This is a genomic window from Caulobacter sp. GW821-FHT10C03 (assembly GCF_059415485.1).
The window spans coordinates 278,601-333,164 of sequence record NZ_JBWKNI010000004.1; the positions used below are offsets into that span (position 1 = coordinate 278,601).

The following is a 54,564-nucleotide window of genomic DNA, read 5'->3' on the forward strand; positions in this document are numbered from 1 at the left end:
TCAACATCACCCGCCGCCTGGCCGAGATGATGGGCGGCTCGGTGACCGTGCGCAGCCGCGAGGGCGAGGGCTCGCTCTTCACCCTGCGCTTCCTGGCCGACGTCGCCGTCGGCGAGGCGGCCGAGGCGCCGGCGGCCGAGCCCGCCGCCCTGGAGCTGGACGCCCTGGCCTCGCTGGGCGGACGCCGGGTGCTGGTGGTCGACGACCATCCGGTCAACCGCCGGGTCATCCGCCTGTTCCTGGAGCCGTTCGGCTGCGAGCTGGTCGAGGTCGAGAACGGCCAGGAGGCGCTGGACGCCGTCGCCGCCCATCCGTTCGACATCGTGCTGATGGACGTCAACATGCCGGTGATGGACGGACTGGAGGCCACCCGCCGCCTGCGCGCCGACCCGCGCTGGGTGCGCCTGCCGATCGTCGCCCTGACCGCCGACGTCATGCAGACCCAGATCCGCACCTGCCTGGAAGCGGGCATGGACGCCCACGTCGCCAAGCCGATCGACATGCGTAACCTGCTGTCGGTGCTGGCCCAGGTGGTGGTCGCCGCCCAGGCCCCGGGCGTTTCGCGGGCGCGGACGGCGGAACGGGTCTAACGCCCTTCTCCCCTTGCGGGAGAAGGTGGCGGCCGAAGGCCGACGGATGAGGGGTCTCTCAGAACGATCCGTCTTCAACCAGCCGATCCGCCCGTCGCGGCGGAGAGATCTATCGACCCCTCACCCGACCCGCTTCGCGGGCCACCCTCTCCCGCAAGGGGAGAGGGACGTTCAGTCGATCTCGAAGGTGTCCGGGCCGGAGGGCTGCGGGGCCGGCTGGGGCTTCGGGGGCGGCGGGGTCACGGGCGCGCGGCTCTCGGAGGCCAACAGGGCCGAGACGCGCTTGAGCAGGTCGGCGGCGGTGAACGGCTTGACGATGTAGCCGTTGGCCCCGTCGTTCAGAGCCTGCTTGACGGTTTCGATGTCGCCCCGAGCGGTCATCATCATCACCGGGGTGCGCAGGCGGCGCAGGCGGCGGATGACGCGCAGGGCCTCCAGACCGTTCATCCCCGGCATCTGGATGTCGAGCAGCACCAGGTCCGACTTGGCGTGGCCCAGGGTCTCCAGCCCGACGGCGCCGTTGGGAGCGCCCGAAACGCGATGACCGGCCTGGCTCAGCACCAGGTCGACGAACTCGCGGACCAGCGGATCATCGTCGATCACCAGGATGGAGTGGGGCATCGGCGGGCTTTCGGGGAACGCGTCGGGTACTCGACCAACTATAGCGCGCACGCCCGGCGCCTCGCACCCCCGCGCGCCGATTTCCGGCGAGGCGCGCTCTATTGTCGCGCTCGGCGACGCGGGCGGTTCAACCCATCGGTTCCGTGCGGCGGCTTGGCGAGGGGCGCGGAAAAGGGCATGACCGCCTGCCCGGCCCGCAAGGCCGCCGAAGAGACCGTCGATGTCCGTCGCCGCCGACCGCACCGCCCTGCTGGACCGCGCCTTGCTGCCGCGTTTCGGCCTGCTGTGCCTGGGCATCTGGCTGAACGCCGCCGACACCCTGGTCACCGCCACCATCATGCCCAGCGTCGCCCGCGAGGTTGGCGGTCACCAGTATTTCGGCTGGTCGGTGGCGGCCTATCTGATGGGCTCGATCGTCGCGGGCGCGTGCAGCGGCAAGTTCTCGCAAGGCCTGGGCCTGCGCCGGGCCACCGCCTTCGCGGGCATCGTCTACGCCGCCGGCTGCGCCATGAGCGCCCTGGCCCCCGAGTTCGTCACCTTCGTCGTCGGGCGACTGATCCAGGGGCTGGGCGCCGGGGCCGTGGTGGCCCTGTGCTACGTCGCCATCACCGCCCTGTTCCCCGAGAAGCTGTGGCCGCGCGTCTACGGCGCGGTGGCCGGCGTCTGGGGCGGGGCGACCCTCTTGGGACCGCTGCTGGGCGGGGTGTTCGCCGCCGCCGGCTTCTGGCGGGGCGCGTTCTGGGCCTTCGTGATCCAGGGCGTGATTTTCGTCGTCGCCGTGCTGGCCATGCTGCCGGGCGAGAAGCGGGCCGAGAGCCGCACGCGCATCCCCAGCCGCCAGCTCGCCCTGCTGGTCGTCGGCGTCAGCCTGATCGGCGCGGCCGGGGTGGTCGCCTCACCGGCCACCGCCGGGATCTGCGCGGTGCTGGGCGTCGCGGCCATGGCCGCCATGCTGGCCGTCAACCGCCTCTCACCCGACCGGCTGCTGCCACGCTCGGCCGCCGATCTTTCCACCGCCACCGGCCTTGGCCTGCTGGTCATGTTCGCCTGCGAGGCCGCCGCCATCGGCTTCACGGTCTACGGCCCGGCCTTCATCCAGGCCCGCCACGGCGCCTCGCCGCTGGTGGCCGGCTACGTCACCGGCGGCATCGCCGCCGGCTGGACGGTCTGCGCCATGCTGGTCGCGCGCCTGAAGGTCGAGCACGAGCCCCTGGCCATCCGCGCCGGCGCGCTGGTGATATTGGCCGGCGTCGCGGCCTCGGCCCTGGCGGTGTCGCGCGGCGGGCTGTGGAGCACGGGCCTGGCGCTACTGGCCGTCGGCTGCGGTTTTGGCCTGTGCTGGGCGTTCCTGGCCCGGCGCACCATCGCCGGCGCCCCGACGCAGGAGCAGGCCCTGGCCTCGTCGGCCGTGCCCACGGTGCAACTGATCGGCGGCGCGACCGGCTCGGCCGCCGCCGGGGCCATGGCCAACCTGCTAGGCTTCGGCCACGGCATCGACCCCGCCGCCGCCTTCGCCCACGGTCCGTGGCTATTCGGGGCCTTCGTGCCGCTGGCCCTGGTCGGCTTCGCCGCGGCCTGGCGGCTGGCGCGGGACTGACCCGCCTTCAGCGGTCGCTGGAACTGCTGAGGGCGATCAGCGCCAGGGCGGGGTTCTGGGCGACCGCCAGCATCGACACGGCGGCCAGGGCGCTGTCGTCGCGGCCGTCGGCCTCGGTGGCCGCGCCAGGGATCGACGTGACGATGGACTCGGGCGGCGCGCCCGGCGCGGGGCCGATCTCCAAGTCGGGACGGTAGCGGAAGATCTCGGCGCGGATGGCGTCGACGCCCAGCGCCAGCGGCGCCAGATCGATCTCGACATCGGCTCCCACAGCCCTGTCGGCGGCGTCCAGGACCGGCAGGTCGTTGGGACCCAGCCGCAAGCCCAGCTTGCCCGCCCGGTGGCGCGCGCGTGGGCGCACGGCCTGCAGCGCCGGCCAGGGAATGGCGCAGCCCAGTTCGCGGGAATAGAGGCCGTCCGCGTCGATCCGCAGCTCCACCCAGTCCTCCAGCGGCTTGCGCCTCCAGGCCAGCCAGCCGAAGCCGCCACAGAGCGCCAGGGCGTAGACCACGCCCCAGGCGTCGCCGTACCACCAGGACTGTCCGGCCAGCAGCAGGCCGATGGCGAGGCCGCCGAGCGGCGCGCGACGTTTCCAGCGGGCCTGGAACAGGGTCTTGCGGCTGGCGCGCCATACGCCAAGTTCGGGCTGGTCGGGGGCGTCCTCGCGCCGGCCGGCCAGCCAGAAAGCGACGGCCGCCAGGCCGCCGGCCACGAACAGCGGCGGTCCGACCTCGGGCGAGCCGCCCCAGACGCCCAGCAGCAGGCCGCACCAGATCGCCGTGGTCGTCATTTCGCGCGCGATCTCGCCGGTGGGCAGGCTCGTCCGCACGCCGTTCGCGACCTTGCGCAACGGCGTCATGTCCGCCGAACCTCTATCGGACGGGACGTCTGGATCATGAGGCGGCGCCTGGCTCATCATCCTAAGGTAGCGTGGCCGTGGCGGCGATCAACCACGCTCAAGCCTGCTCCAAGGCCGTCGCCTCGACCAGTCGCACGACGTCGCCCATGATCTCCGTGATCCTGAAATCCTTGGGCGTATAGATGCGCGCCACGCCCATCTGCTTGAGGATCAGGGCGTCGGCCTCGGGGATGATGCCGCCGGCGACGACGGGGATGTGGTCGAGGCCCTGCGCCCGCATCAGCCGCACCACCTCCTGCACCAGATCCAGGTGCGAGCCCGACAGGATCGACAGGCCCACGACGTGCGCCCGGCTTTCCTTGGCGCGGCGGACGATCTCCTCGGGCGTCGAGCGGATGCCGTCATAGACCACCTCCATGCCGCAGGCCCGGGCCCGGGTGGCGATCTGCTCGGCGCCGTTGGAGTGGCCGTCCAGGCCCGGCTTGCCGACGAGATAGGTGAGCGTGCGGCCCAGAACCTGCGACACCCGCTCGACCTCGGCCTTCACCGCCTCGACATCCTCGGCCTCGCCGGTGGAGACCACGATCGCCACGCCCGTCGGGCCGCGATATTCGCCGAACACCTCGCGCAAGGCGCCGGCCCATTCGCCGGTGGTGACGCCGGCCTTGGCGGCGGTGATCGAGGGCTCCATGATGTTTCGGCCGTCGGTCGCGGCGACCTTCAGATCGGCCAGGGCGGCCTCGACGGCGGCGGCGTCGCGATCCGCGCGCCAGGCCTGGATGCGGGCGACGACCTCGGCCTCCAGCTTCGGGTCGATGGTCTCGATGTTCCCTTCGCCGGCCGACAGGGGCGAGGGCTCGCTGTCGGTCCAGCGGTTGACGCCGACCACGGTGAGGTCGCCGGTCTCAACCGCCCGCACCCGCTTGGCGTTGGAGGAAACCAGCTCGGCCTTCATGTAGTCGATGGCGCTGGCGGCGCCGCCCATCTCGTCGATCAGGGCCAGCTGGTCCAGCGCCCCCTTGGACAGCTCGGCGACCTTGGCCTCGACCACGTGGCTGCCGGCGAACAGGTCTTCGTATTCCAGCAGGTCGGTTTCGTAGGCCAGCACCTGTTGCAGCCGCAGCGACCACTGCTGGTCCCAAGGCCGCGGCAGGCCCAGGGCCTCGTTCCAGGCCGGCAGCTGCAGGGCCCGGCAGCGGGCGTCCTTGCTCAGGGTGACGGCCAGGGCCTCGATGAGGATGCGGTAGACGTTGTTCTCGGGCTGCGGCTCGGTGAGACCGAGGGAGTTGACCTGCACCCCGTAGCGGAAGCGGCGGGCCTTCTTGTCCTGCACGCCGTAGCGCTCGAGCAGGATCTCGTCCCACAGCTTGGTGAAGCTGCGCATCTTGCAGAGCTCGGTGACGAACCGCACCCCGGCGTTGACGAAGAAGCTGATCCGCGAGGCGACGATCTCGAAGTCTTCCTCGGGCACCTGGCCGCCGGCGCGCACGGTGTCGAGCACGCTGATCGCCGTGGCCAGGGCGAAGGCCAGCTCCTGCTCCGGCGTCGCGCCGGCCTCCTGCAGATGGTAGCTGCAGACGTTCATCGGGTTCCATTTCGGAACCTCGCGATAGCACCAGGCGATCATGTCGCCGATCAGCCGCAGGCTCGGCCCCGGCGGGAAGATGTAGGTCCCGCGCGACAGGTATTCCTTGATCAGGTCGTTCTGAGTGGTGCCCTGCAGCAGGCCCCGATCCGCCCCCTGCTCGTCGGCGAGCGCGACATACATCGCCAGCAGCCAGGCGGCCGGGGCGTTGATGGTCATGGAGGTGTTCATCTTCTCCAGCGGGATCTCACTGAAGAGGGCGCGCATGTCGCCCAGATGGCTGATCGGCACCCCGACCTTGCCGACCTCGCCGCGGGAGAGGATGTGGTCGGGGTCGTAACCCGTCTGGGTGGGCAGGTCGAAAGCCACCGACAGGCCGGTCTGGCCGCGCGCCAGGTTCGAGCGGTAGAGCGCGTTGGATTTCTCGGCCGTCGAGTGGCCGGCATAGGTGCGGAAGATCCACGGCGGATCGGGCGCGTGCTGATAGGCCTTGTCCGACATCCTGCGCTCCCGGCGATCTTTTCTGGTTATCGCCGGATGATGCGCCGGTGTTGGGTGCGGTGCAATATGAGGCTTCGCAGGTGCGTTACCCGCTGCGCGGGACCCCCTCCGGCCCTCTGGGCCACCTCCCCCAAAGGGGGAGGATTACGCGGCGCAGATGCTCCCCCTCTGGGGGAGCTGTCGCGGAGCGACTGAGGGGGCCGCCGCTAGGCGGCTACTCCCGGCTGAAGCTCTCCGGCACCTGCGGCTCCGCGCCCGCCTTACCCCACAGCACGATCTCGTTGCCCCAGGGGTCGCGGAAGGCGTGGTTGTAGCCGTTGAACTCGGCCCAGTAGTGGTCACGCCACAGCAGGGTCGCGCCCAGCTTCTCGGCGGTCCCCAGGATGCGGTCGGCGCTGTCGTCGTCGCCGATCAGGATCCAGATGCGCGGCTTGCGGCCGTCGGTGGAGAGCGTGCGGGGCTCGACGCCGGCGCTCTCCGGGTGCGGACGGGCGTTGGCGGCGTCAAAGATGCCCAGGTGCAGGTTGCCGATCTGGCTGTCGGAGCCGTCTGGGTTCTTGAACTGACCGCCGGGCACCATGCGGTGATAGATCCCCTGCGGCCGGGCGTCGTTCTGCCAGCCGAACACCTCAGCGTAAAACTCGCCGGCCTTGGCGGGATCGTCGCTGGCCAGGTCGACGAAGATCAGGGTGTTGGTCACGGGCGGTCCTTTGGGTCAGTCGAAGGCGATGGAAAGGGAGAGGTCGCGCCAGGCGTCGATGTCGGCCTTCAGGCCGTCGATCGCGTAGCCGGCGTAGTGCAGGGCGTCTTCGCCCAGCAGCAGATGCAGGGGCGGCTCGGTGGCATCGACGACGGCCAGCACCGCCAGGGCGGCCTTCTTCGGGTCGCCGGGCTCGGATCCGGCGTGGTCGGCCATGATCCGTTCGGCGTCGCGGGCGAGGCCGTCATAGTCGGCGAGCTTGTCGGCCACGACGGTCTTGGAGCCCTTGGCGAAGCTGGTGCGCAGGCCGCCGGGGGCCACATTGGTCACCTTGATCCCCAGCTCGGCGACCTCGGCCGCCAGGGTCTGGGTCAGGCCTTCCAGGGCCCACTTGCTGGCGCAGTAGACCCCGGTGCCGGCCCAGACCGCCAGGCCCGAGACCGAGGTGACGTTGACGATCCGCCCCGCCCGCCGCGCCCGCATGGCCGGCAGCACGGCCTTGAGCACGCTGAGCGGCCCGAAGACGTTGGTCTCGAACTGAGCGCGGACCTCTTCCAGCGAGGCCTCCTCGACCGCGCCGACCAGGCCGTAGCCGGCGTTGTTGACCAGCACGTCGATCTGGCCGGTCAGGGCCTCGGCGGCCTTCACGGCGTTCACGACGGCGACCGGGTCGGTGACATCCATGACCAGGCCGTGGGCGCGGCCAGGCGCCAGGGCCTCGAAGGCGGCGACGTCGGCCTTCTTGCGCACCGTGCCGGCCACGACGTCGCCCCGCGCCAGCGCCGCCGCGGCGATCTCGCGCCCGAGCCCGCCGGATACGCCGGTGATCAGCCAGGTCTGGGTCATGTTCGAAAAGCTCCGCACGGGTTTGGGGAGGCGCAACAAACCAGATCCTCCCCCTCTGGGGGAGGTGGCCCGGAGGGCCGGAGGGGGTCAGCGCCGCGTTCGGCGGGGGCCCCCCCCCCCCCCCCCCCCCCCCCCCCAGCGCCGCCTTCGGCGGCCCCCTCAGTCGGCTCCGCCGACAGCTCCCCCAAAGGGGGAGCATCTGAGAGCGTCAGAACGGCTTATCGCCCCTCACCCACAGGCGGTGCATCGTCCGGAAGTACTTCGTGTCGTCGTACAGCGTGCCGGTGTGCAGGGTGCAGCGGTTGTCCCACATCAGGATGTCGCCGGGCCGCCACTTGTGGGCGTGGACGAAACGCTCCTGCGTCATGAACTCCACCAGTTCGTCGAGCAGGGCCAGGCCCTCGGAGCCGGGCTTGCCGATCACCTCGGTCACCGTGCCGGTCGAGGGCCACAGCGCCTTGCGGCCGTCCGAGGGGTGGGTGCGGATCAGCGGGTGCTCGACGTCGGGATTGGCCGCCTCCATCTCGGGCGACAGGATCATCTGCTCGCCGAAGGTGCGGGTGGCCATGAAGTGCTTGTAGCTGTGGTGCAGTCGCAGCGGCAGCAGCTCGGCCTGCTTCTCAGGCGACAGCGCGTTCCAGGCGGCGCAGCCGTCGGCCAGCAGGGTGTCGGAGCCTTCCTCCGGCGCTTCCACGCAATAGAGCATGGTCAGCATCACCGGTTCTGGCTTGTAGCTATAGTCGGTGTGCCAGCCGACGCCGTCGTTGTGAGCCCCGATCGGCTGGCCGTCGACGACGCGGTTGGAGAGGATGAAGATCTTCGGATAGCCCGGCAGGGTGAAGCGGGTCTGGGTGTGGTCTTCCGGATCGCCGAACCGGCCGATGAAGGCCATCAGGTCGTCCGGCGTCATCGTCTGGTCGCGCACCAGCACCGCCCCGTGGGCGTGGAAGGCGGCGACCACGCCGTCCAGTTCGGCGTCCGAGGCGGTCGGCAGGTCGATGTTCAGGATCTCCGCGCCGAAGTCGTCTTGCGCGCCCTTCTTGAGGGGCTTGGTGGCCAGGGCGGGCGGTGCTTCGGCGAGCATGGGATCGACCTTCGGGTGACTGTATGGCGGCAAGCCTAGGCGGCTGAAAAACCACGGTCTTGCCTCAGAGCGCCCTCTCTCTTTCCCCCATCTCGTGCGCGTATGGTCAAAAAACCGCCTCCTGTACGCCCCGGCGACAGCAGCGCCCGTTCGGCGGGCGACGGCGCGGCGCGCCCCTGCGGCTGACCAAGTTTTCGTGCGCGCTGGAGCAAGACCGGGGCGTGTCGCGGCGCCAGCCTTGAGGGGTCTTCCTCCCAAAGCGAGCGCCCGGCCGTGACCCTGTTCAGCGACGCCTTCTTCGACGGGCTGTCCAGCTCCACCCACGAGGTGGGCGCGGCCGAGACCCTGCCGCCGGCCTGCTACACCGACACCGCGTTCTACGAGTTCGAGAAGGCCGCCCTGTTCGACCGCGAGTGGCTGTGCGTGGGCCGGGTGGACCAGGTGCAGGAGCCCGGCGACTTCTTCACCACCGAGATCGTCGGCGAGCCGATCCTGGTCACCCGCAACCGGGCCGGCGAGATCAAGGCGATGTCGTCGGTCTGCCAGCACCGCGCCATGCTGGTGGCCGAGGGCAAGGGCAACGCCCGCGGCTTCGTGTGCCCCTATCACCACTGGGTCTATTCGCTGAACGGCGACCTGGTGAACGCCCCGGCCATGGACCGCACCTGCGGCTTCGACAAGAAGAAGGTCAGCCTGCCGACCTTCAAGGTCGAGATCTGGCTGGGCTTCATCTTCGTCAATTTCGACGCCGAGGCGCCGCCGCTGGCCCCGCGCCTGGCCGCCGTCGAAGCCGCCATCGCCAATTTCGACCTCGAGACCGCCGAGGCGCTCGAGCCCATGACCGGCCAGTTCGCCTGGAACTGGAAGGTGATGTTCGAGAACAACAACGACGGCTACCACGCCAGCAAGCTGCATCGCGGCGTACTGCACGACTTCATTCCCAGCGAGCTGGCCAGCTTCCCCGAGGCCGCGCCCGGCGATGCCGGCTTCCTGCGCTACAACGGCACCCTGCACCCCGACGCCAGCTTCAACCCGACCCAGAAGGCGGTGCTGCCGATCTTCCCCAAGCTGTCGGACGAGGACCGGGGCCGGGCGACCTTCGCCAACATCCCGCCGACCCTGTCGCTCGTGATGACCAGCGACATGGTCATCTACCTGATCCTGCGCCCCACCGGGCCGGAGACCATGGCCCAGGACACCGGCATCCTGGTCGCTCCCGGCGCGCGCGACTCCTACGGCTTCAAGGAGCGGCTGGAGATGATCATGACCTCGGCCGGCCAGATCATCGCCCAGGACATGCATGTCGACGAGCTGGTCCAGAAGGGCCTGCGCTCGCGCTTCGCCATCCGGGGCCGCTACAGCTGGCAGGAGGGCGCGCAGGTGCAGTTCAACCGCTGGCTCGCCCCGCGCTACCAGGCCCAATGGGCGCGGCTGAAGGGCAGCGCGGCGCCCGCCGCTCCGGTGGAGGCCGCCTGAGATGACCTCGCGCCTTCCCGTCGTCTTCTTCGGTCACGGCAGCCCGATGATCGCCCTGGAAACCAACGACACCACCAAGACCTGGCGCGCCATGGCCGCCGACATCGAGGCCAGGCACGGCAAGCCCAAGGCCATCCTCTGCGTCTCGGCCCACTGGATCACCAAGGGCGTCGGCGTCACGGCCATGAGCAATCCCCGCACCATCCACGACTTCGGCGCCTCGTTCCCCCGCGCCCTGTTCGAGGTGCAGTACCCGGCGCCGGGCTCGCCGGATCTCGCGGCCCGTGTCCGCGACCTGCTGGCCCCGGAGATCCCGGTGGTGCTGGACGAGCGGCAGTGGGGCCTGGACCACGGGACCTGGTCGGTGCTGTGCAAGGCCTGGCCCGAAGCCGACGTGCCGGTGATCCAGCTGTCGATGGACGGCACGAAGTCTCCCGAATGGCACTACGAGATGGGCAAGCGCCTGGCCTCGCTGCGGGATGAAGGCGTGCTGATCGTCGGCACCGGCAACATCGTCCACAACCTGCCGGCCATGGACTGGGGCGACCGGCACTGCGCGCCCTACGACTGGTCGCAGCGCTTCAACGAGGCGATCAAGGCGGCCATCGCCGACGACCAGCCGCTGACCGCCGTGGAATTCGAGAAGCTCGGCGAGGACGCCCGCCGGTCCGTGCCGACGCCCGACCACTACTGGCCGCTGCTCTACGTGCTGGGCGCGCGCCTGCCCGGCGATGTCGCCCGCTTTTCCCCCGACCACATCGAGCACGGCTCGCTGAGCATGACCAGCGTCACGCTGGCCGCGGCCTGACCCTCATTTTCCGGAGACTCCGATGCCCTTCATCTGCGAACCCGGCCAGGTCCGTCCCGACGTCGCGCCCGGCGCCCTGCACCACCTCAAGGCCACGCCCGAGACCATCCACTGGGGATACTTCGATCCGTCGATCAAGCCGGCCCTCCGCATCAAGAGCGGCGACCTGATCCAGGCCGAGGCCATCACTCACCACGCCGGCGACGCCCCCGACCTGATGATGGACGAGGCGATCACCCGGATCTTCACCGAGGTGCCCGAGGACGACCGCAATCCCGGCGTCCACATCATGACTGGGCCGATCTGGATCGAGGACGCCAAGCCCGGCGACGTGCTGGAGGTGCGCTACCTGCGCATGGTCCCGCGCAACAACTACGGCTCCAACCTCGCGGCCAACTGGGGCTATCTCTACAAGGAGTTCGGCGAGAAGGAGCGGGTGACGATCTACGAGCTCGACGCCGACTACAACACCGCCAGCGCCCTCTACGCCTACGACTTCCCGGGCAAGTACCTGACGCCCGGCACCATCACCAACTGCCCCGAATGCGACCGCCAGAGCGCCCTGCCCGGCGTGCGCATCCCGGCCCGTCCGCACCTGGGCACCGCCGGCGTCGCGCCGGCCGTCGACGGCCGCGTCAGCACCATCCCGCCCGGCCTGCACGGCGGCAACATCGACAACTGGCGGATCGGGGCCGGGGCGACGATGTATTATCCCGTCCAGGTGGAGGGCGGACTGTTCTCCATCGGAGATCCCCACGTCAGCCAGGGCGATGGCGAACTTTCAGGCACAGCGATCGAAAGTTCGCTCAACGTCCTGATGCAGATCGTCCTTCGCAAGGATTTCGAGACCCCGGGGCCTTTGCTGGAGACCCCCAAGTGGTGGATCGTCCACGGGTTCGACGAGGATCTCAACGTGGCCATGCGCCAAGCCTCCCTCAACATGCTGAGCCTGCTGTCCGACCACGTCGGCCTGACCAAGAACGACGCCTATTCGCTGATGAGCGTGGCCTCCGACTTCGGCGTCACCCAGGTGGTCGACGGCAAGCAGGGCTGCCACGTGCGCATCCCGCGCGATATCTTTCCGAAGAGAACCTGAGGCCTTGCGCGCCTGGTCGTTCAGCACCGACAGCTACCCCCGCGCCGAGCGGGCCGACGCCTGGCGCGAGGCCATGTCGCGCCTGGGCCTGCCGGTCGAGAGCCTGTCGGATCTGGAGCCGGCCTCGACCTCGGTGGTCTGCCTGACCAGTCCGCTGGGCATCGAGTTTGCTTTGGTCAACGCCGGGGCCCAGACCATCTCGGGTCGCCTGACCAACCAGCCGGCGGCGGTGTGGATGGCGGTGCTGCTCGACGGCCAGGCGGCGGTAGTCAGCGACGACCTGGCCGAGGACCTGTCGATCGGCGACATCGCGTTTGGGCCGACGGGCCAGGCGGCGGCCCTGCGGCTGGCCACCCGCTGCCGGCTGATGTTCGTCCGCGCCCCGCGCGTCGCTTTGAACCACCGGCTGGTCGCGCCGCGCGCGCTTCGCGTGGGTCGCCTTCGGGGGGAAGGCGGGGTCAAGCACATCCTGTCGGGCCTGCTGCGCTCGACCGCCGACGCGCTGGAGGACCTGACCGTCGACCAACTGCGGCCCGTGGAGCTGGCCCTGGCCGAGTTCCTGGGCCTGTGCCTGTTGGAGGCCGGCGAGGAGCGCGGCGCGGCCTGGCCGACCGACGCCCGCAGCGCCCACCTGCAGCGCCTGCGCCAGACCATCGAGACCCTGCTGCCCGACCCGAACCTGACCATCCGCCGGGTGGCCGACGAGGAGGGCGTCTCGCCGCGCTACGTGCAGAAGCTGTTCGAGGGGGTGGAGGAGACCTTCAGCCACTATCTGCGCACGCGACGCCTGGAGCGCTGCCGCAACGACCTGGCCAGCCCGCAGTTCGCCCGGCTGTCGATCTCGGAGATCTGCTTCCGCTGGGGCTTCAATGGCAGCGCCCACTTCAGCCGCGCCTTCCGCGACCAGTACGGCTGCTCGCCCCGGGATTTCCGCCGCAGCGTGCGCGACGAGGAGCGGGTCGCGGCTTGAGGTCCGGCGTCGCTCGCACGGCCTATGGCGCCCTGGCGGCCGGCCTTGCTATGCTCTGTCGATGAGAGGTCGGAAGCCTCTTCGCGAAACCCATCCCAGTGGGTTGTCAGGGTGTTCTGGGAGGGGCGCATGGATTCCGAGAACGGCACGACCATCGACGACCTTCCCGACGACCTGACCGCCAAGGCGTCGACGCCTCGGGACGCCGCCCTGCCCGAGCTGCTGGCCGATGTCGCCAAGGTCGCCAAGATCGAGGTGGTGCCCCAGATCCTGGAAGTGGTCTGCCGGACCACGGGCATGGGCTTCGCCGCGGTGGCCCGGGTCACCAAGGACCGCTGGATGGCCTGCGCCGTGCGCGACGAGATCGGCTTTGGCCTGCTGCCCGGCGGCGAACTCGAGGTCGCCACCACCATCTGCGACGAGATCCGCGACAACCAGATGGCCGTGGTCATCGACCATGTGGCCGAAGATCCGATCTGGCGCGACCACCACACGCCGCTGAAATACGGCCTGCAGAGCTACATCTCGACGCCGATCCACCACAACGGCCAGTTCTTCGGCACCTTGTGCGCCATCGACCCCCGCCCGGCCAATCTGCGGGGCACCCAGGCCCTGGCGACCTTCGAGCTGTTCGCCAAGCTGATCGGCAGCCACCTGGACGCCCAGGACCGCCTTGCCGAAAGCCAGGTCGCCCTGGCCACCTCGCAGCGGGCCTCCGAGCTGCGCGACCAGTTCATCGCCGTGCTCGGCCACGACCTGCGCAATCCCCTGGCGGCGATCAACGGCGGAACCCGGCTGCTGCGCAAGGAGCCGACGCGCGAGAAGGCCGAGTTCATCCTCCGTCAGATGGATCAGAGCGTCGCGCGGATGGCGGGGCTGATCGACGACGTCATGGATTTCGCCCGCGTGCGGCTGGGCGGCGGCTTCGGGCTCGAGGCCCGCGCCGTGCCGCCAGAGGCGCTGAACCAGTCGCTGGAGCAGCTGGTCGCCGAACTGCGCAGCGCCCAGCCGCATCGGCGGATCGAGTCCGAGATCGCCGTGAGCCAGACGGTCGTCTGCGACCAGGCCCGGATCGCCCAGATGCTGTCCAACCTTTTGGGCAACGCCCTGACCCACGGCGACCCGGCCAAGCCGGTGAGGGTCGAGGCCGTCACCCGCGACGGCCTGTTCGTGCTGGCGGTGGTCAATGGCGGCCCGGCCATCCCGCCGGAGACGATGGCCAAGCTGTTCCAGCCTTTCACGCGCGGGTCGGCCGAGATGCAGCAGGGACTGGGCCTTGGCCTCTACATCGCCTCGGAGATCGCCCGCTCCCACGGCGGCGCCCTGGCGCTGGAGTCCGACGACCAGGAAACCCGCTTCTCGTTCTCCAAGCGGCTTTAGGGAGCGCGCGCCTATGAAGACCTTGCTGGCGATCGTCCTGAGCCTGGCGTGCGGTGTCTCCGCCGCCTGCGCCGCCCAGTGGCCGAACGGCGCCAAGGCGGCCGTGGCCCTGACATATGACGACGCCCTGGTCTCGCAGCTCGACAACGCCGTGCCGGCCCTGGACGCGGCGGGCTTCAAGGGCAGCTTCTTCCTGTCGGGCGTCAAGGCGGCCGACATCCCGCGCTGGCGAGCCGCCGCCGCCGAAGGCCACGAGCTGGCCAACCACACGATCTTCCACGCCTGCCCGGCGGCCAACTTCCCGGCCGATCCGCGCTACGTCGCCGAGGCCTATACGCCCGCCAGCCTGCTCAAGGAGATCGAGCAGCAGAACGTCCTGCTGACCGCCATCGACGGCAAGACCCGCCACGGCTTCGCCACGCCCTGCGGGGCCAGCAAGGCCGGCGGCGTCGACTATCTGGAGGCGCTGCGGGCCTCGGGCCTGGTGACTTATGCGCGCGGCGTGGTGACGACGCCGGAGGACCTGGCCGGCGCCAGGATCGACCCGATGCACGTCCCCTCGCGCGGCTTTCCGGAGAGCGTGACCGGCGCCCAGCTGATCGACTTCGCCAAGAGCGCCGCGGCCGGCGGCGGGGTGGCGGTGTTCCTGTTCCACGGCGTGGGCGGCGACTATCTGCAGGTCTCCAACCCGGCGCACCAGGAACTGCTGGCCTGGCTGAAGGCCCATCCCGACCAGGTGTGGGTGGCGCCGTTGCAGGAGGTCATGGACTGGGCCGCGGCCCATCCGTGAGCTTCTAGGGCTGATCGACATTCACCGGTTTGGGCTCATTTTTCACCGAGCCTCCCCGCGAAGGCGGGGATCCAAGCCGAGGTTGCGATCGATCCACGGTCACGCCTCATCCTGAAATCCAGCTTGGGTCCCCGCCTTCGCGGGGATGCGCGGATTTGAAGGTCGCGAACAGCCGAATGTCGATCCGCCCTAAGCCTTCGGGCACTTGGCGCCGGTGTCGATCCAGGCCTGCACCAGCTCGCCCAGCTGGGCCTGCGTTCCCGGCGCGGGCTTGCGGCCCTCGCCGGGGGTCCAGCTCCAGCCGACCAGGTGGTCGTGGGCCATGTGCTGCTGCAACTGGGCCAGGGTCTTGCCACCGTTGCGGGCGGGATCCTTCAGCTGGGCGCAGATCGCCCCCAGCGACTTGCCCTGCCAGGCCATCTTCGCCGGCGCCACGGCCCACTTCGGATCGCCCGGCATGCTCTTGATGTGCTCGCCGAAGGTCGCGACGTTGGCCGGGCCGTGACACGACCGGCACGGCAGGCCGTCCGGCCCATGACCGGCCTCGCCGGCGACCATCGGCGGATCGTGCGGATGCAAATCATCGCCCTGGGTCGGGACCCGCGTGGCCGGGTGGCAGTTCAGGCAGCGCGGGCTCTGGATCACCTTGCCGGCCTCGGCGAAGAGGGCCAGCGAGCGGGCGGCCGGGTCCTTGATCGCCTGAAAGTCGGCGGCGGTCTTCAGCACGACCGGGGACGGGGGCGGCGACGCGCCCGCGCCAGCCGGCGGTTCGTCCTGCGCCAGGGCCCCGACCGCCAATGCCCCGCCCGCGAGGGCAAGGCCGGCGATCAGCAGCAGGGCGGCGGGGCGGGGCATCGGCATCTCCGTCTCCCCCAACCCTGCAACGGCCAGGATCAGGCGCCGGTTGCCTCGTTCAGGAAGCGCTCGATCCAGACGGCGATGCGGCGGCTGTCGTTGGGGGCGGCCAGCGAGGCCACCGCCGCGTCGGCCTCGACCTCCGAGAACCGCGTGCCGCGCCGGCTCTCGATCAGCGCCCTGGCGTAGGCGACGTCGAACTCCGGGTGGAACTGCATCGACATGGCCTTGTCGCCATAGGCCAGCACGCCGAACGGGGTGAAGGCGCTGCCGGCCAGCACCCGCCCGCCGGGGGCCAGGGCCACGACCTGGTCCTGGTGCGAGCCCGGCGCGCTGACGCTGGAGCCGTCATCCATCCAGCCGGCCGCGTGCGACACCGCATAGCTCTGCAGGCCGATGCCCCAGCCGCGCTCGGACTTCACGGCGCTGCCGCCGAAGGCCTCGGCCATCACCTGGTGGCCGAAACAGACCCCGACGATCGGCGCCTTGTCGCGGGCGTTGGCCAGGAAACCCTTCAGCGGCGTGATCCATGGCAGGTCGTCATAGACGCCCGCCGAACTGCCGGTGACCAGCCAGGCGTCGCAAACGTCCACCGCCTTGGGCAGCTCGCCGGCCTGGACGTCGAAGGTCGTGTAGTCGTGGACCGGCCCCAGCAGGCGCTGGAACATGCCGCCGTAGCGGCCGTGGTCGGGGATCAGGCTTTCGGGCGGCTCGCCCGTCTCCAGGATACCAATACGCATCGTCTTCCCGTCGGGTCTTCCCGTTATCGCGTCGCGCCGGGCTTCCACAGCACGTCCCGCGCGCCGTCGGAATTGGCGCGTCGGGCGGCGACGAACAAGAGGTCCGACAGGCGATTGAGATATTTCAGCGCCGGCTGGCCGACGATCTCGCCCTCGGTGGCGGCCAGGGCCACGCAGGTGCGCTCGGCCCGGCGGCAGACGGTGCGGGCCACGTGCAGGGCGGCCGACAGCGCCGACCCCGCCGGCAGCACGAACGAGGTCAGCGGCGAGAGGCGTTCGTTGATCAGGTCGATCTCGGCCTCCAGACGCTCGACCTGGGCCTCGACCACCCGCAGCGGCTCCCATTCGGGCTTTTCGTTCTGCTCGGGGGTGGCGAGATCCGCGCCGAGGTCGAAGAGGTCGTTCTGGATGCGCTCCAGCATGGCGTCGAGCTCGGGATCCTCGCTCGCGTGCTGGCGGGCGACGCCGATGAAGGCGTTGGTCTCGTCGACCCCGCCATAGGCCTCGACCCGCAGGGAAGCCTTGCTGACCGGCTCGCCCGTCGACAGCCGCGTCGAGCCCTTGTCGCCCGTGCGGGTATAGATGCGGTTCAGGACGACCATCCCGTTACCCTCTGAAACAAAGCTGCAAAATCAGCAGACTAGTGAAGCTAGCGGTGGCTCCACCAGAAGGCGGCCACCAGCACCAGCACGGCGATGAACTGCAGCACCACGCGCAGCCGCATCAGCCGGTTGGAATAGGACCGGCCAAAGTCGCCGCCGCGGAACAGGGCGTAGATCCCGACGCACAACGTCGCCAGCACGGCGAACAGGGCGACGGGGATCAGGATCTGAAACAGGTTGGCCATGGCGCCAACCTAGGCCGGAGCCCAAGGGAACGCCAGCGCAGCCCAACTCACCCCAAAGTTCACAGAACACGTTCGGCGAGTGTGTTCGTTGAGTGCATTTGTCGCATCGACGGATGATGAGCGCTACCATAGAACGAAAATCAGCCAAGGTTCATCGATTTTGGCTATATTTGTGGGTTGAAATCCCTTGCGCACAAGGGTAGACGGCCCCACCTGAATTCACAGTGCGCGTTCGTTGAACATGATCGACACCCAGCCGCGGATCGTTCAGCGCAGTTTGTTTCCGCGGTCGGTCTGGAGAGAAGACGACATGTCGCAGAGCGCCCGGCTCACCGCGGCTCCCTCCGAACGGGAAGAAGCCCTGGCGGAAGTCCGCCAACTGATCATCGACCTTCGAGACGCCGCCCAGGATGGGCGCGACCTCGCCCGCCGCTACGCCGACGTCCTTCAAAACGTCGTCGACGAGTACTGCATCGAATTTGAAAAGCGCGCTGAAGCCGCGCTCGCCCGCCTGGAGGCCGCCGCATGAGCTTTGTATCCGTCAACATCGAGTCCGGTTCCGAAACCCCGGTGAAGCTGACCCGCCGGGCGCTCGCCAAGCAGCGCACCCGCGAACGCGTGCTGTCGGCCGCCCGCCAGCTGTTCAGCGAGCGCGGCTACGAAGGCGCCACGATCCGTGACATCGCCCAGGCCGCCGGCATGTCGACCGGCGCGGTGTTCGCCAGCTTCTCGGACAAGAGCGAGCTGTTCGACGAGATCCTGACCGCCGACTACGAAGTCATCTACGCCCAGATGAAGCAGGCGGCTCGCGACGGCGAGAACGTCGCCGACGCCCTGATCGGCCTGTTCGGCGTGGCCTACAGCTTCCACCTGGAGCAACTGCCGCTGCTGCAAGCCAGCATCGCCGTTTCCTGGACCCGTTCGGACGCCGCCGAGAAGCGCGCCCGCGGCGACATCAAGCACCTGTTCGCCCTGATCAACGACGCCCTGGAGCGCGGTGTGAAGGCCGGCGAACTGAAGGCCGACGTCAACACGAAACTCGTGGCCGAGATCGCCTGGGACGTGTATGTCGCCAACTATCGCCGCGCCGTCTTCGACGGTTGGACGGTCGAGAACCTGGTGGCTCACCTGCGCGAACAGCTCACGCTGATCCTCGCCGGCGCGCGCGCCTGAGGACGGTCCCGCCGGGGGGCGGATCGTCCCCCGGTCGGCCAGGCCAACGAAAAGAATGACGATGCGGACGTCCGTTGGGGTCGGGCGTTCGGGTCGATGTGCAATCAGCGCTGCGTGTCCGGAGGGGGAACTGCGTGGGCGTACGTGACGAACAGAAACAGGCGACGCGCGAGCGCGTGCTCGAGGCCGCGCGCGACCTGTTCAACGAGACCGGCTACGAAGAGACGACCATCCGCGCCATCGCCGAACGGGCGGGCGTGTCGGTGGGCAGCGTCTTCACGACCTTCGCCTCCAAGGCCGAGGTGCTCAGCCATGTGATGCAGCGCCGGCTCGGCGATCTCTATGCCGAGTTCGACCGGGTGCTGCCGTTCCTGCGCGGAACCACGGCGGATCGGCTGTGCTCGATCTTCGCCATCCACTACGAGTTCGAGACGCGGCGGGTGCGGCTGTTCCTGGCCCACATCGCGGCTTCCTACAGCCCGACCAACGACCCGGGGGTCACCCCCTACGGCCGCAACGAACACCTGGCCGACATGCTGGAGATGGTGCTGCGCGACGGCGTCGGCCGCGGCGACGTGCGCCCCGATCTCGACTTCGCCCTGACGGTGGAAGTGCTGAAGGCCTGCTACGCCTCCAACTACCGCCTGGCGGCCGCCCAGGGCGCCGACGCCACGACGATGTCGGCGGCCATGGACCGCCAGATCGGCCTGATCGCCAGCGGCTGGCGGCCAAGGGGCTGACCCCTCTCCCCTTGCGGGAGAGGGTGGCCCGCGGAGCGGGGTCGGGTGAGGGGTCTCTCAGAAATCGAAGCTGCGTGCGGTGTCCAGGCTGGGTGAGGCGTCTCAAGTCTGAGAGACCCCTCATCCGTCGGTCTTCGACCGCCACCTTCTCCCGCAAGGGGAGAAGGGCCTCTCGCTAGTTCCCGTCTTCCAGCAGGCGCCGGGCGATGACCTGGGCCTGGATCTCGCCGGCGCCCTCGAAGATGTTGAGGATGCGGGCGTCGGCCAGCAGGCGGCTGGCGGCGTATTCCATGGCGAAGCCGTTGCCGCCGTGGATCTGCAGGGCGTTGTCGGCGGCGGCCCAGGCGACGCGGGCGGCGATCAGCTTGGCCATGCCGGCCTCGAGGTCGCAGCGCTTGCCCTCGTCCTTCTGGCGGGCGGCGAAATAGGTCAGCTGTCGCACGCCCATGATCTCGGCCGCCATCATGGCCAGCTTGTTGTGCACCCGGGGGAAGGCGAAGATCGCGTCGCCGAACTGCTTGCGGTCCAGCGCGTAGGACAGCCCGACCTCCAGCGCCGCCTGGGCCACGCCCACCGCGCGGGCGGCCGTCTGGATGCGGGCGCTCTCGAAGGTGGCCATCAGCTGCTTGAAGCCCTGGCCCGGCACGCCGCCGAGCAGGTTTTCGGCCGGTACGGCGAAACCGTCGAAGCCCAGCTCGTATTCCTTCATGCCGCGATAGCCGATGACGCCGATCTCGCCGCCGCTCATGCCCTGGGCCGGGAAGTCGTCGCCTTCGACGCCGCGCGGCTTGGGGGCCAGCAGCATCGAGAGGCCGCGATAGTCGGTGGTGGCCGGGTCGGTGCGCACCAGCAGGGTCATGACGTCGGCGCGGGCGGCGTGGGTGATCCAGGTCTTGTTCCCGGTCACCACATAGTGCTCGCCCTCCAGCACGGCGCGGGTGCGCAAGGACCCGAGGTCGGAACCGGTGTTGGGCTCGGTGAAGACGGCCGTCGGCAGGATCTCGGCGCTGGCGATCTTGGGCAGCCAGTACTGCTTCTGCGCTTCGGTGCCGCCGGTCAGGATCAGCTCGCCGGCGATCTCCGAGCGGGTGGCCAGCGAGCCGACGCCGATCCAGGCCCGCGACAGCTCTTCGGAGACCACGCACATGGCCGTCTTGCCCATGCCGCTGCCCCCGTATTCCTCGGGAATGGTCAGGCCGAACACGCCCAGCGCGCCCAGTTCCTCGACCAGCTCGATCGGGATCAGCTGGTCTTTCAGGTGCCAGTCGTGGGCGAAGGGCGTGACCTTTTCCTCGGCGAAGGCGTGGAACTGGTCGCGGATCATCTCGAAGGTCTCGTCGAGACCGGTGTGCTCGAGCGTAGGACGTCCTCGGGCCTCGGCCAGGCGCTGGGCGACGCGGGTCTTAACGGCCTGGGTCCCGCCCTCGACCATCAGCTTCATGATGCCGTTGGAGAACAGGCGGTTCATCACCGAGCGGTCGGTGACGAGATGGGCGGGACGCACGATCTCGCCCTGGTTCATCGGCACGCCGCCGATCAACTGGGCGGCGTATTCACTGAAGAGAAGCTGGGCCAGCAGGGCCTCGATCTCGCCGAACCGCCCCTCGCCTTCCAGCCGCTCGGCCCAGCCGGCGACCTGGTTCATCAGCTCGGCATAGGCGGCGTACCAGCCAAAACCGTGCACGGCGTGCTGCTGGGCGTCGGCCAGCTTGCGGTCGATCCTGCCGTCCTCGCCGCTGACAGCCGCCTTCACCGCCGGCTTGGCCTCGGCCACGAACAGCTGGGCCGAGGTCGCCGCTTCGCGCAGCAGACCGGTCAGGCCGGGAAGGATCAGGGACTTGGACTCCTGGGCGACCGCGTCGGTCATGGCTCTCGAACTCCCCTGCGCCGTACTTCTATTTTTCCGGCACTCTGATCTCTTTCGCACCTGCGAGCAATGCCGCGACGCAGCATGCGGTTGCGCGCGGCATGGCCCTTAGATCAGGATCGGATCAGGAGAGCGCGCGCCCGCCCCGAAGGACGGGCGCGCGTCAGGCTACTTGGGCTTGGCGGCCGCGGGAGCCTTGGCGGTCGTCGTCGGCGGCACCACCGCCGCACCAGCCACCGCCCACGAGAAGTCGGCCTGGGTGTTGCTGGTGGTGAAGTAGGTCGTGTCGGTGAAGAACGAGATCGGCGCGGTGTAGTTCGCCGGATACGGCGCGTTCGCCGCGATCACCGCCACGCCGTGGCAGCTCATGCAGTTGGAGGTGATGCCCGACGGGATCTGGGTGCTGGTCTCCAGATAGGGGTTGAAGCACACCGTCATGGTCGAGCCGCCCGGCGTGGTCGTCTGGTCGTAGGCCGTGCAGCTGGCGTAGTTGTTCCACGGCGTCTTCAGCGACGAGGGCTGGCCCTGCTTGCTGCCGGGGAAGCCGTTGGGCGTGTCGCCGCCCGGCTGCCACCAGAAGGTCTGCCAGGTCCAGAACGGGATTTCCTTGGTGTTGACGTGCATGGCCTGCAGCACCGCGTAGTCGCCCTTGGCGGCCAGGGGCGGCGCGGGCGTGGGCGGCGGGGCGTTGGCGGCGTTGAAGGCGGCGGCTTCGGCGGCGCTGAGCTTGACCGCGTAGAAGCTGCTGAGCGGCCCCCACAGGAAGGTCTTGCAGGCGCTGAAATAGGCCGCGCCGGCGGCGTTGGGGGCCTGGGCGATCTCTTCCTTGGTGGCCGGACGCACCGCGCCCTTGCCGTTCGGATCGATCAGCACGCAGGTGGTCCAGGTCGGCGGCATCGGGTTGGTGGCGTTGGTCGAGGCCGACGGCCCCTGCCACAGCGGCTGGATCGTCAGGCCCGTGGCCTTGACCAGGCCGAACACCGGCTTGAGCTCGATGCCGCGCTGGGGGAAGGCGTTGATCGTGCGGTTCTGGGCCGGCGTCGTGGCCGGCCAGGCCGCGTTCAGCAGGCCCAGGTCGTTGCCGTTGGAATAGGTGTAGGTCCCGCCCGGTCCCTGTTGGGTCGAGTCGATGAAGGCGGCCGCCTCGGGGCTGAACTTGTTGAACGCGGTGATGGCGCCGTCGAACTGCGGGCTGGGGATCCCGCCCCGGCCGTGGTGGAACTGGTTGGGCGAGATGAACTGGTGCGGCGAGCGCGGCGCCTTGACCCGGTCGGCCACGGTCGTCTTGGGCGTATTGGCCGTCGCCTGCAGGCCGGTCGGAGCCGGCGGGAACACTTCGTTGCTGCCGGCCCAGGTGTCCCAGATGGGCAGGTCCTGGCCGTTGAACACCTGGCCCGATGGCTGCGACATGGCCTGCCAAAGCTGCCAGGCGTGGTTGCGGATGGCCGCGGTGTTGCTGGTGTTGATCCAGCCCTGGATCGTGGCCTGGGCGACCGGATAGTCGGCGGTGGTCGGCAGCGGCACGGGCGTGATCACCGCCGCATCCAGCAGGACCTCGGGCTTGGACGCTTCCGGAGCCTTGCCGCAGCCCCACAGTCCCGCGCCCAGCACGACGGCCGCGGCCGCCGCGAAAGCGATCTTCCTCATGACATCCCTCCCCGACGCGGTGTTGCGGGCCGCGTGGCGGCCGCATCATGACGGATGATGATCCTTCTGGTTGTGTATTTCGACACCACGACCCCAGAGGCGCGAAAAGCGACGCCTGACCGGTCTCCGCGAAAAATTTCAACATGAACGAATTCTGTCGAACGACCTGACGGCGCGGTTCAGCTTCGCCCTGCCATGTTGCGTCTCACGGGGCCGACGCGCCCCGGCAAAATCATAAGGGACGAAGGACACTCGCCATGCAAAAGACCACCACTCTGAAGACCATCGGTCTGACCATCGCCGCCGCCGCCACCGCCTTCACCATGGCCGCGGCCCCGGCCGCCAACGCCGTCGAACAGCGCCTGGGCGGCGTCGTCGGCTGCCAGGCCTCAGGCAAGAAGCAGGAAACCGGCGCCGTGATCGGCGGCCTGCTGGGCGCTGTCGCCGGCTCGAACCTGGCCAAGAACGACCGTGGCACGGGCACCGCCATCGGCGCCGTGGTCGGCGCGGGCGCCGGCTCCTACGTCGGCTGCAACATGCAGAAGAAGGACGCCGCCCGTGACGTCGGCGGGGCCTACAAGACCAGCAACGGCATCCGCATCTCGCACAACATCGACGCCGCGCCGATGACCAAGATCAGCGGCAAGTACGTCGCCCGCTCGAACCTGAACCTGCGCGCCTCGGCCTCGACCCGCGGCCAGCGCGTCGGCTCGGTCGTCACCGGCGAGACCTTCCAGGCCCTGGGTCGCACCGGCGACGGCAAGTGGATCCTGGTCGGCCAGAACGGCGTCGGCGTCGGCTACGTCTCCAGCGCCTACGTCTACCGCGCCTAACGGACGCTAGGGGCGCGCCCCCAACCCCGTCCCCCGCGCGCTCCGTGCGAGCCCGCCTGGCCCTTCCCCCCCTGGCCAGGCGGGCTTTTCGCGTTTGGCGGAAGTGCTTCGCCACTACCCTAAAACACCCGTCATTCCCGCCCTTGTGGCGGGAACCCCTCTGTCCGCCGCAAGGGTGGATGGGGGCGGACCGCTTGAGCTTCACTTGCGAATGGAACCAGGGTTTCCCGCCACAAGGGCGGGAATGACGGGAGGAAGGGAGGTTGGATTAGAGCACCCGCCCCCTCACCCCAGCGCGCTGACGCCGCCCAGCCAGGTCTGCCAGACCACCACGAAGCCGCCGTGCAGCAGCACCGCCGGCCACAGCGATCCCGTCCGCAGCCGCATGGCGGCGCAGGCGAGGCCCAGGATCGCCGTGCACAGCAGGAAGTCCCCGCGCAGGAACGTCGTCGCGTGCGGCAGGAAGGTCAGGGTCTCCAGCGGATGCCAGGCGACGTAGAGCGCGGTCGAGACGACGACCCACAGCCAGGGCCGCCGGGTCTCGTCGCGGCCGGGCAGCAGCAGGCCGCGGAACGGCAGCTCCTCGCCCAGGGCCGGGATGATCCAGACCGCCAGCAGCCGCAACGGCAGGCCCGGTGCCGTCTCGGTCAGGCGATAGAGGCCGGTCGAGAAGCCGATCGTCGCCATCAGCGCGCCGCAGATCACGGCCGCCAGCGCGCACCACCGCCAGCCGGCCGCGTCGGGCAGGGTCCGCAGCAGCAAGACCAGCCGGCGAGCGACCAGGCGAAGCGGCGTCGAAGGCGGTTGGGGCGCCGGGGGTCGCGCGCGCACCTCGGCGAGCCGCGCGATCACGGCCTCGACGACCTCTTTCGGCCCCTCGATCGACAGGCCGACATAGGTCTCGGCTTCGACCACCACGACGCCGTGGGCGGTCTCCCACGCCTCGTGCGAGACATCCTGCGAGCCGCCGACGCCGGACCAACGGTTCTTCAGCGTCGCGCCGCTTTCCAGCAACGCCGTCAGCAGCGCCGCGCGCAGATCGCGGTCGTATTCGTCGCCCAGATGGACGCCAAGCCGGTCGCTCAGCTGCGCCACTTCAGCGTGGTTTCCTTGACCGGATTGACGAAGGGCCGGCCCTCGGTCCGGCTGGCGACCCATTCGCGCTTCAGCTGCTGGTACCACTTGGCCTGGGTGTCGGCGTCGTCGATCCAGATCAGGGCCGGGTCGTACTTCAGCCCCTCGTTCTGCAGGTTCACCATGCGGCCGTCCTGGCGCAGGAACTCGCGGGCGAAGGGGGCGATCAGGGCGCGGAAGGCCATCACCGGATGGTCCGACCAGATCAGCTGGCTGATCCGGGTGCTGGTCTCGGTCAGCGGCGTCAGGCAGGTCAGGGCCAGCACCTGATGCTTGCCGACCACGATGTGCTCCCAGCGATAGCCGGGCAGGCGGAAGGTGATCTCGATCTCAGGCGCGCCGCCGAGGATGTCGTAGAGGCGGTTGGCCTTGCTGCGCCCGTGGCGGCGCATGACGAAGCCCTCAGGCGAGGGCGCGAAGACCTTGGTCTTCTCCGACTGGCGCTTGGACGAGCGGGCCCACCAGGCCTCGTGCACATAGGGGGCGTGGGTGGGGTCCATCAACCCGACCACCGCGTGGTCCATGTGGGTCTCGAAGATCATCGAGTCGACGATCTTGGCCTGGCCGCCCACCACGCCGGGAAACTCGGGCGGGGCTTCCGGCGGCTCGCCATCGAAGCGCGGATCGCTGCTGATCCAGACGAACACCATCCCCTGGCTCTCGGCCGCGGGGTAGCGCCGCACGCGGATGCGCGAGACTTCCAGGCTCTGGTCGCTGGTCAGCGAGGGGATGGAGGCGCAGACGCCGTCCGAACCGAACCGCCAGCCATGATAGGGACACTCGACGCTGGAGCGGCCGTCGGCCTCCTGCGTCAGCTTGCCGCCCGACAGCGGCGCGGCGCGGTGCGGGCAGACGTCGCGGATGGCGAACACCTTGCCGTCCTTGCCCCGGCTGACCAGCACCGGCTCGCCGAGGATCTCGTAGCGGGCAAGCTTGCCGGTCTTCACCTCGCGCGACAGGGCCGCATAGTACCAGGCGTCGAACAGGAAGCCCTTGCCGAACTTGGCGGGCGGGGCCTTGGCGGCGCCGGCGGCAGGGGAAGCGATACGAGCGTCGTCGGCGGGCATGATCGGGGTTCTAACGTCAGTAGCCCGGCATTTTAAGGGCGTGAACGTCCTCTCCCGCAAAATCCCCGCGAAAGCGGGGACCCAGGCTTTTTCTGCAACCCATGGCGCTCAACGATAAAACACCTGGGTCCCCGCTTTCGCGGGGATTTTACGGGAGAGGTATGGACGCGATCAGCGCCCCGCCGTCTCCACCAGCCGCTGGTAGAAGCGCACCATCTCCTCGAGGTTGGCCACGGTCATGTGCTCATTGGTGCCGTGGATCATCTTGGTGCCGTCCATCGACAGGGTGATCGGCTGGAAGCGGTAGATGTCGTCGGCGATCGGCGACATGAAGCGGCTGTCGGTGGCGGCGATGACCAGGCCCGGCGCCACCGGCGCGCCACTCTCGTTACCGGCCAGCGAGGCCAGGGTCTTCCAGCCGCCGGAAGAGGTCGACGACACCGGCGAGGGATCGTTGGGCTGGCGCTCCCAGGCGAAGGTCACCGGCAGGTCGCCGACGGCCTTCCTGGCGCGGGCCATGACGGCGGCCGCGGTGTCGCCGGGCGCGATGCGGTAGTTGATCCATGCCGTGGCGTCCTGCGGCAGGACGTTGTCCTTGGGCGAGCCCTTCAGCATGGTCGGGGCCGTGGTGGTGTGCAGCATGGCCGCCCCGGCCGGCGAGCGGGCGGTCTGCTTGATCAGCAGCGGCGAGAACAGCCAGGTGTTGGCCGCCGCCATCTTCACCACCGGCGAGGCGCTGGGGGCCAGGGCCTTCAGCATGTCGGCGCCGGGGCCCGAGAACGTCATCGGATGCGGGTGATCGGCGATGGCCAGCACGGCGCGGGCCAGGGTGGTCACCCCGGTCTGGGCCGGCGGGGTCGAGGAGTGGCCGCCCGGCGCCGGGGCGGTGATCCGCATGGTGCCGTAGCCCTTCTCGGCCACGCCGATGATCGCCGCCGGACCCTGGGTGACCGGATTGTCGGCCACCACCACCATGCCTTCGTCGAGCACGAACCAGGCCTTGACGCCCCGCGCCTTCAGCGTGGCCGCCACGGCCCGGGCGCCGGCGCCGCCGACCTCCTCGTCATGACCGCTGGCGATGATCACGGTGCGCTTGGGCGTGAAACCGCCGGCCGCCAGGCCGTCGACCGCCTCGAACAGGCCGATCAGCGAGCCCTTGTCGTCGACCGAGCCGCGGCCCCAGACCGCGCCGTCGGCCACCACGCCGGCGAACGGCGGATGCTTCCAGTCCTTCTCGGTGCCAGGCGTCACCGGCACCACGTCCTGGTGGGCCATCAGCACCAGCGGCGGCAGGGACGGGTCCGAGCCCTTCCAAGTGTAGATCAGGGCGTGGCCGCCGACGACCTCGCGGGTCATGGCCTTGTGGGCGGCCGGATAGGTGGCCTGCAGCCAGGCGTGCAGGGCGTCCCATTGCGCCAGATCGTTCTGCGCGGCGTCCTGGTGGCTGACGGTCTGGAAGCGGACGGCCTCGCCCAGGTGGGCGGCGGCCCTGGCGGCGTCGAACGGACGGGCGGCGGCCAGGGGAACGTCGCCGGCAGGGGCCGGCGGCTTGAAGGTCGCCGTGCGCACCACGACCACACCGGCCAGCACCGCGACGACGCCGACCGTGCCCAGCGCGACCTTGCTCTTCCACCCCATGACGCCCCTCCGCGAATGTCAGGGCGCGACTGTGCGACGGGGCGGCGGGGTTGCCAATCCCTATTTCGATACGTGATGGATCGAAATAGTCTCTTGATCCTTCTCCGCCATTTCCGCTCGGCTCGCGGAAAACGGGCGCGCCCCTTCCGCGAAACCGTGGTTTGTTGCCCCGCTCCCTTTCGCGAGCGGCCCTACTGGAGACTTCCATGATCGCAGCCATGCTCGCCGCCATCGCGCTCGGCGGTGCGGTCCCGCCGACGCCCTCGACAGGCGCCCCCGTGGCTGACAGCCCCGCGCAAGCGCTCGATCCGGCGACCGTGAAGGCGGTCGAGGCCGCGGTCTATGACTATGTAGACGGCCAGCTGGAGGGCGATCCGGCCCGCGTCGCCCGCGTCCTGCACCCTGACCTGGCCAAGCGCGCCGTACGCTCGCGGCCGGATCCGGACGAAACCCTGGGCCTGCGGCGCATGAGCCGCGACGAGCTCGTGGACCTGACGCGGCAGGGCGCCCTGCGCACGCCCCGCGAAAAGTGGGACCGCAGCGTGAGGGTCCTGGACGTCGCCGGCAACGCCGCGGTGGCGCGCGTGGAGACGCCCTGGTTCGTCGATCACCTCAATCTGGGTCGGTTCGGGGACCGCTGGGTGATCGTCAACGCCCTGTGGTTCCCCAAGCCGCAGCCGGCGAAGTCCTAGTCCTTCACGTGCGTCGTCGGACGGTCGTGGCCGTCCGACAGCTCCTCGCGCCACTGGCCGCGCTCGTCCTCATAGGTGATGCCGACCGTGTCGCCCGCCACCTTCTGCTCGCCAGCCGCGCGTTTAGCGGCGGCCAAGGCCGCGTCGTGCGTCCGGAAGGTCTCGGAGAACACCGCGCCCAGCTTGTAGGCCCAGCCGCCGTCGTGCTCGACGATGGTGTAGGTGATGTCGGTCATGGGCGATGCTCCTTCAGAGGCGAAACTGGAGGGAGAGGGACGCGGTTCCGACGGCGCTGTCTTGGACGCAGGCGCCGCAATCACCCCTCCCCGGCCAGTTCCTGCACTTCTTCGAAGGTCCGCAGGCCCGGGCGCTGGGCGCAGACCAGCACGCCCATGTTGCCGGGCAGGTGCTGGTTGGCCAGCATCTTCTCGTGGGCGGCGGGGATCTGGTCCCAGGGGAACACCTCCGACAGGCAGGGATCGACGCGGCGGTCGATGACCAACTGGTTGGCGGCGCTGGCCTGCATCAGGTTGGCGAAGTGCGAGCCCTGCACGCGCTTCTGCCGCATCCACAGGAAGCGGGCGTCCATGGTCAGGTTGAAGCCGCTGGTGCCGGCGCAGATGGCGACCATGCCGCCGCGCTTCACCACGAACACCGAGACCGGGAAGGTCGACTCCCCCGGGTGCTCGAAAACGAGGTCGACGTCCTTGTTTCCGGTGATCTGCCAGATGGCTTTGCCGAACTTGCGGCTCTCCTTCATGTAGTCGGAGAACTCCGGGCCGTTGACCTTGGGCAACTGGCCCCAGCAGTTGAACTCCTTGCGGTTCAGCACCGCCTTGGCGCCCATCGACAGCACGAACTCGCGCTTGTCGTCGTCGCTGACCACGCCGATCGCGTTGGCGCCGGCCACCGCCGCCAGCTGCACGGCGAAGACGCCGAGACCGCCGGATGCGCCCCAGACCAGCACGTTCTGGCCGGGCTTCAGCTCGTGCGGCTTGTGGCCGAACAGCATGCGGTAGGCGGTGGCGAGGGTGAGGGTGTAGCAGGCCGCCTCTTCCCAGGTGAGGTGGCGGGGCCTGGGCATCAGCTGGCGTGACTGCACGCGGCAGAACTGGGCGAAGCTGCCGTCCGGCGTCTCGTAGCCCCAGATCCGCTGGCTCGACGAGTACATCGGGTCGCCGCCATTGCACTCCTCGTCGTCGCCGTCGTCCTGATTGCAGTGGATGACGACCTCGTCGCCCAGCTTCCAGCGCTTCACCTTGGCGCCCACCGCCCAGACGATCCCGGAGGCGTCGGAACCGGCGACGTGGAAGGGATGCTTGTGGCCGTCGAGCGGGCTGATCGGCTCGCCCAGGGCGGCCCAGATGCCGTTGTAGTTGACGCCGGCGGCCATCACGAGGACCAGCACCTCGTCCTCGCCGATCTCCCAGGTCGGAACCACCTCGACCTGCATGGCCGAGCCCGGCGGGCCGTGGCGCTCCTTGCGGATCGTCCAGGCGTACATCGACTTGGGCACGTGGAAGGGCGGCGGGATCTCGCCGATCTCGTAGAGGTCTTTGACAGCAGACGTGGCGGTCTCAAGGGTCGCGGCGGTCATATCACTCCCCGGCTTTTGGCCCCGGCTCTTCGGCGCTGCAACATGAACGCCAAAAGGACTGTTTGCGCTCCGCGGTACGGTTCGGCGCGAACGAAAAACGCGCCGCCGGGCCGTCGTTCTTATCGTGTTCTCCGGCCACGCTCAGCCTGCCGGTATGGCGAAGGCTGTGACAAGCATCCGGATCTGGCAAGCAGAATCCTTGTGCGTCGCAGCATGGTTGCACATGAAACCACATGTCGAGCCGGAGGTTGCGCGCTTCCCATTCGGCCCGCGTCGGGCGAGGTTGGCGACATGACGCCGACGATCCCGCCGCTGCTTCACGTCTCGCGCCCCACGGGCTCCATCATTCTGCTGGAGCTGGACGCCCCGCCAGCCAACGCGCTGAGCCTGCCGCTGCGGGCCCAGCTGGTCCGGGCCCTGGACGAGATCGCCACCGACGACGACGTCCGCGCCGTGGTGCTGACCGGCCGGGGCGCGGTGTTCTGCGCCGGCGACGACTTGCGCGAGGCGGCCGTGCGCGGCGACGGGGCCCTGGCGGCGGTCGAGGACTTCAACCGGCTGATGGACTGGGTCGAGGCCCTGCGCGTGCCGACCATCGCCGCCATCGACGGCTGGTGCTTCGGCGGCGGGCTGGAACTGGCCCTGGCCTGCGACATCCGCCTGGCCAGCGACCGGGCGGTGTTCGCGGCTTCGGGGGTGAACATCGGCCTCGTGGCCTCGGCGACACGCCTGCCCAAGTTGATCGGCGCGGCGAGGGCCAAGGCCCACCTGCTGACGGGCGCGAAGTTCGATCCGGCCCGCGCCCTGTTCGACGGCGTCGTCACCGCCGTCCACACGCCCGCCACCCTGCTGCGCGAGGCCATGAAGCGGGCCGAAGCCATCTCCTCCCGCGCGCCCCTGGCGGTGGAGGCGACCAAGCGCATCGTAGACGGGCGGTCTTACGTGGAAGAAGAGCTGCCGGCCCTGATCGCCAGCGCCGACCACAAGGAGGCCATCGCGGCGTTCATGGCGAAGAGGACGGCGGATTTCCGGCGGCGGTAGCCTCGCCGGCGACGATCACATGAGGGGGAGACCATGACGCACTTTTTGCGACGCTCGCTGGCCGCCTGCGCCCTGCCTCTCCTGGCCGCGGCCTGCGCGACGGCGCCTCCCGCCGGCCCGACCCGTTTCTACGCAAGCTACAGCGGCGATCATCCACCCACGAAGCCGCTGTTCGAGGCGGTCGACACGCGCATGCGACTGGAACCCGACTTCGTGCGGGACTTTCGCGAACCGATGAGCATCCATATCGCCGATGGCGCGCCGACGTCCGACGGAAGGCTGCGCTATGCGGTGCGTATCAAGATCCCTGCGCGTCTCGCCGACCGGCGCGTCAGCGAGCGCAACAGAACCCTGGCGACCTTCGACGTCACCTGCGCACCGGATCGTCCGGAGCCTTGCGTGGAAGAAATCGTCGCGCGCGCGAAGCTGCAGCCCGCGAGAATTCGCCGGATCCTGTCCCGCTCTCCGAAGGCGTGAAGATCACACCGGTCGATCGCCCGCGATCGTGACGCGGAAGCCCGAGCGCACGTCCGGGAAATAGTCCCAGATCGCCTGGTGCCAGGTGCAGCGGTTGTCCCAGAAGGCCACCGAGTTGGGCCGCCAGCGGAAGCGCACCTGGAAGTCCGGGTTGCCGGCGTGGTGGTAGAGGTAGCCGAGGATCGCCGCGCTTTCGGCCTTGGGCAGGCCGGCAATGTGGGTGGTGTAGGACGGGTTGACGAACAGGCTCTTGCGGCCGCTGACCGGGTGGGTGCGCACCACCGGGTGGGCGGTGCAGTTGTAGGTGCGGTCGATGTCCGGAAAGATCGCCTTGTAGATCGGGTTGGCGTCGTGGACCGCGGTCAGGCCCTCCAGATAGGTCTTCATCCGCTCCGACAGGGTGTCATAGGCCGCGTACATGCTGGCGAAGACGGTGTCGCCGCCGTCGTCGGGCACGACCGGCATGTGCAGGATGCTGCCCAGGGGCGGCTCGGGATCGCAGGTCAGGTCCGAATGCCAGCTCTCGCCGGCCACGAACTTGGAATTTTCGTCGGCGTGGATGGCCACCACCTCGGGATGGTCGGCCAGGCCCGGCACGCCCGAATGGATGGCCAGCGGCCCGAACTTGCGGCCCAGGGCCTTGTGGGCGTCGTGGGTCATCTGCTGGTCGCGAAAGAACAGCACCTGGTACTGGGTCAGGGCCTGGTGCAGCTCCTCGAACTGCCGGTTCGACAGCGGCTGGCCCAGGTCGACGCCGAACACCTCGGCGCCGATCCGGCGGGTCATCGGCTTCACTTCCAGCACGTCGTAGGCCATCGGGACTTCTCTCAAGCTTTCAGAAACTGGCCGCGCACGTAGACGAGCGGCGGCTTGGACTCGTCGATGCGGACGGAAACCACCCGGCCGACGAGGATCTCGTGGTCGCCGCCGTCGTGGGCGGCGTGCAGTTCGCATTCGACCGCCGCCACCCCGCCGGCCAGCACCGGGGCGGCGGTGGCGCCGGCCTCCAGGGCGGCCAGGGCGAAGCGGTCGTCGCAACCCGACCTGGCGAAGGCGTAGGCCAGCTCGCCCTGGTCGGCGGCCAGGATGTTGACGCAGAACACCCCGGCCTCGCGCACGGCCGCCAGGGTGCGGCTCTCGCGCTTGAGGCAGGCCAGCACCAGCGGCGGGTCCATCGACAGCGACGAAAACGCGCTGACCGTCGTGCCCGACAGCTGTCCGTCCAGCGCCGTGGTCACCACCGTCACGCCGGCCGCGAAGCCGCCCATGGCCTTGCGGAACAGGGCGGGATCGGCGTCCGTGGCCAGGGCCGCGCCCATCACTCGCCCCCGAACGGGTTGTCGCCATAGACCGGCGGGGCGCGGTTGGCCGCCTCGCCCGTCTCGGCCCGGCCGCAGACGGCCAGCGCCGTCAGGGCGTAGACCAGGGCGCTGTCCACCAGGTCCTTCGGCGTCGGCCGCCAGCGGGCGAAGCCGGTGGTGATGGCCGGGATGCGGTGCATGTTGAAGACGTTGTGGTCGCGCCACATGCTCGAATAGACCGGCGCGGCCTTGGCGACCGGATGGCCCAGCGACAGCTGGGTGGCGACGTCCACGGCCCCGACCAGCGGGGCCACCTCGGCGGCGTCGGCCTCGAAGCCGTGGCGCACGACCACCGGCTCGATCTCGATCCCGGCGATGCCCGTCTTGCGCGCCATGGCCTCCAGCGAGTGCTGGATGTCGGCCACGCGCTGGCGGGGATTGAGGCCCACTTCCAGATAGAGGTTCACCCGCTCGGTGCCCGCGCCGAAGGCGTAGGGAATGCCGCCGCGGATCGAGGCCAGTTGCGACTTCGGCTGGGCCGTGCCGCCGGGGCTCTCGTAGAGGCTGGCCTTCTCCCACTCGCCGCTCCAGGCGTGGATCGCCTCGGTCAGCTTGCCGATCTTGTAGAGCGGGTTGGGATGCTCGGCGGCCGTGGCCGGGTGGGTCAGCAGCGGGGTGAACACCCCCTCGCCCCAGACCGTGATCCGAAACACCGCATAGCCGCAGCCGACCCAGGTCAGGCCGAAGTCGCAGCCCTCGGCGGCGATGGCGTAGTCGGGGGCGACGCCGCCGTGGTGGAACAGGTAGTGGGCGCCGATGTCCTTGCCCATATAGGCGATCCCGCGATGCTCCTCGATCGGCTCGGGGCCGATCTCGCCGGGACAGGCGGTGAGATACATCTTGCCGGCCAGGTCGTAGCCGGCCGCCTTCAGCGCCTTGGCGGCGATCAGGAAGCAGGCCATCGGCCCGCGGTCGTTGGCGATCGGATAGCCGTAGAGCTTGCCGTCCTCCAGCCAGCACTTCTCCCACTCGGGATTGGCCAGGGTCGAGGTGCTGTACTTGTAGGCGTCGAGATCGGGGTTCCAGGTCGGCGCCTCGGTGTCGAGGTGGGCGGTGAACAGCAGGTTCTTTCCGACACCCTTGCCGCCGTGCGTGCCGATGACGTTGGGACGCTCCGGGGTCGCCCCGACCTTGCGCGGCGAGAAGCCCTCGCGCGCCATCCAGTCGTAGACGTAGGTGGCGACCTCCAGCTCCTTGCCCGAGGGGGCGGGAATGTTGCCCAGGGTCAGGGCCAGCTCGACGATCTCGCTTTCGCTGATCGCGGCGGCGATGGCGGCGCGGTCGGCTTTCGTGACCGTGTAGGGCGCGGCGACGCCCGGGATGTTGGCGAACCCGTCGGCCATCACGCGGCCTCCTTCCAGGCTTTGGCGACCTCGACGCTGTCGGTGAGGATCGCGGTGTTCAGCGCCATGGTCTTCAGAGCCACCTCGTGCAGGTCAGGCTCGTAGGCCGCGCAGGCGTCGGCGGCGACGAAGACGTGGTAGTCGAGGTCGAAGGCGTCGGCGGCGGTGGCGGCCACGCAGCACTCGGTGGTCAGGCCGCAGACCACGAGCGTATCGACGCCCATGGCCTTCAGGCGGGCGTCCAGGTCCGTGCCGACGAAGCCGCTGTAGCGGGTCTTGGCCACCACCAGCTCCCCCTGCGCGGGCTGGGGACCATAGAAGGCGCTGCCCGGCTGGCCCGCGCGGCACAGGGCCGCCTCGCTGTCGGGATCGCCGCCGCGACGGCGCATGCGCTCGTTCCACGACGGGCTGTCGGTGTCGGGCGAAGTGAACAGGCCGACGAACACCACCGGCACGCCGGCTTCGCGCGCGACCGCGACCAGGGCCGCCGCCGCGTCCACGGCCGGCGCGGCCATGCCCATGTCGACGCCGTACTGCCCCAGCAGGCCGTCCGGCGAGGCGAAGTCGACCTGGATGTCGATCACCGCCAGCGCCGTGCGGCCGGGCGCGATCCAGCCTGCGAAGTCGCTCACGAGAACACCGAGCGCAGGCCCGGCAGGATCTCCGAGCCGAACATCGCAAGGCCTTCCACATAGTCCGGGAAGATCAGCATCAGCCCGTCCAGTTCGCAGTCGGTGACGAAGGCCTGGACCTGCTCGGCGCAGGTGGCGGGCGAGCCGACCACGGTGTGGGTCATGAAGGCGCCCTGCTGGGCCGCGACGCTCGACAGCTTCTCGGCCGGCACGCCCCAGCTTTCCAGCATGGCCAGGATGGCGCCCATGTCGGCCCCGTCCTTGTAGCGCTGGACCAGGGCCTCGGCGCCGGCGTCGCTCTCGGCGTGGACGACGGTGCACATGGCGTAGGTCTTGATGGTCTTGCCCATGCCTTGCGCGGCCAGTTTCGCCCGGCGGCTGGCGTCGCGGCGCTCTTCCGGCGTGCGGCCGCCGATGAAGCAGACGTCGGCCTCGCGCACCGAGAACTGGAAGCCCCGGTCGCTCATGCCCGCGCAGACCAGCTCCGGACGCGGCCGGCTCAGCGGCTTGGGCTTGGACTGGCAGTCCTTCATCGTGAAGAACCGGCCGTCGAAATCGACGCTGTCCTCGCTCCACAGCCGCTTGACGATCTGGGTCCATTCCTCGGTCAGGACGTAGCGGTCGTCGTGGGTCAGGGCGTCGTCCCAGGCGCCCATCTGCGCGAACTCGCCGCGATAGGCCCCGGCGACGATGTTGAGGCCGGCGCGGCCGCCGCTGATGTGGTCGAGGGTGGCGATCATCTTGGCCGCCACGGCCGGGTTCTGCAGCAGCGGGTGGATGGTGGCCCAGATGCGGACGTTCTTGGTGGCCTCGGCGATGCCGGCCATCATCGTCACCGACTCCAGGGCCGTGCCCCAGTGGTCGGTCTCGCCGCCGAAGCCGCGGAACTTGCCCATCGACATGACGAAGTCCATGCCGACCTGGTCGGCGGCGACGGCCGCGGCCTTGTTGCTCTGGTAGAGGCCGTCGAGGGTGGGCGTGGTCTTGGAGATGATCCAGCCGCCGTTGGCCACCGGCAGGAAGACTCCGAAGTCCTTGTGCTTGGAGGGGCTGTGGAACATGGCGGACATCCTTGATTACGCGGCGTCTTGCAGAAGGGTGGGAACGGGCTCGCCGATCGGCTCGGCCTCGGCGGCCTTGCGCGGCGGGCGCATGAACAGGGCGGCGACGAAGATCACGCCGATCACCGCGGCGAAGACCTGGAAGGCCGGAGCGAAACCGCCCAGCTGGTCGCGCATGAAGCCGCCGATCGCCGGGCCCAGGGCCGAGGCCGCGCCCGCCAGGCAGACCAGCGAGAAGAGCTCGAGATTGTTCTTCCGGCCGTAGTAGTTGAGCAGCAGGATGCTGACGGCCAGCACGGTCATGCCAAAGCCGATGCCCACCCCGACGGCGAACAGCATCATCAGCGGCCAGGTCGTGGCGTGGGTCAGGGCCAGCAGGCCGACGGCCATGACGCCTTGCGCGCCCGCCAGCAGCCAGCGCGGGTCGATACGGTCGCCGACCAGGCCACCGCCCAGGCGCGCGGCCACCTGCATCAGGGATTCCAGGCTGATCGCCGAGATGGCGATGGTCATCGGCACGCCCAGCTCGCCGAAGTGGCTGGGAGCGAGGCTCACGGCGGTGACCCCGCCCAGCAGGTGGGCGAAATAGGCCGCCAGGATCACCCAGAACTGCGGGGTGCGGACGGCCTCTTTCACGGTCCAGTCGACGGCGGTGCGGTAGACGCGGGTGTTGGCCGGCGCGTTCTCGACGTCCGCGGCGACGGCCTTGTCGGTCTCGGCGGCGGCGGCGTCCAGCCAGGCCTTGCCGCCCACAAGCGCGGTGCACAGCACGCCGACGACCAGCGAGGCGGCCGCCTGCATCCACCAGTAGGGCCGCCAGGCGCCGCCGGCGATCTCCATGCCCGACAGGGCCATCCACGGCCCGACCACTCCGCCCAGCGAGCCGACGGTGAAATAGATCCCGAACGGCAGGGCGCGCTTCTTGAACAGCATGCCCAGCACGTGGGTGCCGGGGATCAGGGCCATCATCTGGTAGCCGACGCCCAGCAGCGCCGTGCCGAACAGATAGACGCCAAGGCCCGGCGTCGCCGCCAGGCAGGTGAAGCCCGCCACCATCACCGCCGAGCCGGCCAGGATGGTCGGCCGCACGCCGAGCTTGCGGATCAGCAGGGCCGGCAGCCACGACGAGCCGCCGCAGAACGCCCCCAGCAGGGTGAAGCCGGTGAAGGCCGGGCCGAAGCCCCAGCCCTGCTCCTTGATCATCGCCGGCAGCACCACCCCCAGCGACGAGAAGGTCGAGGCGGTGATCAGAAACAACAGCAGGGCGAAGACCGACAGGATCAGCCAGGCGCGCCAGGGGGAAGTCGACATCGCAGGGCTCCAAACTCTTTTGTTGGTCGCGTGACGGGCGCCAAAACCGCTGACACTTTTGGCTGTCACGCTCGCGTAGGAGCGACGCGCCCGTTGCAGCGAGCGCGCCGCAGGGGAACTAGAACTTCCGGGACAGGGTCACCCGCCACTCGCGGCCCTTGGAGGGCAGCGCGCCGAGGTTGGCGTAGGTGTCGGCGTCGGGGGTGAAGTAGAGCTTGTCGAACAGGTTATCGACGTTGAGCGTGGCCGTGTACGGACCGTACTCGTAGTAGGCGCTGGCGTTGGCCACGGCGTAAGCCGGATAGACCACCGCGCCCGGCAGCACGCCCGAGGTCTTGGTCACGTGCGTCACGCCCAGCGTGCCGCCGACCTTGCCCCAGTCGTAGGCGTCCGACGTGTAGGAGCCGTACAGGCTGACCACCGACTTGGGGATCAGGGTGTAGTCGTAGTCGCCGGTCCCGACGACGCTGCTGTAACTCCAGACCACATACGAGCCGCCGAAGCCGTTGGCGCCCGAGACGCCCGCGGCCCAGGCCGGGATGTACTGGAACGAGGTGTCCGGGCCCTTGACCGAGGTGTGCTGGCTGTTGCCCGAGAAGGTGAAGCTGAAGTGCTCCGAAGCGAGGTAGCGCACTTCCAGTTCGACGCCCTTGGCGCGGGTGCCGGTGACCGTGCCGGCGATGCCGGTCAGCTGGGTGCGGTTCTGGCGGTAACCGGCCAGGGAGCCAACCAGCGTGCCGTTCAGCCACTGGAACTTGACGCCGGTCTCGGCCAGGTCGCCGTCCGACAGCCACGTGCCGTTGTTGACCAGCCCCGGCGCGATGTCGCCCGCCTGGCTCATCTCCAGCGACGAGGTCTCGGCGTAGGTGATGTAGGGCATCAGGCCCAGCGGCAGCTTGTAGGTGGCGCTGGCGGTGTAGGTCCACTTGCCCTTCGACGCCTTCTGCACGCCGGCGATCGTGTAGGACAGGTAGCCGGTGTCGTTGGAGGTGACGTCGTAGTCGTCGTAGCGGCCGCCAACCATCAGGTTCAGCTTGCCGCCGATCATGATGTCGCTGGTGAAGAAGACGCCGACGTCGCTCCACTGGCTGGAATTGTCGTTCTCCCACTGCACGCCGTCGCCGGCGTTGAACGGGCTGCCCAGGATGTCGGTGGCGGTGGCCCCGTAGGAGAGATCGCGGCGGTCCAGCGCGATCATGCCGCTGTTGTAGCTTTCGCGGCGGCGGCCGTCGAAGTCGCGGTAGGAGGCGCCGACGAACGACTTGGTCTCGACCGCGCCGTCCAGGAAGTCGTGGTCGATGTTGTAGGTCAGGCGGGCTTCCCAGACCTTGCTGTCGAACCAGGCCGGATAGCCGTAGGACGAGAAGCGCTTGTTCTCGAGGTCGTCGTAGAACAGCTGCAGCTTGATCGAGCTGTCGGCGCTGAGGTCCTTGGCCAGGTCCCAGTAGAAGGTGTTGGTGCGGGTCTTCGAGAAGTCGGCCGACGAGACATAGACCGTGCGCGGCGACAGCTTGGTCGTGCCCACGCCGGTGTCCAGCGTGTGCAGGGCGTCGCTGGCCGGGTAGCCGTAATAGGCCAGGTACATCGACGCGGCGTAGGGGTAGTAGCCGATCTCGTTCGGCGTCAGGCGGCCGTTGCCGTCGCTGTCGGTCAGGCTGGTGTCGCGGCCGGTGATGTAGGTGCCGTTGTCGATCAGGCTTTGCGTCAGGCGGTTCCAGCCGGCCGTCTGCACGTCGCCGTCGGAGTGGTAGAGCATCGCGCCCATGGCGGTGCTCCAGCCGTTGCCCAGGTCGAAGTCGGCCGAGATCTCGCCCGTCTGACGCTTGGGATAAATGCCGTGGTAGTAGCTGTGGCTGTCCTCGGCCTCGCCGTAGAGATAGACGCCGCCGACCACGTCGCCGAACGACACCGGCAGGCCGACCTGGGCCGTGGCGTTCTTGCGATTGTAGCTGCCGTAGGTGGCCGTCACCTCGCCGGTGGGCTCCGACAGATAGCCGCCTTCGTTCTTGCCCGACTTCGGAATGAAGTTCAGCAGGCCGCCCACCTTGCCAGGACCGTAGATCGGGGTCGGCGGACCACGCACGACCTGGATCTGCTCGGCGGCCCCGATCGGGGTGGAGTAGGTGCCGCGGTTCTCGACGCGCTTGAAGCCGCGGAAGTAGTTCTCGGCCAGGGTGCCGCGAATGTTGAGCGAGCCGGGCACGCCGTAGAAGCTGGCGGTGTAGGTGCCGGGCGAGACGGCGGTCAGGCCGTCGATGGTCTCGATGCCGTAGCGCTGCAGGGTCAGGTCGGAGACGAAGCTGGCCGAGCGCGGCGTCTCGATCAGCGGCTTGTCGAGACCGAACACGGTGTTGTTCGGCTGCTTCTCGATCAGGCCGGCCTTGTCGCGGGCCTTGACGACGATCTCGTCGACGGCGTCCGGCGCGGCGACAGGATCGGGCTCGGCCGCGTGAGCGGCGCCGGCCAGAGCGAGCAGAACGGCGGCGGAGCAGCCCGCCAGCAACATCCGTTGGTTCGACATGACGTCCTCGTTCGAGGCCGTCGCACCTTCCGCCCTCGGCGGTTATCCCCAGGGGCGACACCTCTTGGAGAAACCATCGCCTCACCGGTTCCGGACGTCCGGCGCGGCATCTGTAATTTCACTCAAAATGTTCGGGTCGCCCAGGATTTGCCCCGCCCTGCGCGGCTTTCGCCCACGGCGGGACCAGAAAACTTGATCCAGGGCGAACGAGACCGAGACTCAAGCGGCCTTGAAGCCAGGCCTTGGCGATCCGATCTACCGGTCGCTCCCCACGGCGCGGGTGGAGCCTGACGAAAATGTAATCTGCGGGCGAACGGCTCAGCTGTTTACAAACGTCTTACAACGCACCACGTTTCTATCCATGGTCGCGCTGAACACACCCCTGAGCGTCAGGTTGTCCGAGGAGGACGCCCTTTTCCTCGCCGGTCTCGAACTGGAGGGCGCGGTGACGGCCAGCGACAAGGTGCGCGGCCTGATCCGCCAGGCCCGCCAGCGCGCCCAGACGCCCGCGACCTGGGACGCGGCCCTGGCCGCCGCCCACGACATCGCCGCCCCGGCCCTGAAGGCCCTGCGCGCGGCCGAGCTGGCCAGCGACCGCCATTCCACCGTCGCCTTGGCCCTGACCACTGCCGTCGAGGAGCTGCTGGCCGTGCTGCTGGCCGCGCCCGCCGAACTGGCCGGCGGCGATCCCGAACGGCTGGCCCGGCACGAGGCGCGTCTCGTCGACGCCGCCGCCCGCCTGACCGAGCAGATGCTGCGCTGGGGCGTCACGCCCAGCGCCCCCGCCTACGATCCCACGATCGTCTCCCGCCGCGTCGCCGCCCTGGGCGAGCTGACCCGCCTGATCACCGCCGCGGCCGACCGCCCGGCGAGCGCCTGACGAGGACCCGATGGCAGATTCCCTTCGCGCCCGGGTGGGCCGCATCGTCAGCGGCGGAGCCCACGCCCTGATCGACGCCCTGGAAGAGGTGATGCCCGACGCGCTGGGCCAGCAGGCCCTGCGCGAGGTCGACCAGGCCGTCGACGAGGTGCGCGCCGAGCTCGGCCGCGCCATCGCCGCCCGGCACCTCGCCGCCAAGCGCCTGACCGAGCAGTCCAGCCGTCACGACGACCTGTCGGCCCAGATCGAACTGGCCCTCTCGCAGGACCGCGAGGACCTGGTCCGCGCCGCCCTCGAACACCAGCTGGACATCGAGGCCCAGGTTCCGGTGCTGGAGACCGCCGTCGCCGACGCCGCCCAGCGCCAGGCCGAGCTGGAAGGCTATCTGGCCGCCCTGCAGGCCACCCGCCGCGAGATGGCCGAGGACCTGACCGACCTGTCGGCCGCCCGCGCCAAGGCGCCCAAGCCGCCGACCGATGGCGAACTGGCCCGGGGCGCCAAGCTGTCGGAGCTGGAACGCCTGACCCGCCGCCACCGGGTGGAGGAGCGCCTGGCCGCCCTACGCGCCGCCAGGCAGGAGGGCTGACCGCGATGTGGAGCTTCCTCGCCGCCGACGGCAACACCCTGTTCCTGGCCGCCCTGCTGCTGATGCTGCTGATCGGCGCCGTCGAGGCCGCCGGCCTCGGCGCGGGCCTCGGTCATGACGGCCTCGACGGGCACGACCTGGATCATCCCTCGCTGCTGGGCTGGCTGAACGTCGGCCGCCTGCCGCTCTTGATGATCATCGTCGTCTTCCTGTTCGCCTTCGGGACGCTCGGCCTGGTGCTGCAACAGCTGATCGCCGGCGTGTTCAAACACCCCGCCCCGATCTGGATCGCCGGGCCGCTGGCCGGTGCCGTCGCCCTGCCCTTCACCCGGGTGCTGGGGCGCCTGCTGGCCCGCATCCTGCCCGGCGACGAGACCACCGCCGTCTCGCGCGAGACCCTGGTCGGGCGCGTGGCGACCATCGTCACCGGCCAGGCCAAGGTTGGCTCGCCGGCCCAGGCCCGGGTGCGCGACGCCCACGGCCAGGCCCACTACGTGATGGTCGAGCCCGACGAGGACGGCGAGACCTTCGACCAGGGGACCAGCGTCATCATCGTCCGCAACGCCGGGGCCAGGTTCCTGGCCATCCGCAACGAAAGCGACGCCCTGCGCGAGCGCTGATCCCTTCCTCCCTTTTTCGCTTATCCAAACTTCGGGGGTTACCCACATGCCTGCCTTGATCGAAATCGGCGTCATCGCCGGCGGCAGCCTGCTCGGCCTGCTGATCCTGGGCCTGATCCTGGCCCGCCTCTACAAGCGCGCCTCCAAGGAGACGTCCTTCGTCCGCACCGGGTTCGGCGGCGAGAAGGTGGTGATGAACGGCGGAGCGCTGATCCTGCCGGTGTTCCACGAGACCATCCCCGTCAACATGAACACCCTGCGCCTGGCCGTGGCCCGCAGCGCCGAGCAGGCCCTGATCACCAAGGACCGCATGCGCGTCGACGTGCTGGCCGAGTTCTACGTGCGGGTGCAGCCCAGCGCCGAGGCCATCGCCAGCGCCGCCCAGACGCTTGGCCAGCGCACCATGCATCCCGAGCAGCTGAAGGACCTGGTCGAGGGCAAGTTCGTCGACGCCCTGCGCTCGGTGGCCGCCGAACTGACCATGACCGAGCTGCACGAGCAGCGCACCCACTTCGTCCAGAAGGTGCAGCAGGTCTCGTCGGAAGACCTGCTGAAGAACGGCCTGGAGCTTGAGACCGTGTCGCTGACGGGCCTCGACCAGACCGCCATGGAATACTTCAACCCCTCGAACGCCTTCGACGCCGAGGGCCTGACCCGGCTGACCGAGGAGATCGAACTGCGCAAGAAGCTGCGCAACGACATCGAGCAGGACACCCAGGTGCAGATCCGCACCAAGAACCTGGAGGCCCAGCGCCGCACGCTGGAGATCAGCCGCGACGAGGAATACGCCAAGCTCGAGCAGGAGCGTGAGCTGGCCATCCGCCGCGCCGCCCAGGCCGCCGAGGTCTCGCAGAAGGAAGCCGAGAAGTCGCGCGAAGCCGAAGGCGCCAAGATCGCCGCCCAGCAGCAGATTGAGACCGCCAAGATCGAGGCCGACCGGGCCGTGGCCCAGCAACGCATCGCCGTGGAGCAGGAGCTGGGCGAGCGCGAGATCGCCAAGGAACGCGCCGTCGAGACCCAGACCATCGAAAAGGCCAAGGCCATCGAGCTGTCCGAGCAGGACCGCGCCATCGCCGTCGCCGAGAAGTCGCGCGCCCAGTCCGAGGCCCAGGCCGACGCCGACAAGGCGCTGGCCCTCGCCGTCGCCGCCGAGGAACAGGTCAAGACCGTCCGCGAACGCGAAGCCGCCGACCGCCAGAAGATCATCGAGCTGATCGAGGCGACCAAGGAAGCCGAGCGCGAGGCCATCGCCGTCAAGGTCGCCGCCGAGGCCGAGAAGACCGCCGCCGCCGACCGGGCCGAGGCCCTGCGCGAGGAAGCCAAGGGCGCGGCCGACAAGACCCGCATCGGCGCCGAAGCCGAGGCCCAGGCCGTTCGCCTGTCCGCCGAGGCCGCCCGCGTCCGCTACGCCGTCGACGCCTCGGGTCAGGAGGCCCTGAACAAGGCCGCCAACCTGCTGTCGGCCGACCAGGTAGCCATGGCCATCCGCATCAAGCTGATCGAGAACCTCGACCGGATCATCGCCGAGTCGGTGAAGCCGCTGGAGGCGATCGACTCCATCCGCATCGTCCAGGTCGACGGCCTGAACGGCGCGACCAGCGGCGCGGCCAACGACTCCGGCGGCGGTTCGAACGGCGGCGGCAACCTGGCCGACCAGGTGGTCAGCGGCGCCCTGCGCTATCGGGCCCAGGCCCCGCTGCTCGACCAGCTGATGGCCGAGGTCGGCCTGAACGGCGGCGCTCTGTCGGGCCTGACCGCCCCGCTCTCCGAGACCCCGGCGCTGACGGCCGTGGTCGAGGAGGCTCCGGCGCCCCGTCGCGGCAAGAAGGCCAAGCCCGTCGCGATCGCCGCGCCGGTCGAGGTGGAAGAGGTCGAAGCGGAGGAAGAGGACGAGGAGGCGTAAGGGCGCCTCTCAGTCCGACACATCAGAAGCCATCGCCCGGGAAACTCGGCGATGGCTTTTTTGTTTGGAGACCCTCCCCGCTCTTCATCCCGGCCGAAGCGCAGCGCTTTTCGGGATGACGACCGAGTGGGATGTGGAAAGAGCGCTCAGATGCGGTTGTACGGATACCGGTCCCGGATCATCCGCTGGAAGAACCGCCCCTTCGACCGCGATCGCGTGAAGGCGGCCGTCACCCGTTCGGGCACCCCGACATAGACGTACTCGTCGCCGTCGATGAAGGTGACGATCAGCTTGCCGTGTTCGGGCTCGTAGTCGATCGCTCGGATCGCGGTGGAATTCACGAGCATGCGCGAGACCTTTCCTGAGAAGGGTTCGGACGGGTGTCTTCGAAGCTGAAAGCGCATGGACGCGGCGGCCGGTTCCGCCTTGGCCCTCACGGCTTTGAGCTTCAACCCTGAATACGCTTAAGCTCCCCTCGCGCGGGCCGCCTTGAGCCGCGTCAAAAAGGGGAAGAACACGCCATGCAAACCCACGCCCTGGTCGCCATCGTCACGCTGGCCGCCCTGATCTGCTACATCTGGATGATCCTGCGGGTGGGCGGCGCGCGTCGCCGCACCGGCATCCAGGCCCCGGCCATGACCGGCGATCCCGACCTCGAACGCCATGTGCGGGTGCAGGCCAACACCCTGGAATGGCTACCGATCTTCCTGCCGTCGCTGTGGCTGTTCGCGATCTACTGGAACGACCTGTTCGCCGCCGCGGCGGGCGTGGTGTGGATCCTCGGCCGGATCATCTATGCGCTCAGCTACACGGCCGATCCCAAGAAGCGCGGCCTCGGCTTCGCCATCCAGGGCCTGGCGACCTTCGCCCTGCTGCTGGGCGCGCTGGGCCGCGTGATCTGGGTGGCGGTTACGGTGGGGCTCTGACGACGCGCCTCCCGGGATGACGCGGCGGCGGCGAAGTTCTATAGCCCCGCTCATGGTCCTGCCCGTCGATCCCGCCCGCTACAGCGCCTTCCTGGCGGCCATGTTCGTCATGGCCATCACGCCGGGCCCGGCCAACCTGTTCGCCATCGCCACCGGCATGGAGAAGGGCAAGGGCGCGGCGCTGCTGGGCGTGGTGGGGATGAACAGCGCCAGCCTGTGCTGGTTCGTGGCCGCGGCCCTGGGCCTGGGGGCGCTGATCGCCGCCTTCCCCGCCGCCTTCCACGTGCTGGCCATGGCGGGCGCGGCCTATCTGGTCTGGCTGGGGATCAAGTCGATCATCGGCGCCCTGAAGCCGGCCGCCGGCGAGGGCGCGGCCCTGGCGGCGGTGCGGACCTCGACCGGCCGCTCGGCTTTCCGCGACGGCTTCACCGTGCAGATCGCCAATCCGAAGATCCTGGTGTTCTTCGCCGGCGTGCTGCCGCCGTTCATCGACATCCACCGCCCACTGGTCCCGCAGCTGATCATGTTCGCCTGCGCCACCATCGGCATGGACCTGATCAGCATGAGCGCCTACGGCCTGGGCGGAGCGGCCCTGGCCACGCGGATGAACGAGCCGTCCTTCCGCAAGGGTTTCGGCCTAGTGGTGGGGGCGCTGCTGATCGGCGCGGCCTGCCTGATCGTCCTTCGCGGATAGGGCCGCGGGTAAGCCCCTTTTTTCGCTTTTGGAAACGGATCGCCTTGGCGAAACCGTAAAGCTGCGCCATCCGTTACGGTACGGGAGTAACGAGTTGTCGCAAAGGAGCGCGCCATGTCCCAGAAAAAGGTCAAGTGGCTCGCGATCGCGGCGGTGGCCGCCGCGCTGAGCGCCTGCGCCACGGCCACCCCCTACCAGCCCGCCGCGCCCGGCCAGAAGGCGTCCGGCGGCTTTTCCGAACTCCGCCTCGAGGGCGACCGCTATCGCGTCACCTTCGCCGGCAACAGCCTGACAGGCCGCGAGACCGTCGAGCGCTACCTGCTCTATCGGGCCGCCGAGCTGACCGTGCAGCAGGGCTACGACTGGTTCGAGACGGCCGACCGCCGCACCGACCGCACGGCCCGCACCGTGATCGACGAGGATCCGTTCATGCGGCCGGGCTTCGGCTACGGCTATCCGTACGGCGCCTGGCGTCCGTCCTGGCGCTACTACGGCCCCCGCTACGGCGGCTGGCGCGCCTGGGACCCGTTCTGGGGCGACCCCTTCTTCGCCAACCGCGCCGAGATCCGCACGATCGAGAAGTTCGAGGCCAGCGCCGAGATCGTCCTGCACAAGGGCTCCAAGCCCTCGGGCGACCCCCGCGCCTACGACGCCCGCGAGATCGTCAAGAACCTCGAGCCGAGCATCCAACGCGCTCCCGCCGGCTGATCTCTTCCTTCTCCCCTTGCGGGAGAAGGTGTCGGCGATAGCCGACGGATGAGGGGTCTCTCAAAAGCAAAACGCCGCGACAGCCGATCAGCCGTCGCGGCGTTTCTGTACGTGCAACCCCTCACCCGACCTCCTTCGGAGGCCACCCTCTCCCGCAAGGGGAGAGGGATCAGGCTCAGGCCACGCAGGCCTCGAAGCCCTTCTTCAGCTCGGCTTCGTCGAGGTCGCGGCCGATGAAGACCATGCGGCTGTAGCGGTTGTCCTTGTCGGTCCAGGGGCGCTGGAAGTCGCCTTCCAGGATCATGTGCACGGCCTGGAACACCAGGCGGCGCTCCTCGCCCTTCACGTCGATGATGCCCTTGGCGCGCAGGATGTCGACGCCCTTGGCGGCGAGCAGGTTGTTGAGCCAGACGGTGATCTTCTGGCCGTCCACCGGCTTGTCGAGCGTCAGGGAGATCCCCTTCACACCGTCGTCGTGGATGTCGCTCTTGTGGTCGTGCCCATGATCATGACCGTGGTCGTGACCGCAGTGCTCGTCATGCACATGGTCATGGTCGTGGTGATGGTGGCCATGATCGTGGCCGCAGTGCTCGTCGTGCACGTGGCCCGGCTCGCCGTGGCCGGGATTCAGGAAATCCGGCTCCAGCTCGGTGATCCGCTCCAGATCGAAGCTGTGCTTGCCGATGATGGCGCTCAGCGGAACGTTCGAGCGCTGGGCGCGGTGGATCGGGGCCAGCGGGTTGATCTTGCGGATCCGGGCCTCGACGTGGCGCAGGTCGTTCTCGTCCACGAGGTCGGTCTTGTTGAGCACGATCTGGTCGGCGAAGGCGATCTGCTCGACCGCTTCCTTGGAGTCCGACAGTCGCAGCATGATGTGCTTGGCGTCGACCAGGGCGGTTACCGAGTCGAGATAGGTGCGGGCCTTGACGTCCTCGTCGACGAAGAAGGTCTGGGCCACCGGGCCCGGATCGGCCAGGCCCGTGGTCTCGACGACGATGGCGTCGAAGCCGCCCTTGCGCTTCATCAGGCCCGACAGAACCCGGATCAGGTCGCCGCGCACCGTGCAGCAGACGCAGCCGTTGTTCATCTCGAACACTTCTTCGTCCGCGCCGACCACCAGGTCGTTGTCGATGCCGACCTCGCCGAACTCGTTGACGATCACGGCGTAGCGCTTGCCGTGCTCCTCGGTGAGGATGCGGTTGAGCAGCGTGGTCTTGCCGGCGCCGAGATAGCCGGTCAGCACGGTGACGGGGATCTTGCCGGGGGCGGAAGCGGTCTGGGTCATGGCGGGTATTTAGGGCGGCTCAGGCTGAAGTGAAAGCGGGGGGATGGATCGGGCCTACCCATCTTCCCGTCATTCCCGCCCTTGTGGCGGGAAACCCTCTGTCGGCCGCAAGAGTGGTAGGGGCGGACTGCCGAGCAGTCCGCTGGCGCTTCACATGCGAACGGAACCAGGGTTTCCCGCCACAAGGGCGGGAATGACGGGAGATTATGAGGACGCCGCCCTCAGGTCTTCAGGAACGCGACCGCCAGGCCGACCAGCACCAGGGCCGCGCCGAGGATGGTCTCCTCGTAGCGCTCCAGCCAGTCGAGGTTCAGGCGGCGCACGCCAGCCAGGGAAAGGCCCGTGAACAGCAGCATTCCCGCCGCCGTCGCCGCCAGCAGCACGACGCTGAGCAGCAGGAACGCCGCCCAGCCGTGCTTCATCCCCGCCAGGTAATAGGGAAGGAAGGCCTCGCAGGGCGACAGGGTCAGCAGCACCACCAGGGCCATGATCGCCGCCCGGTCCGAGGTGTAGGCCTTGCGGCCGGCCTCGGGCAGGCCGTGGCTGTGACGGCCCCGCGCTATATAGAAGAGACCGACGGCGACCATCAGCCCGCCGACCACCCAGTGGAACAGGCCGCCCAGCTTGGGCTCCAGCGCCAGGCCCGCGATCACCAGAAAGAGGCCCAGCAGGATGGTCAGGGCCACGTGGCCCAGGCCCGCCAGCAGGGTCACGCTCAAGGTGCGCGCCGCCGACCATTTCTGCGCGCGGCCGACCAGCACGAACGGCAGCCAATGGGTTGGCAGGGCCGCATGCAGGAAGGCCACCATGAAGCCGGTGGCCGCGATCGAGGCGAAGAAGGCGGACGTCACGCCCGCGCTATAGCCTGTTACAAAATAACGAACCAGGGGACTCTTTGGGGCGGCGGCCACAGGCCGCATATTGAATCTCGTCAAGCGCTTGAGAGGCGTCCTTGGCCGTTGACTCACAGCCTTTCGGCGCTATAAGTGCGCCCCTCTCGCCCGCCGGGTCTCCTCGCGGGCGTTCCGTTATTTTGCGAACAGCACGTTATTTAAGGCGCTAACCTATGTACGCGGTCATCAAAACCGGCGGCAAGCAGTACCGGGTCCAAGCCGGCGACCTGCTGGTCGTCGAGAAGCTCGACGGTCAACCTGGCGCGGAAGTCGCGTTCGGCGAAGTTCTGCTGCTGGGCGAAGGCGAGGCCGTGACGGTCGGCGCCCCCACCGTTGACGGCGCCGTCGTCAACGCCACCCTGATCGAAACCCGCAAGGGCGAGAAGGTGAAGATCTTCAAGAAGATCCGCCGTCAGGGCTACCGCCGCACCCGCGGTCACCGCCAGACCGAGTCGGTCCTGCGCGTGACGTCGGTTTCGGGCGCCGGCAAGGAAACCAAGTGGGACGGCGCGATCGACCTGACCCCGAAGGTCATCCTCGACGCCCGCGCCCGCGGTCTCGGCGACGCCGCCGTGCCGGCCACCATCCCGGAAGCTCCGGTGAAGGCCGAAGCCGCCCCCGCTCCGAAGAAGAAGGCCGCGCCGAAGAAGGCCGCGGCTTCGGAAGCTCCGGAAGCTGAAGCTTAAGATCCGCCAGGGTCTTTTTTGGAATTGATCTGACCCAGGTCCGCTCGCGGAAACCGGGTCGAAGATTAGGAGAGCATCATGGCTCACAAGAAATCTGGCGGCTCGTCGAGCAACGGTCGCGACTCGGAATCGAAGCGCCTTGGCGTAAAGAAGTTCGGCGGCGAGAAGGTTCTCGCCGGCAACATCCTCGTGCGTCAACGCGGCACCAAGTTCTACCCGGGCGCCAACGTCGGCATCGGTAAGGACCACACCCTCTTCGCTCTCGTGCAGGGCGCCGTGGGCTTCGTGACCAAGAAGAACAACCGTACCTACGTGACCGTGGCCCCGGTGGCCCAGGCCGCCGAATAGTACGATCAGAAGTCTCCCTTCGGATCGTGCTTCCAAAAGAAGACGATCCGGACGCGACGAATACGAAGCGGGCAGTCCGGACGCCGGACTGCCCGCTTTTGTTTTGTCCACGCTCCACGAAATAGCCCCATCATGGCAATTGGAGCGTCACGGTCCCGCACTATCTGAAGCCTGTCGGAGCGACGGCCTCGGCGTGAAGAAGGACCGGGAAAGGGAGACGCGCCATGTGCGTGATCGAAAGAAGCCCCGTCATCGAGACGCGGCGGCTGACCTTGCGGGCTCCGGACATGTCCGACGCGCCGCGCATCGCCAGCCTGGGCGCTGACTACGCCATCCCGAAGATGACCACCCGCATGCCCTGGCCCTACGCCCTGGGCGACGCGGAGGAGTTCGTGGCCCGCGTGCAGTCGCAGGACTGGAGCCGCGCGGCCACCTTCGCCATCGAGCTGGAAGACGCCGGCGTCGTCGGCGTGCTGGGCTTCTTCCCCAACGAGGACGGCCGGCTCGAGGTCGGCTACTGGATCGGCCGGCCGTTCTGGGGCCGGGGCCTGGCCACCGAAGCCCTGCAGGGCGGCCTGTCCTGGGCCGCGCACGACTGGCGTCGCAAGCTGGTCGTCGCCGGCCACTTCGCCGACAACCCCGCCTCGGGCGAGGTCCTGATCAAGGCCGGCTTCCTCTATACGGGCGTCGTCGAGGACAAGCCGTCGGTGTCGCGCGGCGCGAGCGTGGCGACGCGGATGATGGTGTGGCTGGCTTAGGCCGGCCCGCCCCCTACTTCCGTGTTCCCATCTTCAGGACGGGTCCCTCCGCCAGACTCGGCGGACGTGCGCGCGCGTTTCTCGGCGCGTCTTGCCTTCTCGCGCGCCCGTATCCGATCCCAGTACGCGCTGTGGCGCTTGACCCAGAAGACGTTCAACACGGCGAACGGAATGGACCCCCAAAGCGCCGCGAACAGCCCTCGTTCGGCCCAGCCTCCTTGGAGCAAGCAAGCGCTGCAGGGGTAAGCGAGCGCAAATCGGAGCACCACGCCGACGCGCCCCGGCGCATCCGCCAGGCGTCCGATGCAGGGTTCCAGCAGCGCGGGGCTGCAGGCGACGATGAAGGCGTAAACGAACGGCAGAGCGATTGGCAACCACCGACCAGGCGGGATGCCGGCGCTCTTTCTTATTTCCCGCTCTTCCTTGGTAAGACGACGCACGACGTCAGCCTCACACGCGAATCCGGCGGCCGCAACGGGTCGTGAGCGCCTTCGCCGCGACGGGAGGTAGAGGCGAGACGCCGCATGATATAGAATGCATACCCATAATATGGGAGGCATCATGCATCGTCGCGTTCTGTCCGGTCTGGCGCTCGCCCTGGCCCTTACGGCGCCCGCCGCTGCTTTCGCCGAGGCCAAGAAGCCCCTCTATCGCGACCCGGTATTCGACGGCGCGGCCGACGTCGCCATCGCCTGGGACAAATCGGACAAGCTTTGGCGGATGTTCTACACCAACCGCCGCGCGACGCTGAAGCTGGACGACCCCAAGGACGTGGCCTGGCTGCACGCCACCGCCATCGGCGTGGCGACCTCCAAGGACGGCCTCTCCTGGAGCTACGCCGGCACGGCCAACATCCCGACCGCCTGCACCGGCGAGACCCTGTGGGCGCCGGAGATCTTCACCGAGAACGGCGTCCACCACATGTTCCTGACCGTGGTGCCGGGGATCTTCCACCGCTGGAACCTGCCGGAGGCCGGCGCGAAGATCGTCCACCTGACCTCGACCGACCTCAAGGCCTGGACCTGCGCCGACACCCTCGACCTCGGCTCGGACCGGGTGATCGACGCCGGCGTCATCAAGGCGCCGCAGGGCGGCTATCGCATGTGGTTCAAGGACGAGCGCAAGAACAGCCGCATCTTCTTCGCCGACAGCCCGGACCTGAAAACCTGGACCCGCCAGCCGACCTTCGTCGCCGATTTCGCCGGCGAGGGCCCCAAGGTGTTCTTCTTCGAAGGCTGGTGGTGGATGATCGCCGACGCCTGGAGGGGCCTGGCCGTGCTGCGGTCCAAGGACGCCGTGACCTGGGAGCGCCAGCCGGGCTTCATCCTCGACAAGCCGGGCGCGGCGCCCACCGACCGCGACCTGGGCCACCACCCCGACGTGGTCGTCAACGACGGCCGGGCGCTACTCTACTACTTCGTCGGCCAGGGCAAGGAAGACGAGGCCAAGACCGACCCGGTCTGGAACCAGCGCACGGTGATCCAGCTGGGCGAGCTGAAGGTGGTGGACGGCTGGCTGGCCGTGGACCGCGAGGCTGTGGTGAGCAAGGGGCTGAAGGGGCCCAAATGATCCCTCTCCCCTTGCGGGAGAGGGTGGCCTCCGAAGGAGGTCGGGTGAGGGGTTGCACGAACAGAAACGCCGCGAAAGCCGATCAGCTTTCGCGGCGTCTGACGTTTGAGAGACCCCTCATCCGTCGGCTTCGCCGACACCTTCTCCCGCAAGGGGAGAAGGACCAGGTCAGGCCGCCCGGTGGGTGTGGATCACCTTCTGCGGGCCTTCGCGGAAGCGCTTTTCGGCCGTGACGATCCGCTCGCACAGGGCGTCGAGGTCGCTCAGCAGCGAATAGGTGGCGTAGATCGGGATTTCCATCATCGCCACCTGCGCCCGGGGCATGAACTCGCAGTACTTCTTCCACGAGATGTGGCTGTCACGAGCGTTCATGGCGCGCTGGCCGAGCGGGTTCCAGAGGTCGAGATCGACCAGCTCGTCGCGGCATTCCTTCATCACCGGCAGGGCGATGTAGAGGAAAAGGAAGGTCGGGGTGGCCGCGCGGCTGAACTGCGGCTGCACCTGCATGTGCCAGATGCGGAAGGCCTCGAAGAAGTTGGCCTTGCGGGTCGGATCCGGCGGCAGCCAGGTGGCTTCCTGGTTGATCACCTCGGCGGCGCTGGCGGCGCGCTTGACCAGTTCGTCGGCGCTGCGGCCGCCGGCCATGGTCTTGGACAGGGCCGCGACCGGGATGTTCAGCTTCTTGGCGACGTCGGTGAAGCTGACCTGCTGGCCGCCCATCGGGGTGAACTGGCCGAAATTGGGGGCGTTGGGAGCCTTGGCGCGGCGGATGGCGGCGGCCTCGTGCTCGATCTTCTGGGCCTCGCGCTTCTTCTCGGCCTGGAGGCGATCGAAATCGGCCTCGTGCGCGGCCTGCTCTTCCGGCGTCATCCAGCGGGCGCGACCGGGGCCGTAGGTGCGCTCGAGCCGGTTGATCAGGACCAGGACATGGTTTTCGGACGGCCGGGTGCCGATGTCGCCGAGGAAGGCGCGGAAGTCGCGCCAGGTGCCGGTCACGCCGGTGCCGCGGCTCATCAGGATGTTGCGATGGATCGAGGCCTCGCCGGCGTATTTCCGGCAAAGCGTCTGCAGAGTCAGGTCCTTGAGGTCCTGATCCAGTTCGCCTCTGACGTTCGCATCCGTCGACAACGTCAGCCTCCCCCTCCACGAGAAATAGAGAATTTTCGCCCCGGGACCGTTTGTCGCACCCGTACGTTTAACATTTCGTCACGATACCGAACAGCGTTCAAGGCAGCGTTTGTTTGTCGCAATCCCGACACGGGAAGCGTCCGAACGCACTTTCTCGAGGTTGCGCCAAGTCCATTTTACTCGACGCGAAACCCGTGTTGAGACAAAAGACGCCCATGAAATTCCTGGATCAATGCAAGATCTTCATCCGCTCCGGAAACGGCGGCGGCGGGTCGGTGTCTTTCCGACGCGAGAAGTACATCGAATACGGCGGCCCCGACGGCGGGGACGGCGGTCGCGGCGGCGACATCTGGATCGAGGCCGTCGAAGGCCTGAACACCCTGATCGACTACCGCTATCAGCAGCACTTCAAGGCCGGCACCGGCGTGCACGGCATGGGCCGCCAGCGCCATGGCGCGGCCGGCGACGACATCCTGCTGAAGGTTCCGGTCGGCACCGAGGTGCTGGAAGAGGACAAGGAAACCCTGATCGTCGACCTCGACACGGCGGGCATGCGCGTGCAGCTGGCCAAGGGCGGCAACGGCGGCTGGGGAAACCTGCACTTCAAGGGCCCGGTCAACCAGGCCCCCACCTGGGCCAACCCCGGCCAGGAAGGCGAGGAGCGCTGGCTGTGGCTGCGGCTGAAGCTGATCGCCGACGTCGGCCTGGTGGGCCTGCCCAACGCCGGCAAGTCGACCTTCCTGGCGGCCGCCAGCGCCGCCAAGCCGAAGATCGCCGACTATCCCTTCACCACCCTGACCCCCAACCTCGGGATGGTCGACCTGTCGACCAGCGAGCGCTTCGTCCTGGCCGACATCCCCGGCCTGATCGAAGGCGCGTCGGAAGGCGCGGGCCTGGGCACCCGGTTCCTGGGCCACGTCGAGCGCTCGGCCACCCTGATCCACCTAGTGGACGCCACCCAGGACGACATCGTCGCCGCCTGGACCACCATCCGCGGCGAACTCGAAGCCTATGGCGACGAACTGGCCGACAAGTCCGAGATCCTGGCGCTGAACAAGATCGACGCCCTCGACGAGGAGACCCTCGCCGAGAAGATCGCCGAGCTTGAAGAGGCGGCCGGCGTCCGGCCGATGCTGGTCTCGGGCGTCTCGGGCCAGGGCGTGACCGAACTGCTGCGCGCCGCCTACCGCCAGGTGCGCGAGCGCCGCGGCGAGGTCATTCCCGACGACGAGGACGAAGGGCCGATCGAGGAGACGCCGGGGGGCTGGCGGCCGTGAACCTGGGGGTCGGGGGACCGCTGGGCCAGGCCCGGCGGATCGTGTTCAAGGTCGGCTCGGCCCTGCTGGTCGACGCCGCCACCGGCGCGGCCAACAAGGGCTGGCTGGAGGCCTTCTGCGCCGACGCCGCGGCCCTGCGCGCGGCCGGCAAGCAGGTGGTCGTGGTCTCGTCCGGCGCTGGTGCCTTGGGAAGACGTCGCCTGGGCCTCTCGGGCCGCAAGACCACCCTGCCGGAAAAGCAGGCCGCCGCCGCCGCCGGCCAGAGCCTGCTGATGCGGGCCTGGGAGGAGGCGTTCGAGCCGCACGGCGTCGGCGTCGCCCAGATCCTGATGACCCGCGACGACACCGAGATCCGCCGCCGCTGGCTGAACGCCCGCGCCACGGTCGAGACCCTGCTGTCGCTGGGCGTGGTTCCCGTGGTCAACGAGAACGACACGGTGGCCACCGAGGAGATCCGCTACGGCGACAACGACCGGCTGGCCGCGCGCGTCGCCCAACTGGCCGGCGCCGACCTCTTGGTGCTGCTGTCCGACATCGACGGGCTCTACACGGCCGATCCGCGCCGCGACCCGACCGCCACCCACATCGCCCGCGTCAGCGAGATCACCCCGCAGATCGCCGGCATGGCCGAGGGCGCCAACGCCTCGGCCGGGGTCGGCACCGGCGGCATGGCCACCAAGATCGCCGCCGCCCGCATCGCCCGGGCCGCCGGCTGCGCCACCCTGATCACCCTGGGCTCGCGCCCGCGCCCGCTGGCCGCCATCGAGGAAGGCGCGCCCGCCACCCTGATCGAGGCCGGAGCCTCGCCCGCCGCCGCCTACAA

56 protein-coding genes (2 of these 56 running past the window's edge) are annotated in these 54,564 nt (G+C 69.1%); 28 read left to right on the plus strand and 28 right to left on the minus strand.

The annotated features are described in order from the left end of the window. Positions 1-590 carry the final stretch of a hybrid sensor histidine kinase/response regulator gene (locus AC07NG_RS07175; protein ID WP_494592958.1) on the plus strand. 1,984 nt of this gene lie to the left of the window's left edge, so the window shows 590 of its 2,574 coding nt (coding positions 1,985-2,574); its start codon lies off the left edge, out of view; the stop codon is at positions 588-590. Between the two features lie 171 nt (positions 591-761). Here AC07NG_RS07175 and AC07NG_RS07180 read toward each other — a convergent pair whose 3' ends face one another. Beyond that, complete coding sequence (locus AC07NG_RS07180; protein WP_494592960.1) at positions 762-1,211, minus strand: response regulator transcription factor; 450 nt, start codon at positions 1,209-1,211, stop codon at positions 762-764. A 220-nt stretch (positions 1,212-1,431) separates the two neighbouring features. Here AC07NG_RS07180 and AC07NG_RS07185 point away from each other — a divergent pair, with 220 nt between their 5' ends. After that, on the plus strand, positions 1,432-2,808 hold the full coding sequence (locus AC07NG_RS07185) for an MFS transporter (protein ID WP_494592962.1): 1,377 nt from the start codon (positions 1,432-1,434) through the stop codon (positions 2,806-2,808). Between the two features lie 7 nt (positions 2,809-2,815). Here the strand turns inward: AC07NG_RS07185 and AC07NG_RS07190 are convergent, their stop codons facing one another. From AC07NG_RS07190 to AC07NG_RS07210, 5 genes are all read right to left on the minus strand, one after another. Beyond that, complete coding sequence (locus AC07NG_RS07190) at positions 2,816-3,667, minus strand: hypothetical protein (protein ID WP_494592965.1); 852 nt, start codon at positions 3,665-3,667, stop codon at positions 2,816-2,818. A 97-nt stretch (positions 3,668-3,764) separates the two neighbouring features. After that, a complete protein-coding gene (locus AC07NG_RS07195; protein WP_494592967.1) occupies positions 3,765-5,753 on the minus strand; it encodes a methylmalonyl-CoA mutase family protein in 1,989 nt (662 codons plus the stop codon). Positions 5,754-5,967: 214 nt separating this feature from the next. Beyond that, positions 5,968-6,453, minus strand: a complete 486-nt coding sequence (locus AC07NG_RS07200; protein WP_494592969.1) for a VOC family protein — start codon at positions 6,451-6,453, stop codon at positions 5,968-5,970. 15 nt (positions 6,454-6,468) lie between these two features. Beyond that, entirely contained in the window at positions 6,469-7,299 is an 831-nt protein-coding gene (locus tag AC07NG_RS07205) for an oxidoreductase (protein ID WP_494592971.1), read from the minus strand. A 208-nt stretch (positions 7,300-7,507) separates the two neighbouring features. Then, the gene (locus AC07NG_RS07210; protein WP_494592973.1) at positions 7,508-8,383 is read right to left on the minus strand and encodes a TauD/TfdA dioxygenase family protein; all 876 of its coding nucleotides are present in this window, start codon (positions 8,381-8,383) and stop codon (positions 7,508-7,510) included. 273 nt (positions 8,384-8,656) lie between these two features. On the opposite strand from AC07NG_RS07210, the gene AC07NG_RS07215 reads away from it, so the two are divergent. The 6 genes from AC07NG_RS07215 to AC07NG_RS07240 all read left to right on the plus strand — a co-directional run bounded on the left by AC07NG_RS07215 (position 8,657) and on the right by AC07NG_RS07240 (position 14,903). Further along, on the plus strand, positions 8,657-9,859 hold the full coding sequence (locus tag AC07NG_RS07215) for an aromatic ring-hydroxylating oxygenase subunit alpha (protein ID WP_494592974.1): 1,203 nt from the start codon (positions 8,657-8,659) through the stop codon (positions 9,857-9,859). A 1-nt stretch (position 9,860) separates the two neighbouring features. Further along, a complete protein-coding gene (gene ygiD, locus AC07NG_RS07220; protein ID WP_494592976.1) occupies positions 9,861-10,667 on the plus strand; it encodes a 4,5-DOPA-extradiol-dioxygenase in 807 nt (268 codons plus the stop codon). 22 nt (positions 10,668-10,689) lie between these two features. Next, positions 10,690-11,763, plus strand: a complete 1,074-nt coding sequence (locus tag AC07NG_RS07225) for an acetamidase/formamidase family protein (RefSeq protein ID WP_494592978.1) — start codon at positions 10,690-10,692, stop codon at positions 11,761-11,763. Positions 11,764-11,767: 4 nt separating this feature from the next. After that, complete coding sequence (locus AC07NG_RS07230; protein ID WP_492854432.1) at positions 11,768-12,733, plus strand: helix-turn-helix domain-containing protein; 966 nt, start codon at positions 11,768-11,770, stop codon at positions 12,731-12,733. Positions 12,734-12,862: 129 nt separating this feature from the next. Beyond that, on the plus strand, positions 12,863-14,113 hold the full coding sequence (locus tag AC07NG_RS07235; protein WP_494592980.1) for a GAF domain-containing sensor histidine kinase: 1,251 nt from the start codon (positions 12,863-12,865) through the stop codon (positions 14,111-14,113). A gap of 13 nt (positions 14,114-14,126) precedes the next feature. Beyond that, on the plus strand, positions 14,127-14,903 hold the full coding sequence (locus tag AC07NG_RS07240) for a polysaccharide deacetylase family protein (RefSeq protein WP_494592982.1): 777 nt from the start codon (positions 14,127-14,129) through the stop codon (positions 14,901-14,903). 189 nt (positions 14,904-15,092) lie between these two features. On the opposite strand, the gene AC07NG_RS07245 is transcribed toward AC07NG_RS07240, so the two are convergent. From AC07NG_RS07245 to AC07NG_RS07260, 4 genes are read right to left on the minus strand one after another with little or no spacing between them, the layout of a single operon-like run. Next, complete coding sequence (locus AC07NG_RS07245; RefSeq protein WP_494592984.1) at positions 15,093-15,758, minus strand: Isoquinoline 1-oxidoreductase subunit; 666 nt, start codon at positions 15,756-15,758, stop codon at positions 15,093-15,095. 38 nt (positions 15,759-15,796) lie between these two features. Continuing rightward, positions 15,797-16,498 carry a type 1 glutamine amidotransferase gene (locus AC07NG_RS07250; RefSeq protein WP_494592986.1) on the minus strand — a complete coding sequence of 234 codons (702 nt, stop codon included), beginning with the start codon at positions 16,496-16,498 and terminating at the stop codon, positions 15,797-15,799. A gap of 23 nt (positions 16,499-16,521) precedes the next feature. After that, positions 16,522-17,100: a cob(I)yrinic acid a,c-diamide adenosyltransferase gene (locus tag AC07NG_RS07255; protein ID WP_492854426.1), complete on the minus strand. Its 579-nt coding sequence runs from the start codon at positions 17,098-17,100 to the stop codon at positions 16,522-16,524. 47 nt (positions 17,101-17,147) lie between these two features. After that, a complete protein-coding gene (locus tag AC07NG_RS07260) occupies positions 17,148-17,345 on the minus strand; it encodes a twin transmembrane helix small protein (RefSeq protein WP_494592988.1) in 198 nt (65 codons plus the stop codon). A gap of 310 nt (positions 17,346-17,655) precedes the next feature. Here AC07NG_RS07260 and AC07NG_RS07265 point away from each other — a divergent pair, with 310 nt between their 5' ends. The 3 genes from AC07NG_RS07265 to AC07NG_RS07275 all read left to right on the plus strand — a co-directional run bounded on the left by AC07NG_RS07265 (position 17,656) and on the right by AC07NG_RS07275 (position 19,258). Next, positions 17,656-17,874 carry a CC0731 family SpdR-regulated protein gene (locus tag AC07NG_RS07265; RefSeq protein ID WP_110119254.1) on the plus strand — a complete coding sequence of 73 codons (219 nt, stop codon included), beginning with the start codon at positions 17,656-17,658 and terminating at the stop codon, positions 17,872-17,874. Beyond that, a complete protein-coding gene (locus AC07NG_RS07270) occupies positions 17,871-18,518 on the plus strand; it encodes a TetR/AcrR family transcriptional regulator (protein WP_110119245.1) in 648 nt (215 codons plus the stop codon). The genes AC07NG_RS07265 and AC07NG_RS07270 overlap by 4 nt, the downstream gene beginning before the upstream one ends. A 134-nt stretch (positions 18,519-18,652) precedes the next feature. Next, complete coding sequence (locus AC07NG_RS07275) at positions 18,653-19,258, plus strand: TetR/AcrR family transcriptional regulator (RefSeq protein WP_494592990.1); 606 nt, start codon at positions 18,653-18,655, stop codon at positions 19,256-19,258. A 175-nt stretch (positions 19,259-19,433) separates the two neighbouring features. Here the strand turns inward: AC07NG_RS07275 and AC07NG_RS07280 are convergent, their stop codons facing one another. Then, positions 19,434-21,125, minus strand: coding sequence for an acyl-CoA dehydrogenase family protein (locus AC07NG_RS07280; protein WP_494592992.1), 1,692 nt, complete (start codon positions 21,123-21,125; stop codon positions 19,434-19,436). Positions 21,126-21,293: 168 nt separating this feature from the next. Further along, complete coding sequence (locus AC07NG_RS07285) at positions 21,294-22,772, minus strand: hypothetical protein (protein ID WP_494592993.1); 1,479 nt, start codon at positions 22,770-22,772, stop codon at positions 21,294-21,296. Between the two features lie 257 nt (positions 22,773-23,029). Between AC07NG_RS07285 and AC07NG_RS07290 the strand changes: the two genes are divergently transcribed. Beyond that, a complete protein-coding gene (locus AC07NG_RS07290; protein ID WP_110119238.1) occupies positions 23,030-23,605 on the plus strand; it encodes an SH3 domain-containing protein in 576 nt (191 codons plus the stop codon). Positions 23,606-23,890: 285 nt separating this feature from the next. Here AC07NG_RS07290 and AC07NG_RS07295 read toward each other — a convergent pair whose 3' ends face one another. From AC07NG_RS07295 to AC07NG_RS07305, 3 genes are all read right to left on the minus strand, one after another. Then, on the minus strand, positions 23,891-24,700 hold the full coding sequence (locus AC07NG_RS07295) for a CPBP family glutamic-type intramembrane protease (protein ID WP_494592995.1): 810 nt from the start codon (positions 24,698-24,700) through the stop codon (positions 23,891-23,893). Continuing rightward, positions 24,688-25,806, minus strand: a complete 1,119-nt coding sequence (locus AC07NG_RS07300) for a Rieske 2Fe-2S domain-containing protein (RefSeq protein WP_494592997.1) — start codon at positions 25,804-25,806, stop codon at positions 24,688-24,690. Before AC07NG_RS07300 ends, AC07NG_RS07295 begins: the two co-directional genes overlap by 13 nt. 171 nt (positions 25,807-25,977) lie before the next feature. Then, entirely contained in the window at positions 25,978-27,444 is a 1,467-nt protein-coding gene (locus tag AC07NG_RS07305) for a M20 family peptidase (RefSeq protein ID WP_494592999.1), read from the minus strand. A gap of 206 nt (positions 27,445-27,650) precedes the next feature. Between AC07NG_RS07305 and AC07NG_RS07310 the strand changes: the two genes are divergently transcribed. Further along, on the plus strand, positions 27,651-28,136 hold the full coding sequence (locus AC07NG_RS07310) for a nuclear transport factor 2 family protein (RefSeq protein ID WP_494593001.1): 486 nt from the start codon (positions 27,651-27,653) through the stop codon (positions 28,134-28,136). On the opposite strand, the gene AC07NG_RS07315 is transcribed toward AC07NG_RS07310, so the two are convergent. Further along, entirely contained in the window at positions 28,133-28,372 is a 240-nt protein-coding gene (locus tag AC07NG_RS07315; protein WP_110119224.1) for a DUF2188 domain-containing protein, read from the minus strand. The genes AC07NG_RS07310 and AC07NG_RS07315 overlap by 4 nt on opposite strands. A gap of 80 nt (positions 28,373-28,452) precedes the next feature. Beyond that, a complete protein-coding gene (gene ccrA / locus AC07NG_RS07320; protein WP_487289887.1) occupies positions 28,453-29,733 on the minus strand; it encodes a crotonyl-CoA carboxylase/reductase in 1,281 nt (426 codons plus the stop codon). A gap of 291 nt (positions 29,734-30,024) precedes the next feature. On the opposite strand from ccrA, the gene AC07NG_RS07325 reads away from it, so the two are divergent. Next, positions 30,025-30,774 (plus strand): enoyl-CoA hydratase/isomerase family protein, encoded by a 750-nt coding sequence (locus AC07NG_RS07325; RefSeq protein ID WP_494593004.1) that lies wholly within the window; start codon positions 30,025-30,027, stop codon positions 30,772-30,774. A 33-nt stretch (positions 30,775-30,807) separates the two neighbouring features. Beyond that, entirely contained in the window at positions 30,808-31,251 is a 444-nt protein-coding gene (locus AC07NG_RS07330; RefSeq protein ID WP_494593006.1) for a hypothetical protein, read from the plus strand. Positions 31,252-31,254: 3 nt separating this feature from the next. On the opposite strand, the gene AC07NG_RS07335 is transcribed toward AC07NG_RS07330, so the two are convergent. Genes AC07NG_RS07335 through AC07NG_RS07365 form a run of 7 tightly spaced genes read right to left on the minus strand, consistent with a single transcriptional unit; the run spans position 31,255 to position 39,480 of the window. Beyond that, on the minus strand, positions 31,255-32,067 hold the full coding sequence (locus AC07NG_RS07335) for a TauD/TfdA dioxygenase family protein (protein ID WP_492854413.1): 813 nt from the start codon (positions 32,065-32,067) through the stop codon (positions 31,255-31,257). Positions 32,068-32,078: 11 nt separating this feature from the next. Continuing rightward, positions 32,079-32,570 carry a flavin reductase family protein gene (locus AC07NG_RS07340; protein ID WP_494593010.1) on the minus strand — a complete coding sequence of 164 codons (492 nt, stop codon included), beginning with the start codon at positions 32,568-32,570 and terminating at the stop codon, positions 32,079-32,081. Further along, positions 32,570-33,955: a zinc-binding metallopeptidase family protein gene (locus AC07NG_RS07345; protein WP_494593012.1), complete on the minus strand. Its 1,386-nt coding sequence runs from the start codon at positions 33,953-33,955 to the stop codon at positions 32,570-32,572. The genes AC07NG_RS07340 and AC07NG_RS07345 overlap by 1 nt, the downstream gene beginning before the upstream one ends. Further along, complete coding sequence (locus AC07NG_RS07350; protein WP_492854409.1) at positions 33,955-34,587, minus strand: cysteine hydrolase family protein; 633 nt, start codon at positions 34,585-34,587, stop codon at positions 33,955-33,957. The genes AC07NG_RS07345 and AC07NG_RS07350 overlap by 1 nt, the downstream gene beginning before the upstream one ends. After that, positions 34,584-35,648: an LLM class flavin-dependent oxidoreductase gene (locus AC07NG_RS07355; protein WP_494593014.1), complete on the minus strand. Its 1,065-nt coding sequence runs from the start codon at positions 35,646-35,648 to the stop codon at positions 34,584-34,586. The genes AC07NG_RS07350 and AC07NG_RS07355 overlap by 4 nt, the downstream gene beginning before the upstream one ends. Positions 35,649-35,663: 15 nt before the next feature. Then, entirely contained in the window at positions 35,664-37,028 is a 1,365-nt protein-coding gene (locus tag AC07NG_RS07360) for an MFS transporter (protein WP_494593016.1), read from the minus strand. A 49-nt stretch (positions 37,029-37,077) separates the two neighbouring features. Then, positions 37,078-39,480: a TonB-dependent siderophore receptor gene (locus AC07NG_RS07365; RefSeq protein ID WP_494593018.1), complete on the minus strand. Its 2,403-nt coding sequence runs from the start codon at positions 39,478-39,480 to the stop codon at positions 37,078-37,080. Between the two features lie 394 nt (positions 39,481-39,874). On the opposite strand from AC07NG_RS07365, the gene AC07NG_RS07370 reads away from it, so the two are divergent. The 4 genes from AC07NG_RS07370 to AC07NG_RS07385 are packed head-to-tail and all read left to right on the plus strand — an operon-like array spanning position 39,875 to position 43,469. Next, the gene (locus AC07NG_RS07370) at positions 39,875-40,360 is read left to right on the plus strand and encodes a hypothetical protein (RefSeq protein ID WP_492854404.1); all 486 of its coding nucleotides are present in this window, start codon (positions 39,875-39,877) and stop codon (positions 40,358-40,360) included. A 10-nt stretch (positions 40,361-40,370) separates the two neighbouring features. Beyond that, on the plus strand, positions 40,371-40,946 hold the full coding sequence (locus tag AC07NG_RS07375) for a PspA/IM30 family protein (protein ID WP_494593020.1): 576 nt from the start codon (positions 40,371-40,373) through the stop codon (positions 40,944-40,946). 5 nt (positions 40,947-40,951) lie between these two features. Next, positions 40,952-41,566, plus strand: coding sequence for a YqiJ family protein (locus AC07NG_RS07380; protein ID WP_110119208.1), 615 nt, complete (start codon positions 40,952-40,954; stop codon positions 41,564-41,566). A gap of 46 nt (positions 41,567-41,612) precedes the next feature. Further along, complete coding sequence (locus AC07NG_RS07385) at positions 41,613-43,469, plus strand: flotillin family protein (RefSeq protein ID WP_494593023.1); 1,857 nt, start codon at positions 41,613-41,615, stop codon at positions 43,467-43,469. Between the two features lie 146 nt (positions 43,470-43,615). On the opposite strand, the gene AC07NG_RS07390 is transcribed toward AC07NG_RS07385, so the two are convergent. Continuing rightward, a complete protein-coding gene (locus AC07NG_RS07390; RefSeq protein WP_110119204.1) occupies positions 43,616-43,816 on the minus strand; it encodes a KTSC domain-containing protein in 201 nt (66 codons plus the stop codon). 174 nt (positions 43,817-43,990) lie between these two features. Between AC07NG_RS07390 and AC07NG_RS07395 the strand changes: the two genes are divergently transcribed. The 3 genes from AC07NG_RS07395 to AC07NG_RS07405 all read left to right on the plus strand — a co-directional run bounded on the left by AC07NG_RS07395 (position 43,991) and on the right by AC07NG_RS07405 (position 45,797). Continuing rightward, the gene (locus tag AC07NG_RS07395; protein ID WP_494593025.1) at positions 43,991-44,395 is read left to right on the plus strand and encodes an MAPEG family protein; all 405 of its coding nucleotides are present in this window, start codon (positions 43,991-43,993) and stop codon (positions 44,393-44,395) included. 16 nt (positions 44,396-44,411) lie between these two features. Then, positions 44,412-45,089 (plus strand): LysE family translocator, encoded by a 678-nt coding sequence (locus tag AC07NG_RS07400; RefSeq protein WP_494593027.1) that lies wholly within the window; start codon positions 44,412-44,414, stop codon positions 45,087-45,089. Between the two features lie 114 nt (positions 45,090-45,203). Beyond that, positions 45,204-45,797, plus strand: coding sequence for a CC0125/CC1285 family lipoprotein (locus tag AC07NG_RS07405; protein WP_487289912.1), 594 nt, complete (start codon positions 45,204-45,206; stop codon positions 45,795-45,797). 175 nt (positions 45,798-45,972) lie between these two features. Here the strand turns inward: AC07NG_RS07405 and AC07NG_RS07410 are convergent, their stop codons facing one another. Both AC07NG_RS07410 and AC07NG_RS07415 read right to left on the minus strand, forming a co-directional pair. Continuing rightward, on the minus strand, positions 45,973-47,082 hold the full coding sequence (locus tag AC07NG_RS07410; protein ID WP_492854399.1) for a CobW family GTP-binding protein: 1,110 nt from the start codon (positions 47,080-47,082) through the stop codon (positions 45,973-45,975). Between the two features lie 221 nt (positions 47,083-47,303). Beyond that, the gene (locus AC07NG_RS07415; RefSeq protein WP_110119192.1) at positions 47,304-47,933 is read right to left on the minus strand and encodes a hypothetical protein; all 630 of its coding nucleotides are present in this window, start codon (positions 47,931-47,933) and stop codon (positions 47,304-47,306) included. Between the two features lie 215 nt (positions 47,934-48,148). Here AC07NG_RS07415 and rplU point away from each other — a divergent pair, with 215 nt between their 5' ends. From rplU to AC07NG_RS07435, 4 genes are all read left to right on the plus strand, one after another. Further along, complete coding sequence (gene rplU / locus AC07NG_RS07420) at positions 48,149-48,661, plus strand: 50S ribosomal protein L21 (protein ID WP_110119189.1); 513 nt, start codon at positions 48,149-48,151, stop codon at positions 48,659-48,661. A gap of 78 nt (positions 48,662-48,739) precedes the next feature. Next, positions 48,740-49,009 (plus strand): 50S ribosomal protein L27, encoded by a 270-nt coding sequence (gene rpmA / locus AC07NG_RS07425; RefSeq protein WP_110119187.1) that lies wholly within the window; start codon positions 48,740-48,742, stop codon positions 49,007-49,009. 224 nt (positions 49,010-49,233) lie between these two features. After that, a complete protein-coding gene (locus tag AC07NG_RS07430) occupies positions 49,234-49,767 on the plus strand; it encodes a GNAT family N-acetyltransferase (protein ID WP_492854396.1) in 534 nt (177 codons plus the stop codon). Between the two features lie 561 nt (positions 49,768-50,328). Next, positions 50,329-51,336, plus strand: coding sequence for a glycoside hydrolase family 43 (locus AC07NG_RS07435; protein ID WP_494593032.1), 1,008 nt, complete (start codon positions 50,329-50,331; stop codon positions 51,334-51,336). A 168-nt stretch (positions 51,337-51,504) separates the two neighbouring features. Here AC07NG_RS07435 and AC07NG_RS07440 read toward each other — a convergent pair whose 3' ends face one another. Further along, positions 51,505-52,464 (minus strand): hypothetical protein, encoded by a 960-nt coding sequence (locus tag AC07NG_RS07440; protein ID WP_487289924.1) that lies wholly within the window; start codon positions 52,462-52,464, stop codon positions 51,505-51,507. A gap of 215 nt (positions 52,465-52,679) precedes the next feature. Between AC07NG_RS07440 and obgE the strand changes: the two genes are divergently transcribed. Continuing rightward, positions 52,680-53,741 carry a GTPase ObgE gene (gene obgE / locus AC07NG_RS07445; RefSeq protein WP_494593034.1) on the plus strand — a complete coding sequence of 354 codons (1,062 nt, stop codon included), beginning with the start codon at positions 52,680-52,682 and terminating at the stop codon, positions 53,739-53,741. Continuing rightward, a protein-coding gene (gene proB, locus AC07NG_RS07450; RefSeq protein WP_494593036.1) for a glutamate 5-kinase crosses the window boundary here: on the plus strand, positions 53,738-54,564 show its 5' portion. It continues 307 nt past the right edge of the window; the window shows 827 of its 1,134 coding nt (coding positions 1-827); it begins with the start codon at positions 53,738-53,740; its stop codon lies beyond the right edge, outside the window. Before obgE ends, proB begins: the two co-directional genes overlap by 4 nt.

Coding starts and splice junctions, on each gene's coding strand:
- AC07NG_RS07180 (WP_494592960.1), bottom strand. CDS start 1,211: ATGCCCCACTCCATCCTGGTGATCGACGATGATCCGCTGGTCCGCGAG.
- AC07NG_RS07185 (WP_494592962.1), top strand. CDS start 1,432: ATGTCCGTCGCCGCCGACCGCACCGCCCTGCTGGACCGCGCCTTGCTG.
- AC07NG_RS07190 (WP_494592965.1), bottom strand. CDS start 3,667: ATGACGCCGTTGCGCAAGGTCGCGAACGGCGTGCGGACGAGCCTGCCC.
- AC07NG_RS07195 (WP_494592967.1), bottom strand. CDS start 5,753: ATGTCGGACAAGGCCTATCAGCACGCGCCCGATCCGCCGTGGATCTTC.
- AC07NG_RS07205 (WP_494592971.1), bottom strand. CDS start 7,299: ATGACCCAGACCTGGCTGATCACCGGCGTATCCGGCGGGCTCGGGCGC.
- AC07NG_RS07210 (WP_494592973.1), bottom strand. CDS start 8,383: ATGCTCGCCGAAGCACCGCCCGCCCTGGCCACCAAGCCCCTCAAGAAG.
- ygiD (WP_494592976.1), top strand. CDS start 9,861: ATGACCTCGCGCCTTCCCGTCGTCTTCTTCGGTCACGGCAGCCCGATG.
- AC07NG_RS07225 (WP_494592978.1), top strand. CDS start 10,690: ATGCCCTTCATCTGCGAACCCGGCCAGGTCCGTCCCGACGTCGCGCCC.
- AC07NG_RS07235 (WP_494592980.1), top strand. CDS start 12,863: ATGGATTCCGAGAACGGCACGACCATCGACGACCTTCCCGACGACCTG.
- AC07NG_RS07240 (WP_494592982.1), top strand. CDS start 14,127: ATGAAGACCTTGCTGGCGATCGTCCTGAGCCTGGCGTGCGGTGTCTCC.
- AC07NG_RS07245 (WP_494592984.1), bottom strand. CDS start 15,758: ATGCCCCGCCCCGCCGCCCTGCTGCTGATCGCCGGCCTTGCCCTCGCG.
- AC07NG_RS07250 (WP_494592986.1), bottom strand. CDS start 16,498: ATGCGTATTGGTATCCTGGAGACGGGCGAGCCGCCCGAAAGCCTGATC.
- AC07NG_RS07255 (WP_492854426.1), bottom strand. CDS start 17,100: ATGGTCGTCCTGAACCGCATCTATACCCGCACGGGCGACAAGGGCTCG.
- AC07NG_RS07260 (WP_494592988.1), bottom strand. CDS start 17,345: ATGGCCAACCTGTTTCAGATCCTGATCCCCGTCGCCCTGTTCGCCGTG.
- AC07NG_RS07265 (WP_110119254.1), top strand. CDS start 17,656: ATGTCGCAGAGCGCCCGGCTCACCGCGGCTCCCTCCGAACGGGAAGAA.
- AC07NG_RS07270 (WP_110119245.1), top strand. CDS start 17,871: ATGAGCTTTGTATCCGTCAACATCGAGTCCGGTTCCGAAACCCCGGTG.
- AC07NG_RS07280 (WP_494592992.1), bottom strand. CDS start 21,125: ATGACCGACGCGGTCGCCCAGGAGTCCAAGTCCCTGATCCTTCCCGGC.
- AC07NG_RS07285 (WP_494592993.1), bottom strand. CDS start 22,772: ATGAGGAAGATCGCTTTCGCGGCGGCCGCGGCCGTCGTGCTGGGCGCG.
- AC07NG_RS07290 (WP_110119238.1), top strand. CDS start 23,030: ATGCAAAAGACCACCACTCTGAAGACCATCGGTCTGACCATCGCCGCC.
- AC07NG_RS07300 (WP_494592997.1), bottom strand. CDS start 25,806: ATGCCCGCCGACGACGCTCGTATCGCTTCCCCTGCCGCCGGCGCCGCC.
- AC07NG_RS07305 (WP_494592999.1), bottom strand. CDS start 27,444: ATGGGGTGGAAGAGCAAGGTCGCGCTGGGCACGGTCGGCGTCGTCGCG.
- AC07NG_RS07310 (WP_494593001.1), top strand. CDS start 27,651: ATGATCGCAGCCATGCTCGCCGCCATCGCGCTCGGCGGTGCGGTCCCG.
- AC07NG_RS07315 (WP_110119224.1), bottom strand. CDS start 28,372: ATGACCGACATCACCTACACCATCGTCGAGCACGACGGCGGCTGGGCC.
- ccrA (WP_487289887.1), bottom strand. CDS start 29,733: ATGACCGCCGCGACCCTTGAGACCGCCACGTCTGCTGTCAAAGACCTC.
- AC07NG_RS07325 (WP_494593004.1), top strand. CDS start 30,025: ATGACGCCGACGATCCCGCCGCTGCTTCACGTCTCGCGCCCCACGGGC.
- AC07NG_RS07330 (WP_494593006.1), top strand. CDS start 30,808: ATGACGCACTTTTTGCGACGCTCGCTGGCCGCCTGCGCCCTGCCTCTC.
- AC07NG_RS07335 (WP_492854413.1), bottom strand. CDS start 32,067: ATGGCCTACGACGTGCTGGAAGTGAAGCCGATGACCCGCCGGATCGGC.
- AC07NG_RS07340 (WP_494593010.1), bottom strand. CDS start 32,570: ATGGGCGCGGCCCTGGCCACGGACGCCGATCCCGCCCTGTTCCGCAAG.
- AC07NG_RS07345 (WP_494593012.1), bottom strand. CDS start 33,955: ATGGCCGACGGGTTCGCCAACATCCCGGGCGTCGCCGCGCCCTACACG.
- AC07NG_RS07355 (WP_494593014.1), bottom strand. CDS start 35,648: ATGTTCCACAGCCCCTCCAAGCACAAGGACTTCGGAGTCTTCCTGCCG.
- AC07NG_RS07365 (WP_494593018.1), bottom strand. CDS start 39,480: ATGTCGAACCAACGGATGTTGCTGGCGGGCTGCTCCGCCGCCGTTCTG.
- AC07NG_RS07375 (WP_494593020.1), top strand. CDS start 40,371: ATGGCAGATTCCCTTCGCGCCCGGGTGGGCCGCATCGTCAGCGGCGGA.
- AC07NG_RS07380 (WP_110119208.1), top strand. CDS start 40,952: ATGTGGAGCTTCCTCGCCGCCGACGGCAACACCCTGTTCCTGGCCGCC.
- AC07NG_RS07385 (WP_494593023.1), top strand. CDS start 41,613: ATGCCTGCCTTGATCGAAATCGGCGTCATCGCCGGCGGCAGCCTGCTC.
- AC07NG_RS07390 (WP_110119204.1), bottom strand. CDS start 43,816: ATGCTCGTGAATTCCACCGCGATCCGAGCGATCGACTACGAGCCCGAA.
- AC07NG_RS07395 (WP_494593025.1), top strand. CDS start 43,991: ATGCAAACCCACGCCCTGGTCGCCATCGTCACGCTGGCCGCCCTGATC.
- AC07NG_RS07400 (WP_494593027.1), top strand. CDS start 44,412: ATGACGCGGCGGCGGCGAAGTTCTATAGCCCCGCTCATGGTCCTGCCC.
- AC07NG_RS07405 (WP_487289912.1), top strand. CDS start 45,204: ATGTCCCAGAAAAAGGTCAAGTGGCTCGCGATCGCGGCGGTGGCCGCC.
- AC07NG_RS07410 (WP_492854399.1), bottom strand. CDS start 47,082: ATGACCCAGACCGCTTCCGCCCCCGGCAAGATCCCCGTCACCGTGCTG.
- rplU (WP_110119189.1), top strand. CDS start 48,149: ATGTACGCGGTCATCAAAACCGGCGGCAAGCAGTACCGGGTCCAAGCC.
- rpmA (WP_110119187.1), top strand. CDS start 48,740: ATGGCTCACAAGAAATCTGGCGGCTCGTCGAGCAACGGTCGCGACTCG.
- AC07NG_RS07430 (WP_492854396.1), top strand. CDS start 49,234: ATGTGCGTGATCGAAAGAAGCCCCGTCATCGAGACGCGGCGGCTGACC.
- AC07NG_RS07435 (WP_494593032.1), top strand. CDS start 50,329: ATGCATCGTCGCGTTCTGTCCGGTCTGGCGCTCGCCCTGGCCCTTACG.
- obgE (WP_494593034.1), top strand. CDS start 52,680: ATGAAATTCCTGGATCAATGCAAGATCTTCATCCGCTCCGGAAACGGC.